Source organism: Rhodopseudomonas julia (genome assembly GCF_030813515.1).
GTDB classification, from domain to species: Bacteria; Pseudomonadota; Alphaproteobacteria; order Rhizobiales; family Afifellaceae; genus Afifella; species Afifella julia.
In genome coordinates, this window is sequence record NZ_JAUSUK010000001.1 from 1,365,813 (window position 1) to 1,420,675 (window position 54,863).

The 54,863-nt window shown below is 63.0% G+C and carries 57 protein-coding genes (2 of these 57 cut by a window edge); 28 read left to right on the forward strand and 29 right to left on the reverse strand.

From position 1 onward, the window contains the following. Positions 1-239 carry the 5' end (the start) of a sulfate transporter family protein gene (locus tag J2R99_RS06265; protein WP_307153587.1) on the reverse strand. It extends 508 nt beyond the left edge of the window, so 239 of the gene's 747 nt are visible here — the first part of the coding sequence; the start codon lies at positions 237-239; its stop codon lies off the left edge, out of view. 48 nt (positions 240-287) lie between these two features. On the opposite strand from J2R99_RS06265, the gene J2R99_RS06270 reads away from it, so the two are divergent. Then, positions 288-1,301: an adenosine kinase gene (locus J2R99_RS06270; RefSeq protein WP_307153588.1), complete on the forward strand. Its 1,014-nt coding sequence runs from the start codon at positions 288-290 to the stop codon at positions 1,299-1,301. A 164-nt stretch (positions 1,302-1,465) separates the two neighbouring features. Here the strand turns inward: J2R99_RS06270 and hslU are convergent, their stop codons facing one another. Next, on the reverse strand, positions 1,466-2,776 hold the full coding sequence (gene hslU / locus J2R99_RS06275) for an ATP-dependent protease ATPase subunit HslU (RefSeq protein WP_128290437.1): 1,311 nt from the start codon (positions 2,774-2,776) through the stop codon (positions 1,466-1,468). Then, complete coding sequence (gene hslV / locus J2R99_RS06280) at positions 2,773-3,339, reverse strand: ATP-dependent protease subunit HslV (RefSeq protein ID WP_307153589.1); 567 nt, start codon at positions 3,337-3,339, stop codon at positions 2,773-2,775. The genes hslU and hslV overlap by 4 nt, the downstream gene beginning before the upstream one ends. Before the next feature lie 190 nt (positions 3,340-3,529). Between hslV and hisB the strand changes: the two genes are divergently transcribed. The 11 genes from hisB to J2R99_RS06335 all read left to right on the forward strand — a co-directional run bounded on the left by hisB (position 3,530) and on the right by J2R99_RS06335 (position 12,185). Further along, positions 3,530-4,123 carry an imidazoleglycerol-phosphate dehydratase HisB gene (gene hisB, locus J2R99_RS06285; RefSeq protein ID WP_307153590.1) on the forward strand — a complete coding sequence of 198 codons (594 nt, stop codon included), beginning with the start codon at positions 3,530-3,532 and terminating at the stop codon, positions 4,121-4,123. A gap of 2 nt (positions 4,124-4,125) precedes the next feature. Further along, positions 4,126-4,650, forward strand: a complete 525-nt coding sequence (locus J2R99_RS06290; RefSeq protein ID WP_307153591.1) for a DUF2628 domain-containing protein — start codon at positions 4,126-4,128, stop codon at positions 4,648-4,650. Beyond that, the gene (hisH, locus tag J2R99_RS06295) at positions 4,647-5,288 is read left to right on the forward strand and encodes an imidazole glycerol phosphate synthase subunit HisH (RefSeq protein WP_307153592.1); all 642 of its coding nucleotides are present in this window, start codon (positions 4,647-4,649) and stop codon (positions 5,286-5,288) included. Before J2R99_RS06290 ends, hisH begins: the two co-directional genes overlap by 4 nt. A gap of 7 nt (positions 5,289-5,295) precedes the next feature. Continuing rightward, positions 5,296-6,030, forward strand: coding sequence for a 1-(5-phosphoribosyl)-5-[(5-phosphoribosylamino)methylideneamino]imidazole-4-carboxamide isomerase (gene hisA / locus J2R99_RS06300; RefSeq protein WP_307153593.1), 735 nt, complete (start codon positions 5,296-5,298; stop codon positions 6,028-6,030). Positions 6,031-6,126: 96 nt separating this feature from the next. Beyond that, positions 6,127-8,094: a putative bifunctional diguanylate cyclase/phosphodiesterase gene (locus J2R99_RS06305; protein WP_307153594.1), complete on the forward strand. Its 1,968-nt coding sequence runs from the start codon at positions 6,127-6,129 to the stop codon at positions 8,092-8,094. A 161-nt stretch (positions 8,095-8,255) separates the two neighbouring features. Continuing rightward, positions 8,256-9,047 carry an imidazole glycerol phosphate synthase subunit HisF gene (gene hisF, locus J2R99_RS06310; protein WP_307153595.1) on the forward strand — a complete coding sequence of 264 codons (792 nt, stop codon included), beginning with the start codon at positions 8,256-8,258 and terminating at the stop codon, positions 9,045-9,047. Continuing rightward, entirely contained in the window at positions 9,044-9,382 is a 339-nt protein-coding gene (locus tag J2R99_RS06315) for a phosphoribosyl-ATP diphosphatase (protein ID WP_307153596.1), read from the forward strand. Before hisF ends, J2R99_RS06315 begins: the two co-directional genes overlap by 4 nt. Next, the gene (gene coaA, locus J2R99_RS06320) at positions 9,370-10,335 is read left to right on the forward strand and encodes a type I pantothenate kinase (protein ID WP_307154167.1); all 966 of its coding nucleotides are present in this window, start codon (positions 9,370-9,372) and stop codon (positions 10,333-10,335) included. Before J2R99_RS06315 ends, coaA begins: the two co-directional genes overlap by 13 nt. Before the next feature lie 2 nt (positions 10,336-10,337). Next, a complete protein-coding gene (pyrF, locus tag J2R99_RS06325; RefSeq protein WP_307153597.1) occupies positions 10,338-11,075 on the forward strand; it encodes an orotidine-5'-phosphate decarboxylase in 738 nt (245 codons plus the stop codon). Between the two features lie 11 nt (positions 11,076-11,086). Beyond that, positions 11,087-11,398 (forward strand): DUF1330 domain-containing protein, encoded by a 312-nt coding sequence (locus J2R99_RS06330; protein WP_307153598.1) that lies wholly within the window; start codon positions 11,087-11,089, stop codon positions 11,396-11,398. Between the two features lie 4 nt (positions 11,399-11,402). Continuing rightward, positions 11,403-12,185 (forward strand): molybdopterin-synthase adenylyltransferase MoeB, encoded by a 783-nt coding sequence (locus J2R99_RS06335; protein WP_307153599.1) that lies wholly within the window; start codon positions 11,403-11,405, stop codon positions 12,183-12,185. A 38-nt stretch (positions 12,186-12,223) separates the two neighbouring features. On the opposite strand, the gene J2R99_RS06340 is transcribed toward J2R99_RS06335, so the two are convergent. After that, the gene (locus J2R99_RS06340) at positions 12,224-13,222 is read right to left on the reverse strand and encodes a 2-hydroxyacid dehydrogenase (RefSeq protein WP_307153600.1); all 999 of its coding nucleotides are present in this window, start codon (positions 13,220-13,222) and stop codon (positions 12,224-12,226) included. A 151-nt stretch (positions 13,223-13,373) separates the two neighbouring features. Here J2R99_RS06340 and J2R99_RS06345 point away from each other — a divergent pair, with 151 nt between their 5' ends. Beyond that, positions 13,374-13,922, forward strand: coding sequence for an SH3 domain-containing protein (locus J2R99_RS06345; protein ID WP_307153601.1), 549 nt, complete (start codon positions 13,374-13,376; stop codon positions 13,920-13,922). Positions 13,923-13,961: 39 nt separating this feature from the next. Here the strand turns inward: J2R99_RS06345 and J2R99_RS06350 are convergent, their stop codons facing one another. The 3 genes from J2R99_RS06350 to J2R99_RS06360 are packed head-to-tail and all read right to left on the reverse strand — an operon-like array spanning position 13,962 to position 17,048. Further along, complete coding sequence (locus J2R99_RS06350) at positions 13,962-14,789, reverse strand: carbohydrate ABC transporter permease (protein WP_307153602.1); 828 nt, start codon at positions 14,787-14,789, stop codon at positions 13,962-13,964. 1 nt (position 14,790) lies between these two features. Continuing rightward, positions 14,791-15,786, reverse strand: a complete 996-nt coding sequence (locus tag J2R99_RS06355) for a carbohydrate ABC transporter permease (protein WP_370872278.1) — start codon at positions 15,784-15,786, stop codon at positions 14,791-14,793. Next, positions 15,783-17,048 (reverse strand): ABC transporter substrate-binding protein, encoded by a 1,266-nt coding sequence (locus J2R99_RS06360; RefSeq protein ID WP_307153603.1) that lies wholly within the window; start codon positions 17,046-17,048, stop codon positions 15,783-15,785. Before J2R99_RS06360 ends, J2R99_RS06355 begins: the two co-directional genes overlap by 4 nt. A 348-nt stretch (positions 17,049-17,396) precedes the next feature. Between J2R99_RS06360 and olsB the strand changes: the two genes are divergently transcribed. Beyond that, a complete protein-coding gene (olsB, locus tag J2R99_RS06365) occupies positions 17,397-18,398 on the forward strand; it encodes a l-ornithine N(alpha)-acyltransferase (RefSeq protein WP_307153604.1) in 1,002 nt (333 codons plus the stop codon). Here olsB and J2R99_RS06370 read toward each other — a convergent pair. Genes J2R99_RS06370 through J2R99_RS06380 form a run of 3 tightly spaced genes read right to left on the reverse strand, consistent with a single transcriptional unit; the run spans position 18,299 to position 20,729 of the window. Beyond that, complete coding sequence (locus tag J2R99_RS06370) at positions 18,299-18,982, reverse strand: Smr/MutS family protein (RefSeq protein ID WP_307153605.1); 684 nt, start codon at positions 18,980-18,982, stop codon at positions 18,299-18,301. The genes olsB and J2R99_RS06370 overlap by 100 nt on opposite strands. Next, a complete protein-coding gene (gene mltA, locus J2R99_RS06375; protein ID WP_307153606.1) occupies positions 18,942-20,012 on the reverse strand; it encodes a murein transglycosylase A in 1,071 nt (356 codons plus the stop codon). The genes J2R99_RS06370 and mltA overlap by 41 nt, the downstream gene beginning before the upstream one ends. 9 nt (positions 20,013-20,021) lie before the next feature. Continuing rightward, positions 20,022-20,729, reverse strand: coding sequence for a Tim44/TimA family putative adaptor protein (locus J2R99_RS06380; RefSeq protein ID WP_307153607.1), 708 nt, complete (start codon positions 20,727-20,729; stop codon positions 20,022-20,024). Between the two features lie 140 nt (positions 20,730-20,869). On the opposite strand from J2R99_RS06380, the gene J2R99_RS06385 reads away from it, so the two are divergent. Together J2R99_RS06385 and secB are read left to right on the forward strand one after the other, a co-directional pair. Further along, positions 20,870-21,358 (forward strand): FxsA family protein, encoded by a 489-nt coding sequence (locus tag J2R99_RS06385; RefSeq protein ID WP_307153608.1) that lies wholly within the window; start codon positions 20,870-20,872, stop codon positions 21,356-21,358. A gap of 164 nt (positions 21,359-21,522) precedes the next feature. Further along, positions 21,523-22,035, forward strand: a complete 513-nt coding sequence (secB, locus tag J2R99_RS06390) for a protein-export chaperone SecB (protein WP_307153609.1) — start codon at positions 21,523-21,525, stop codon at positions 22,033-22,035. Here secB and dnaQ read toward each other — a convergent pair. From dnaQ to J2R99_RS06415, 5 genes are all read right to left on the reverse strand, one after another. Continuing rightward, positions 22,008-22,754, reverse strand: a complete 747-nt coding sequence (dnaQ, locus tag J2R99_RS06395; protein ID WP_307153610.1) for a DNA polymerase III subunit epsilon — start codon at positions 22,752-22,754, stop codon at positions 22,008-22,010. The two genes, secB and dnaQ, sit on opposite strands and share 28 nt — an antisense overlap. A 134-nt stretch (positions 22,755-22,888) precedes the next feature. Continuing rightward, the gene (coaE, locus tag J2R99_RS06400; RefSeq protein ID WP_370872280.1) at positions 22,889-23,476 is read right to left on the reverse strand and encodes a dephospho-CoA kinase; all 588 of its coding nucleotides are present in this window, start codon (positions 23,474-23,476) and stop codon (positions 22,889-22,891) included. Continuing rightward, positions 23,467-24,306, reverse strand: a complete 840-nt coding sequence (locus J2R99_RS06405; RefSeq protein WP_307153612.1) for a shikimate dehydrogenase — start codon at positions 24,304-24,306, stop codon at positions 23,467-23,469. The genes coaE and J2R99_RS06405 overlap by 10 nt, the downstream gene beginning before the upstream one ends. A 1-nt stretch (position 24,307) precedes the next feature. Next, on the reverse strand, positions 24,308-24,904 hold the full coding sequence (locus J2R99_RS06410; RefSeq protein WP_307153613.1) for a Maf family protein: 597 nt from the start codon (positions 24,902-24,904) through the stop codon (positions 24,308-24,310). Continuing rightward, entirely contained in the window at positions 24,901-25,734 is an 834-nt protein-coding gene (locus tag J2R99_RS06415; protein ID WP_307153614.1) for a pyruvate, water dikinase regulatory protein, read from the reverse strand. Before J2R99_RS06415 ends, J2R99_RS06410 begins: the two co-directional genes overlap by 4 nt. 387 nt (positions 25,735-26,121) lie before the next feature. On the opposite strand from J2R99_RS06415, the gene hemE reads away from it, so the two are divergent. The 3 genes from hemE (at position 26,122) to rho (ending at position 29,056) form a co-directional block, all read left to right on the forward strand. Next, positions 26,122-27,147 (forward strand): uroporphyrinogen decarboxylase, encoded by a 1,026-nt coding sequence (hemE, locus tag J2R99_RS06420; protein ID WP_307153615.1) that lies wholly within the window; start codon positions 26,122-26,124, stop codon positions 27,145-27,147. A 3-nt stretch (positions 27,148-27,150) separates the two neighbouring features. After that, positions 27,151-27,618 (forward strand): protoporphyrinogen oxidase HemJ, encoded by a 468-nt coding sequence (gene hemJ, locus J2R99_RS06425; protein ID WP_307153616.1) that lies wholly within the window; start codon positions 27,151-27,153, stop codon positions 27,616-27,618. Between the two features lie 172 nt (positions 27,619-27,790). After that, positions 27,791-29,056 carry a transcription termination factor Rho gene (gene rho / locus J2R99_RS06430; protein ID WP_307153617.1) on the forward strand — a complete coding sequence of 422 codons (1,266 nt, stop codon included), beginning with the start codon at positions 27,791-27,793 and terminating at the stop codon, positions 29,054-29,056. Between the two features lie 36 nt (positions 29,057-29,092). Here rho and J2R99_RS06435 read toward each other — a convergent pair whose 3' ends face one another. Continuing rightward, positions 29,093-31,096, reverse strand: coding sequence for a thioredoxin domain-containing protein (locus J2R99_RS06435; protein WP_307153618.1), 2,004 nt, complete (start codon positions 31,094-31,096; stop codon positions 29,093-29,095). A 40-nt stretch (positions 31,097-31,136) separates the two neighbouring features. On the opposite strand from J2R99_RS06435, the gene mnmE reads away from it, so the two are divergent. The 5 genes from mnmE to J2R99_RS06460 all read left to right on the forward strand — a co-directional run bounded on the left by mnmE (position 31,137) and on the right by J2R99_RS06460 (position 36,828). Beyond that, positions 31,137-32,474, forward strand: coding sequence for a tRNA uridine-5-carboxymethylaminomethyl(34) synthesis GTPase MnmE (mnmE, locus tag J2R99_RS06440; protein ID WP_307153619.1), 1,338 nt, complete (start codon positions 31,137-31,139; stop codon positions 32,472-32,474). A 107-nt stretch (positions 32,475-32,581) separates the two neighbouring features. Next, positions 32,582-34,450: a tRNA uridine-5-carboxymethylaminomethyl(34) synthesis enzyme MnmG gene (mnmG, locus tag J2R99_RS06445; RefSeq protein ID WP_307153620.1), complete on the forward strand. Its 1,869-nt coding sequence runs from the start codon at positions 32,582-32,584 to the stop codon at positions 34,448-34,450. A gap of 25 nt (positions 34,451-34,475) precedes the next feature. Further along, positions 34,476-35,102 (forward strand): 16S rRNA (guanine(527)-N(7))-methyltransferase RsmG, encoded by a 627-nt coding sequence (gene rsmG / locus J2R99_RS06450; RefSeq protein WP_307153621.1) that lies wholly within the window; start codon positions 34,476-34,478, stop codon positions 35,100-35,102. Positions 35,103-35,105: 3 nt separating this feature from the next. After that, entirely contained in the window at positions 35,106-35,927 is an 822-nt protein-coding gene (locus tag J2R99_RS06455) for a ParA family protein (RefSeq protein WP_307153622.1), read from the forward strand. Positions 35,928-35,952: 25 nt separating this feature from the next. After that, positions 35,953-36,828: a ParB/RepB/Spo0J family partition protein gene (locus J2R99_RS06460; RefSeq protein WP_307153623.1), complete on the forward strand. Its 876-nt coding sequence runs from the start codon at positions 35,953-35,955 to the stop codon at positions 36,826-36,828. A gap of 5 nt (positions 36,829-36,833) precedes the next feature. Here the strand turns inward: J2R99_RS06460 and holA are convergent, their stop codons facing one another. The 3 genes from holA to leuS are packed head-to-tail and all read right to left on the reverse strand — an operon-like array spanning position 36,834 to position 40,979. After that, a complete protein-coding gene (gene holA, locus J2R99_RS06465; protein ID WP_307153624.1) occupies positions 36,834-37,871 on the reverse strand; it encodes a DNA polymerase III subunit delta in 1,038 nt (345 codons plus the stop codon). A 2-nt stretch (positions 37,872-37,873) separates the two neighbouring features. Beyond that, positions 37,874-38,377 (reverse strand): LPS assembly lipoprotein LptE, encoded by a 504-nt coding sequence (gene lptE, locus J2R99_RS06470; protein ID WP_307153625.1) that lies wholly within the window; start codon positions 38,375-38,377, stop codon positions 37,874-37,876. Then, positions 38,364-40,979 (reverse strand): leucine--tRNA ligase, encoded by a 2,616-nt coding sequence (leuS, locus tag J2R99_RS06475; RefSeq protein ID WP_307153626.1) that lies wholly within the window; start codon positions 40,977-40,979, stop codon positions 38,364-38,366. Before leuS ends, lptE begins: the two co-directional genes overlap by 14 nt. A gap of 124 nt (positions 40,980-41,103) precedes the next feature. Between leuS and J2R99_RS06480 the strand changes: the two genes are divergently transcribed. After that, a complete protein-coding gene (locus J2R99_RS06480) occupies positions 41,104-41,784 on the forward strand; it encodes a YggS family pyridoxal phosphate-dependent enzyme (RefSeq protein ID WP_307153627.1) in 681 nt (226 codons plus the stop codon). Positions 41,785-41,806: 22 nt separating this feature from the next. Here the strand turns inward: J2R99_RS06480 and J2R99_RS06485 are convergent, their stop codons facing one another. Beyond that, positions 41,807-42,370, reverse strand: coding sequence for a L,D-transpeptidase family protein (locus J2R99_RS06485; RefSeq protein ID WP_307153628.1), 564 nt, complete (start codon positions 42,368-42,370; stop codon positions 41,807-41,809). Positions 42,371-42,567: 197 nt separating this feature from the next. Between J2R99_RS06485 and J2R99_RS06490 the strand changes: the two genes are divergently transcribed. Together J2R99_RS06490 and J2R99_RS06495 are read left to right on the forward strand one after the other, a co-directional pair. After that, on the forward strand, positions 42,568-43,254 hold the full coding sequence (locus tag J2R99_RS06490) for a response regulator transcription factor (protein ID WP_092812008.1): 687 nt from the start codon (positions 42,568-42,570) through the stop codon (positions 43,252-43,254). Positions 43,255-43,263: 9 nt separating this feature from the next. After that, positions 43,264-43,737 carry a Crp/Fnr family transcriptional regulator gene (locus J2R99_RS06495; protein WP_307153630.1) on the forward strand — a complete coding sequence of 158 codons (474 nt, stop codon included), beginning with the start codon at positions 43,264-43,266 and terminating at the stop codon, positions 43,735-43,737. Positions 43,738-43,756: 19 nt separating this feature from the next. Here J2R99_RS06495 and J2R99_RS06500 read toward each other — a convergent pair whose 3' ends face one another. The 8 genes from J2R99_RS06500 to tesB form a co-directional block, all read right to left on the reverse strand. Beyond that, on the reverse strand, positions 43,757-44,560 hold the full coding sequence (locus J2R99_RS06500; RefSeq protein WP_307153631.1) for an exodeoxyribonuclease III: 804 nt from the start codon (positions 44,558-44,560) through the stop codon (positions 43,757-43,759). A gap of 297 nt (positions 44,561-44,857) precedes the next feature. After that, positions 44,858-45,505, reverse strand: a complete 648-nt coding sequence (locus J2R99_RS06505) for a LolA family protein (protein ID WP_307153632.1) — start codon at positions 45,503-45,505, stop codon at positions 44,858-44,860. A gap of 86 nt (positions 45,506-45,591) precedes the next feature. Continuing rightward, a complete protein-coding gene (locus J2R99_RS06510; RefSeq protein ID WP_370872281.1) occupies positions 45,592-48,081 on the reverse strand; it encodes an FtsK/SpoIIIE family DNA translocase in 2,490 nt (829 codons plus the stop codon). A 152-nt stretch (positions 48,082-48,233) separates the two neighbouring features. After that, positions 48,234-49,586, reverse strand: a complete 1,353-nt coding sequence (locus J2R99_RS06515) for an ammonium transporter AmtB (protein WP_307153633.1) — start codon at positions 49,584-49,586, stop codon at positions 48,234-48,236. A 35-nt stretch (positions 49,587-49,621) separates the two neighbouring features. Next, positions 49,622-49,960, reverse strand: a complete 339-nt coding sequence (locus J2R99_RS06520) for a P-II family nitrogen regulator (RefSeq protein WP_092812142.1) — start codon at positions 49,958-49,960, stop codon at positions 49,622-49,624. A gap of 361 nt (positions 49,961-50,321) precedes the next feature. Next, on the reverse strand, positions 50,322-51,629 hold the full coding sequence (locus J2R99_RS06525) for an ammonium transporter (protein ID WP_307153634.1): 1,308 nt from the start codon (positions 51,627-51,629) through the stop codon (positions 50,322-50,324). Between the two features lie 32 nt (positions 51,630-51,661). Next, a complete protein-coding gene (locus J2R99_RS06530; RefSeq protein ID WP_307153635.1) occupies positions 51,662-52,000 on the reverse strand; it encodes a P-II family nitrogen regulator in 339 nt (112 codons plus the stop codon). Between the two features lie 220 nt (positions 52,001-52,220). Then, on the reverse strand, positions 52,221-53,093 hold the full coding sequence (gene tesB / locus J2R99_RS06535; RefSeq protein ID WP_307153636.1) for an acyl-CoA thioesterase II: 873 nt from the start codon (positions 53,091-53,093) through the stop codon (positions 52,221-52,223). A gap of 153 nt (positions 53,094-53,246) precedes the next feature. Between tesB and J2R99_RS06540 the strand changes: the two genes are divergently transcribed. Beyond that, the gene (locus tag J2R99_RS06540) at positions 53,247-54,473 is read left to right on the forward strand and encodes a ubiquinone biosynthesis hydroxylase (protein WP_307153637.1); all 1,227 of its coding nucleotides are present in this window, start codon (positions 53,247-53,249) and stop codon (positions 54,471-54,473) included. A gap of 14 nt (positions 54,474-54,487) precedes the next feature. On the opposite strand, the gene J2R99_RS06545 is transcribed toward J2R99_RS06540, so the two are convergent. Then, a protein-coding gene (locus tag J2R99_RS06545; protein WP_307153638.1) for a TetR/AcrR family transcriptional regulator crosses the window boundary here: on the reverse strand, positions 54,488-54,863 show its 3' portion. The gene runs 278 nt beyond the window's last position; only the last 376 of its 654 coding nucleotides appear in the window; the start codon falls outside the window, past its right edge; it ends in the stop codon at positions 54,488-54,490.

Sequence of the window (54,863 nt, forward strand, 5' to 3'; positions counted from 1 at the left end):
GAGACGATCGTCAGACCGGTTTCGAGCCAGGGATAGGGCAGTGCCAGAAAATGCACGATGAGCCCTTCGAGCACGAGCCACAAGACCAGCAAGAGCCCGAGCGTCAGGCCGACCGACTTCCACAACACGTTGCGGAACGGCGGCGAGAGGATTTCTTCGAGGGATCGTTGGGCATCGTCGAGCATGGCCGCGAAGAGATAGGAAAAGCGCGACGACCGGGCAAGCGGCGAGATTTGCAAAGCACCGCACGATCGGCTACCGCGCAAAAACCTTTTGGAGGGGAGCGAATGGCCGAACGGAAATACGATGTCCTGGCGATCGGCAATGCCATCGTCGATGTGCTGGCGCAGGCGGACGATGCTTTTCTCGTCAGCGAGAAACTCGTCAAAGGCTCCATGCATCTGATCGAGGCCGATCGCGCCGAGACGCTTTACGACACGATGGGGCCGGGCCAGCTCATCTCCGGTGGCTGCGCCGGCAATACGGCGGCGGGTGTCGCCTCCCTGGGCGGTTCGGCAGCCTTCATCGGCAAGGTGGCGGACGACGAGCTCGGCCATTTCTACCGCCACGACATGCAATCGGTCGGCATCGCCTTCCCCGCGAAGCCGCTGGCGGAAGGAGCGCCGACGGCGCGCTGCCTCATTCTGATCACGCCGGATTCAGAGCGCACCATGAGCACCTATCTCGGTGCCTGCCAGGAGCTCACCTCGGCCGATATCGACAGGGCCACCGTGGAAGCTGCGGAGATCACCTATCTCGAAGGCTATCTCTGGGATCCGCCGAAAGCGAAGGAAGCGTTCCGCACCGCTTCCGAGATCGCTCATGGCGCCGGCCGCAAAGTGGCGCTCACCTTGTCGGATTCCTTCTGCGTCGACCGCTTCCGGGCAGAATTTCTGGAGCTCATGCGCAGCGGAGTCGTCGACATCGTCTTCGCCAACAACCATGAGGTTCTGGCGCTCTATGAGACGAGCGACCTCGGCACGGGCATCGAATCGCTCGCGGCCGATGTCGGTCTTGCCGCCGTCACGCTCGGCGCAGAAGGCTCTCTCGTGGTGCGCGGAGGCGAACGCATCACTGTCCCGGCTCCCGAGGTCGACACGATCCTCGACAAGACCGGCGCCGGCGATCTCTTTGCCTCCGGCTTCCTCTTCGGTCTTGCCCGCAACGCGCCGCTCGGCCGCTGCGCGGAGCTCGGTTCGCTCGCGGCCGGTGAGATCATTTCCCATCTCGGCGCCAGGCCCCAGGCCTCCCTTCAGAACCTCGCGGAACAAGAGCGCTTGTTGGCTGGTCTCGCCGCCTGAGTTTCGGCGACTAGCGAAAGCTCTTTTAAATCAGAACTTTGAAAATTAAGTCGATCGACTGACTAAAAAGTGGGGCACGATCTAATGTCGTGCCCCGCTCGGCTTCGATGATCAAACACGTCTCAAGCCCTCGCCCGTCGTCCACCGACTGCGAGGTGAAGACGCTAGAGGATGAAGCGGCTGAGATCGGCGTTTCTGGCCAGATCGCCGACATGCTCCTCCACATAGGCAGCGTCGATCGTGACCGTCTCGCCGTGACGGTCCGGCGCCGTGAACGAGATCTCGTCGAGGATCCGCTCCATCACGGTCTGAAGCCGCCTTGCGCCGATATTTTCCACACTGGAATTGATCTCCACGCCGAGCCTCGCAATCGCGTCGATGGCGTCGTCGGTGAATTCCAGCGTCACGCCCTCGGTCGAAAGAAGCGCCACATATTGCTTCACGAGGCTCGCTTCCGTCTCCGTCAGGATACGGCGGAAATCTTCCTCGGTCAGCGCCCTGAGCTCCACACGGATCGGCAGGCGGCCCTGCAGCTCCGGCAGAAGGTCCGACGGCTTCGACACATGGAAGGCGCCCGAGGCCACGAAGAGGATGTGATCGGTCTTCACGGGCCCATGCTTGGTCGCGACCGTCGTGCCTTCGACGAGCGGCAACAGATCGCGCTGCACGCCCTCGCGGGAGACATCGCCGCCGGCACGCCCGTCGCGGGCGCAGATCTTGTCGATCTCGTCGAGGAAGACGATGCCGTCGTCTTCAACCGCACGGATGGCCTCCTGCACGATCTGGTCGTCGTCGAGGAGATTGTCGGATTCCTCGGCGATCAAGAGATCGTAAGAATCCTTGACGAGCGTCTTGCGGGTCTTGGTGCGGCCCTGGCCGAAGGCCTTGCCGAGCATCTCACCGACATTCATGACGCCGACGGAGGCACCCGGCATGCCCGGCACCTCGAAGGCGCCCATCGGGTTGGAGACGTCGCGCACCTCGATCTCGATCTCCTTGTCGTCGAGCAGGCCCTCGCGCAGCTTGTGGCGGAAGCTGTCACGCGTCGTCGGGCTCGCATGCTGGCCGACGAGCGCGTCGAGAACCCGTTCTTCCGCCTGCAGATGCGCCTTTGCCTGCACTTCCTTGCGCTTCATCTCGCGCACCATGGCGATGCCGGCCTCGACGAGATCGCGGATGATCTGTTCAACGTCGCGGCCGACATAGCCGACCTCGGTGAATTTTGTCGCTTCCACCTTGATGAAGGGTGCGTTGACGAGCTTGGCGAGGCGGCGGGAAATCTCTGTCTTGCCGACGCCGGTCGGACCGATCATCAAGATGTTTTTCGGCAGGACCTCTTCGCGCAGGGGCCCTTCCAGCTGCTGACGGCGCCAGCGATTGCGAAGGGCGATGGCGACGGCGCGCTTCGCCTCTTTCTGGCCGATGATGTAGCGGTCGAGCTCCGAAACGGTCTCGCGGGGGGAAAATGTGGTCATGTGGCGGACTCCGCCGTAAGGCTTTCGACGATGATGTTGTGATTGGTGTAGACGCAGATTTCGGCTGCGATCTGCATGGCGCGGCGAGCAATGTCTTCCGCATCGAGATCGGAATCTCCGAGAGCACGAGCCGCGGCGAGAGCGTAATTGCCGCCCGATCCGATGGCGGCCACGCCTTCCTGCGGCTCCAGAACGTCGCCGGTGCCGGTCAGAACCAGCGTCGTTTGCTTGTCGGCGACGATCATCATCGCCTCCAGACGCCGCAAATAGCGGTCCGTGCGCCAGTCCTTGGCGAGCTCCACGCAGGCGCGCATGAGCTGACCCGGATATTGTTCGAGCTTGGCTTCGAGCCGCTCTAGAAGCGTGAAGGCATCCGCGGTCGCACCGGCAAAGCCGGCGATCACATCACCTTTGGCGAGCGGGCGAACCTTGCGGGCATTGGCCTTCATCACGGTCTGACCCATGGTCACCTGGCCGTCGCCTGCGATCACGACTTTGTCGCCCTTGCGGACGGTCACGATGGTCGTGCCGTGCCAGGGGGCGGCGGGATCGAATTCTGTCACTGATTGCTCCTTGTCAGCGGATGCGGGTGAGCCGTGGAGGCCTCGACCGGCACCCCCTCTTTCTGTGCAGGTTGGCCCCTATTTAGGCATGCGCGGCCGGCCTGCAAACGCGCTGCGGCATGTCGGGTGCGTATGGTGCATTTGCAATGGTCCCGCCCGCTGGTAAGACGGGCGCCGAAGGAGAGCCGTGATGCGCAAGGCCGAGCTGAGCCGCGACACCAGCGAAACGAAGATCAGCCTCGCCATCAATGTCGATGGCGGCGGGCGGTACGATATCGAGACGGGCATCGGCTTCTTCGATCATATGCTGGAGCAGCTCGCGCGCCACTCCCTGATCGACCTGACGCTGAAGGCCGAAGGCGATCTCCACATCGACCAGCATCACACGGTCGAAGATGTCGGCATCGCGCTCGGCCAGGCGCTCGATCGGGCGCTCGGCGACCGCCGCGGCATCACCCGCTATGCCTCGCTCGATCTCGCCATGGACGAAACGCTGACGCGTGCGGCCGTCGACGTGTCGGGCCGGCCCTATCTCGTCTGGCGCGTCCGCTTCGACCGCCACAAAGTGGGCGAGTTCGACACGGAGCTGTTCAAGGAGTTCTTCCAGGCCTTGGCCCAGAACGCCCGCATCACGCTCCACATCGAGAACCTGTATGGCGAGAACGCCCACCATGTCGCCGAAACCTGCTTCAAGGCGGTTGCACGTGTGCTGCGACAGGCGCTTGCGCTCGATCCGAGAATTGCCGACGAGATTCCCTCCACCAAGGGCACGCTGACGGCTTGAGCATGTTTTCCAGGACGACCCATTACACGGTGCATCTGCCGCCCGAAAAAGAGGGCGTCGATGGGGCCCTGCGCGCCGCTTTCATCAAGGACGGGATGAACTGGCCGGCGCTCTTCATCCCGTTCCTGTGGCTTCTCTACCGGCGCATGTGGCTGCCGCTCCTGCTCTACCTCGTGGCAAGCGGAGCGGTTGCAACACTCGGCTTCCGCTTCGGAGAAGCGGCAGCGCAATGGTGTGGCCTTCTCTTTGCGATCCTCTTCGCACTTGAGGCCAACAATCTCCGCCGCTGGTCCCTGTCGCGCCGCGGCTGGCGGGAAGCAGGGGCGGCGTATGGCCGTTCCGAGGACGAGGCCGCGATCCGCTTTTTCGGCCGTCGGGAGGAAGAATTCGCCGCGTCGAGGCCGGTCGCCTCGCGGCCTGTCGTTCCGGAAGTCGCGCCGGCACGCCCGCGCGGGCGCCCCTGGTCGGCCGCCGGCGATCGCGACACACCGGAGGTCATGGGACTCTTTCCGGAGAGGGGCGGATGAGCGTTGCGATTATCGATTACGGTTCGGGCAATCTGCGCTCGGCCGCCAAGGCGTTTCAGCGCGCCGCCCGCGAAAGCGGCTATGCCGGCGAGGTCACCGTCACCTCCGACCCGGAAGTCGTGAGGCGCGCCGATCACATCGTTCTGCCGGGCGTCGGCGCCTTTGCCGATTGCCGCCGCGGGCTCGACGGCGTTGCGGACATGGTCGCGGCGCTCGAAGAGACTGTCATGAAGGTCGGCCGCCCCTTTCTCGGCATCTGCGTCGGCTGCCAGTTGATGGCGACCCGAGGCCTTGAGAAGGAGACGACGGCCGGTTTTGGCTGGATTCCCGGCGATGTCGTGGAGATCACGCCGAAAGATCCGGATCTCAAGATCCCGCATATGGGCTGGAACGAGCTCCGCCGGCAGAACCCGCATCCGCTTCTCGACGGCATCGATGAAGCGCTCGATGCGTATTTCGTGCATTCCTATCATGTCGTCGCCGCCGATCCCGAGCATGTGCTGGCGACCGCCGATTACGGTGGCCCGGTCACGGCGATGATCGGTCGCGACAACATCGCCGGCACGCAGTTTCATCCCGAGAAGAGCCAGGCGCTCGGCCTCGCCCTCATCGCAAATTTCCTCAACTGGCGCCCGTGAGGCCGCAATGATCCTGTTTCCCGCGATCGACCTGAAGAGCGGCGAATGCGTGCGCCTGAAGCGCGGCGAGATGGGGGAGGCGACGACCTACAACGCCGATCCTGCGGCACAGGCGTGCGCCTTCGCCGATATGGGCTTCACCTGGCTGCATATGGTCGATCTCGACGGAGCCTTCGCCGGCGAAAGCCGCAACGGTTCAGCCGTCGAAGCTGTGCTGGAGGCCGCCGGCGACCGGCTCAAGGTCGAGCTTGGCGGTGGCATCCGTTCCATGGCCCAGATCGAGGCCTGGCTCGAAAAGGGCGTCACGCGGGTGATTTTGGGCACGGCGGCCCTGCGCGATCCTGATCTGGTGAGGCAGGCTGCGCGGCAAAATCCCGGCCGCATCGCCGTCGGTATCGACGCACGCAACGGAAAAGTTGCGGTGGAAGGCTGGGCGGAAACCTCCGACATGGAGGCGCAGGACCTCGCAAAGAGCTTCGAAGACGCCGGGGTCGCGGCCATCATCTACACCGACATCGACCGCGACGGCGTTCTCGCCGGGATCAATTGGGAGGCGACGATCGCGCTTGCAGAGCATGTCTCGATCCCGGTCATCGCATCCGGCGGTCTCGCCTCGATGGCCGATATCGTGCGCCTCACCATGCCGGACGCGGAAAGCCTCGAAGGCGCCATTTCCGGCCGGGCGCTCTACGACGGCCGCATCGATCCTCACGCCGCGCTTCAATTGCTCAACGCACTCTAGGCGTAGGCCTTCATTCACCACGCCTGATCGAGGAATTTGGGATAAATACACCCTGCGCATATGACATTACTGTCTGCGCAATGTAAGGTTGCCAGAATGTCCTCTGGCCGCGGTTTCCTGCCTGGTTTCGTTCTCCTGATCTTGCCCGTCGTGGCGATTGCCGCGGCGATCTGGGTCGGGTCGGATACGATCGAACGCGGCCTGCAGCTCAACGCCGCCAACACCACCTCGGCCTGGGCGAAGTATATGACCGCCAGCGTCGCCGATCTGGAAGAGATCGCGGCAGGCGCCGAGCCCTCTCCGGAAACGATTGCGACGCTCAACAGGATGAGGGAGGCCGCAAGGGTCTTCCGCGTCAAGCTGTTCGGACCCGACGGCAAGCTCCGCATGATCCTCGACGACCGAGAGCTTTCGGACGTCGACAAGGCATCTTTGGCGCAACACAATCCCGAAGCCGCTGCCGCGGCGGCGGGCGGCGCGATGCGGATCGAAGTCGCGCATGGCACACCGCCCGAGCGCCCCGCCTATTATTCGGAAGCCTATGTGCCTCTGCGCAAGGATGGCAAAACCATCGCCATCGCCGAGATCTACGTCGACCAGACTGATGAATTCGAGGACATTCAAACCACAGTCGCCCGCAGCGCCATCCTTCTATCCATCATTATTCTGATCGCCTCGGGCGTCCCGGTCTTCGGCTTCGTCCAGCGCTACAACGCCAAACGGCGGGCCGACGCACGGGCAGCCTATGCGGCCGAGCATGACGGCCTGACGGGCCTCCTCAATCGCAGCGGCTTCATCGCCCGCAAGCGTGGGCTTCTCGCCAAGGCAAAGCCTGTCGTGGTCGTCTCGCTCGGGATCGATCGCTTTGGCGCCATCAACACCGCCTTCGGGCCGGAGCGAAGCGACTACATTCTCTTGGAAGCGGCGGAAAGACTGAAGAGCCTGGCCGAGCCGGAAGCGATCGTCGGCCGTGTCAGCGGTACGGAATTCGCCTTTGCCCTGAACGTCAACGATTTGAAGGAGGGCGCGCGCCTTGCCGAGCGCGCGCTGAAGCTCATCCGGCGCGGCTTCGTCGCCGACGGCCACGTGATCAATCTCACGGCGAGCGCCGGGCTCACCGTCGCCGAGAAGGGCGAGCACCCCGGCAGCCCTTTGTCGCGCGCCAATGTCGCCATGCGCCGTTCACGGGCAAAGGGCGGCGACCGTCTCACGATCTTCGATCGGCGCATGGGCGCTGAGCTCGAAGCGGGACGCGATCTCGAAACCGTGCTGCGGGCCGCTGTGGAGCACGAGCGGTTCGAACTCTATTATCAGCCGATCTTCACCGCCAAGGATCGCTCACTCGCCGGCTTCGAAGCTCTGCTGCGGATGCCGAACGGGGAAGGCGGTTTCGTCTCGCCGGCACGATTCATCCCGCTTGCCGAACAGCTCGGCCTCATCCACCGCATCGGCCGCCTGGCGCTCAACCGCGCCTGCGAAACCGCAAAGACCTGGCCCGACGGGTACAAGGTCGCGGTGAACCTGTCGCCGGTGCAGTTCGATGCCCGCAACATCGTAGAGATCGTGCGTCAGGCGCTCGCCAAGAGCGAGCTTCCTCCCGAAAGGCTCGAGCTGGAGATCACCGAAGGTGTCTTGTTGATCGATTCTCTCGATGCCGTGCAACAGCTGAGCCAGCTTCGCGACATCGGCGTCAAACTGGCGCTCGACGATTTCGGGACGGGTTTCTCTTCGCTGGCTTATCTCTGGAAGCTCCCGGTCGACAAGGTGAAGATCGATCAATCCTTCCTGCGCGCGATGGAATCGGAAGGCGACGGAGCTGCCGCGATCATCCGCTCCATCGTCGTGCTCGGCCATTCGCTCGGGCTGGTCGTGACGGCGGAGGGTGTGGAGACGCCCGAACAGCTCGATTTCCTGGAGGAAATCGGCTGCGATTTCCTGCAAGGCTACCATCTCGGGCGGCCAGCATCGGCGGAGGCTGCAGCAAGCCTCGCCCGCGAGGCCGCGCAGGAGCGCGACAGCCAAAACCCCGCTCAGGCCCGCGGACGCGGCGCCGTCGTTTCCTGACCGCACCAAAGGCGATTGGTCTGACGAGCTCGCGGGGTCGAGGTCTTCGTCTGCTTCAGAAGGTCCATCCTCGATGGCTTGTTGTAACGCACTGGATGCCGCCGCTATAAGGGCCGCCGTTGCGCATCCGCGCTGAAGCTGAAAAGCCTTCGGAGCACTCCTTGCTCAAAGCCCGTGTCATTCCGTGTCTCGACGTCAAGGACGGCCGTGTCGTCAAAGGCGTCAATTTCGTAGATCTCATCGATGCCGGAGATCCGGTGGAAGCCGCCAAGGCTTACGACGCAGCCGGTGCCGACGAGCTTTGCTTTCTCGACATCACCGCAAGCCACGAGGAGCGCGACACGCTCCTCGACGTGGTCGCCAAAACGGCGGAGCAATGCTTCATGCCCGTTACGGTGGGCGGCGGCGTGCGGAGCGTGGAGGATGTCCGCCAGCTTCTCCTTGCCGGTGCCGACAAGGTTTCCGTCAACACCGCTGCGGTCAACGATCGCGGCTTTGTTGGCCGTGCTGCGGACAAGTTCGGCGATCAGTGCATCGTCGTTGCCATCGATGCCAAGACGGTAGCTCCCGGTCACTGGGAGATCTTCACCCATGGTGGGCGCAAGCCGACCGGCATCGACGCCGTCGAATATGCCCGCGAAGTCGTGTCTCTGGGCGCCGGCGAGATCCTTCTGACCTCTATGGATCGCGACGGCACGAAGACGGGCTTCGATCTCGCTCTGACGCGAGCGATCGCGGATGCGGTCCGCGTTCCGGTCATCGCCTCCGGCGGTGTCGGGACGCTCGATCATCTGGTGGAAGGCATCCGCGACGGCCATGCGACGGCCGTGCTCGCGGCTTCGATCTTCCATTTCGGCACCTATAGCATCGCGGAAGCCAAGGCCCACATGGCGCGCGCAGGCATCCCCGTGCGTACGCTTCCGCAGGAGAAAGCCCGGATGGGCATGTCATGACCGATTTTACGCTGGAAGAACTCGCCGCCACGATCGACGAGCGCGCCGCCTCTGGTGACGACAATTCCTATACAGCCAGGCTTCTCGGGAAAGGCGTTGCGAAATGCGCCCAGAAGCTCGGCGAAGAAGCCGTTGAGGCTGCAATCGCGGCGGCGGAGCGCGACAATCAGGCGCTCACCAAAGAGGCGGCCGACGTTCTCTATCACCTCCTCGTCCTCTTGCGCGCCGCGGGCGTCTCCTTCGACGAGGTCAAGGCCGAGCTTCAGAGCCGCACAAGGCAAAGCGGCCTCGATGAGAAGCGCTCGCGCGGCCCCAGCGCCGACTGGAAGAGCTGATGGATCAAGTGTCTCCGCGCTCGCTCTCGCCCTATCGGTATTTCAGCGTCGAGGAATGGTCGAAACTGCGCGCCGACACGCCGATGACCCTCTCGGCGGAAGAGGTCCACGCGCTCAAGTCGATGAACGACCCGATCTCGATCAGCGAGGCGGAGGCGATCTATCTGCCCTTGTCGCGGCTTCTGTCCTTCCACGTTGAAGCCAAGGACAAGCTTTATGCCGTGCGCTCGAAATTCCTCGGCGCAAAAGAAGGCAAGATGCCGTTCATCATCGGTATCGCCGGCTCCGTGGCGGTCGGCAAATCGACCACGGCCCGCATCCTGAAGGAACTGATGGCACGCTGGCCGGGCCATCCGCGCGTCTCCCTCGTCACCACCGACGGCTTTCTCTATCCGAACGCGGTTCTGGCGAAGGAAGGCATGATGGAGCGCAAGGGGTTTCCCGAGAGCTACGACGTCGCAACGCTTCTGCGCTTTCTCTCCGACATCAAGGCCGGCAAGCGCAAGGTGAGCGCCCCGGTCTACTCCCACCTCACCTACGATATCGTGCCGGGTGAGACCTTGACCGTCGATCAGCCGGACATTCTGATCGTCGAAGGCCTCAACGTCCTGCAGACCCGGGATCTGCCGCGTGACGGCAAGGAAGTCCCCTTCGTCTCCGACTTCTTCAACTTCTCCATCTATATCGACGCGGACGACGACGTCATCCGCCGCTGGTATATCGACCGCTTCATGAGCCTCAAGGGAACGCGGTTTACCGATCCGAGGTCGTATTTTCATCGCTATGCCAATATCGCAGACGATGAAGCGCGCCGCGTCGCAGAGGGCCTTTGGGAGCGCATCAACCTCGTCAATCTCGACGAGAACATCCGCCCGACCCGGCCGCGGGCCGATCTCATCATCGGCAAAGCGGGCGACCATTCGGTCAATGAAGTGGCGCTGAGGAAACTGTGACGATGCTGAAGACCAAGGATTCTGCCGCAAGCCGAGATATTCGCCCGCGCGACGCGCGCGATCGGCTGATCGTCGGCCTCGACCTCCCCGACCTTGCGGCTGCCCGTGCCATGGTGGAGACGCTGGAAGACGCGGTGACTTTCTACAAGATCGGCATGGAACTGGTCTTTGCGGGCGGTCTCGACCTCATCGAGCCGCTCCGGGCGGAGGGAAAGCGCGTTTTCCTCGATATGAAGCTTCTCGACATCGACAATACGGTCGCGGGAGGTATCACCAATCTTGCCCGGCTCGGGGCGACGCTCACCACCGTCCACGCCTATCCAAAGGCGATGCGGGCCGCGGCCGCCGCACGAGGCGAGGCCGATCTCGGGCTTCTTGCCGTGACCGTTCTCACCTCGATGGATGATACGGATCTCACCGAGGCGGGTTATGCGGAGGGTGCCGCGGAGCTCGTCCGCCGACGCGCCGCGCAGGCCCGTGCCAGCGGCATCGACGGCATCGTCTGCTCGCCGCTCGAGGCGGAGGCGATGCGCGCCCTTCTCGGTCCCGATATGCTGATCGTGACGCCCGGCGTGCGCCCGAAATCGGCAGCGAGCGACGACCAGAAACGCGTGATGACACCGGCCGACGCCTTGCGGGCGGGCGCCGATTACCTCGTCGTTGCCCGGCCGGTGGTAAAGGCCGCCGATCCGAAAGCCTCGGCCCAGGCGATTGTGGACGAAATCGAAGCGAATTGCTGAAGGAGGAAAGAATGCCAAAGGGCTACTGGATCGCCCGCGTCGACGTGCGCGACCCCGAGCGCTACAAGGATTATGTCTCCGGCGCCGCTCCGGCCTTTGCACGCTTCAAGGGCAAGTTTCTCGTCCGCGGCGGCCTCATGCATTCGCTGGAAGGAAATTCGCGTGCCCGCAATGTGGTCATCGAATTTGCCTCCGTCGAGGATGCCCTCGCCTGCTACCATTCGCCCGAATACCAGGCCGCACGCGAGCACCGGGTGGCGGTTTCGGACGCGGAGCTCGTGATCGTGGAAGGCTATTCGGGTCCGCAGCCCGGCGCGTCCTGATCCAATGCGCGAGACGCCCTCCCCTGACGGCGCGCCCCATTCGGCGGAACCGGATCTCAGCGCGGAGGAAATCGAGCGCTACGCCCGCCACATCGTCCTGCCCGAGGTCGGGGGCCCCGGCCAGAAGCGCTTCAAGCGCACCCGCGTCCTGATCGTCGGAGCCGGGGGGCTCGGCTCGCCGGTCGCTCTTTATCTGGCGGCCGCCGGCATCGGCCGGCTCGGCCTCGTCGATGACGACCTCGTCACGCTTTCCAATCTGCAGCGGCAGATCATTCATGCGAGCGCCGATCTCGGCATGCCGAAGGTGGAGAGCGCCAGACGAGCTCTTGCCCGCATCAATCCCCATGTCGCCGTCGACGCCCACAGGACGCGGCTGATGCAGGACAACGCCTCCGATCTCGTCGCGGGTTACGACATTGTCGTCGATGGCTCCGACAATTCCGCCACGCGCTTCCTTCTTCCGGATATCTGCGAGACGGCCCAAAAACCACTGGTGACGGGTGCGGTCGGCCGTTTCGACGGGTCCGTGACGACCCTCCTGCCCTTTGAGAACGACAATCCCCGTTACCGCGATGTCTTTCCAAAGCCGCCGCCCGAAGGGCTCGTGCCGAGCTGCGCCGAAGCCGGCATTCTGGGCGCGCTCACCGGCGTCATCGGGTCGATCCAGGCGCTTGAGGTCATGAAACTCGCGGCAGGCTTCGGCGAGCCTTTGATCGGGCGACTTCTCCTCTACGACGCCCTCTCCCAACGCTTCGAGACGATCGCCTACAAGCGCCGCAAGCGCTGAGCCTCATTGTGCCGAAGCTCTGGCCCGGCGCGCGACGGCTAGACCGAAAGCGGCAGCACGCGGTCCGGCGGCTTGTGCCCGTCCATCCAAGTGCGGATGTTGATGATCACCTTCTCACCCATCTCGATGCGGCCCTCGATCGTGGCCGAGCCCATATGCGGCAGAAGCACCGCCTTGCCTTCCTGGGCAAGCTTGATGAGCTTGGGATCAATTGCAGGCTCGCCTTCGAAAACGTCGAGACCGGCGCCGGCGAGGGAGTTCGTCTCCAGGCATTCGATCAAGGCCGCCTCGTCGATGACCTCGCCGCGCGCGGTGTTCACCAGATAGGCATCCGGGCGCATCAGCTTCAGGCGCCGGCGGGAGAGAAGGTGGAAGGTGGCCGGCGTGTGCGGGCAATTGACGGAGATGATGTCCATGCGCGCCAGCATCTGGTCGAGCGAATCCCAATAGGTCGCTTCCAGCTCTTCCTCGGTCTTCGGATCGACAGGCCGGCGGTTGTGATAGTGGATCGACAGGCCGAAGGCCTGGGCGCGGCGGGCGACCGCCGTGCCAATCCGACCCATACCGACGATGCCGAGACGTTTTCCCCAAATGCGATGGCCAAGCATCCAGGTCGGCGACCAGCCGGGCCAGGACAGGCCGTTCGGTAGGATCTGCGCCCCTTCTGCCAGTCGCCGTGGGACGGCAAGCATCAGCGCCATGGTCATATCGGCGGTGTCGCCCGTCAAAACGTTCGGCGTATTGGTGACGGTGATGCCGCGCTCATAGGCGGCCCCGATATCGATGTTGTCGATGCCGTTGCCGAAATTGGCGATGAGCTTCAAGTTCGGTCCGGATTGGGACAGCGCTGCGGCGTCCAACCGATCGGTGACCGTCGGCACGAGTACGTCCGCAGTGCGCAACGCCTCCACCAGCTCCGCCTGCGACAGCGGCCGGTCCTCCAGATTGAGGTCGGCGCGAAACAGCTCTCGCATCCGCGTCTCCACCGGATCGGGGAGTTTGCGCGTTACGACGACGTGCGGTTTCGCCTTGGTCATGCACCACCTCTCCTTGGCGGCCCCCGCGGGAGCGACCGGCTGCCTTTAACATCTCTCTAGCAAAGGGCTGCTCAAAAACAAGGAACGAAGCGGCGCTTGGCCTCGCGGCGGAATGGCGCTAACACCTCCCGGTGTGATTTTCCGACCGCAGATGATGCGCCCTCTCCTCTTCCTCCGTTCTCGTCTCAGCCTTCTTCTTGTCTTGGCCGTACTCGCCGTGGCGTGGCCGGGCGAGCCTGGATGGGCGCAGGCACCCAAAGTGGGCCCGAGCGGCTATCCATTACCACGCTTCGTCAGCTTGAAATCAAATGCCGTCAACGTCCGCAAGGGGCCCGGCAAAAACTACGGCATTGCCTGGCGCTTCGTACGGGCCGGTCTGCCGGTCGAGATCATCCAGGAATTCGAAACCTGGCGGAAGGTGCGTGATTCGGATGGCGCGGAAGGCTGGATCCACCAAAGCCTCCTGTCCGGGCGGCGTACGGCGATCGTGGCGCCTTGGGCCAAGGGTGAGCGCTTCAATGCCCATTCGGAGGCAAGCGAGACAGCGCGGGTGACGGCCATTCTCGAATCGGGCGTGGTGACGGACGTGGTGCGCTGCCGCGAGGGTTGGTGCGACGTGCGCGGCGACAATTACGAAGGCTGGGTGGAGCAGAATTCGCTCTGGGGCGTCTATCCCAACGAAAACGTCTCCGACGGCTGACCGCACCGCCATCCGCGATATTATCGGGGATGCTTTCGTTCACCCTTTCACACCTCCGGCCGTCAGGCCTGAGACGATCTTGCGCTGGAAAATCAGCACGAGAACGATGAGCGGCACCGTCACGACGACGGATGCCGCCATAATCGTTCCCCAGGGGATTTCCTGCTCGGACGCCCCCGACAGAAGCGCGATCGCCACGGGCACGGTGCGCGTGTCGTTGCTCGACACGAAGGTGAGCGCGAAGAGAAACTCGTTCCAGGCGGCGATGAAGGCGAGAAGCCCCGTCGTCACAAGCGCCGGCCACATCAGGGGGAGAAATACCCTCATGACGATGGTCATCGGTTTTGCGCCATCGACGATCGCCGCCTCTTCGATCTCCACCGGCAAATCCCGCATGAAGGTCGTCAGCACCCAGACCGTGAAGGGCAGGGTGAAGATCATATAGGCGAGGATCAGTGAGAAGAGCGAATTGTAGAGGCCGAAGAGGCGCACCAGTTCGAAAAGTCCGGCGAGCACGGCGATCTGCGGAAACATCGAGACGGCGAGAATCGTCAAAAGCAGGATGCTGCGGCCGCGAAATTCGATACGCGACAGGGCATAGGCCGCCGTCACCGCCAGGAAGAGAGAGATCGCCACCACCACGAAGGCGACGATGACGGAATTCAAGATGTTGAGCGGGAAGACACCGTTGACGAGCACGTCGCGATAATTGGCGAGCGAGAAATCCGTCGGCAGATAGTCGACGCGAAAGAGCGCCGTGCCTGATTTGAAGCTCGTCAGGATGGCGTAATAGAACGGGAAAACTGAGAAGAGCACGATCAGGACGACGAGCCCATAAAAGGCAGCGCGCTTCACGAAGACGGGCATGTCAGCGCCCTCCCCCGAGATTGAGCCGAGCCGCCTTGATGTAGACGAGCGTGATCGCCGCGATCACCAGGAAGAGCAGCGTCGAGGCCGCCGAGCCGTAGGCGAACTGGTCGAACTGGAAGAGGTTTTCCTGAGCGAAAACCGACATCGTCTTGGTTTCGGTGTTGTTGGGCGTCAGCACGTAGATGAGATCGAAGACGCGCAGGGCATCGAGGGCCCGAAAGATGACGGCGACCAGGATCGCCGGACGAATGAGCGGCAGCGTCACTTTGAAGAAGACCTTGACCGGATGAACGCCGTCGATTTTCGCCGCTTCGTAGACGTCAGAGGGCACCATCTGCAGCCCGGCGAGGATGAGTAGCGCCATGAACGGCGTCGTCTTCCACACATCGACGATGATGACGGCCCACATCGCCGTCTCCGGAGAGGCGGTCCAGGCGATCGGATGCGAGAGGATGCCGATCGACATCAGCATGTCGTTCAGAATGCCGAACTGGTCGTTCATCATCCAGGCCCACATCTTGGCCGAGACGATCGTCGGGATCGCCCAAGGGATGAGAACGGCAGCGCGCACAAAGCCGCGTCCCCGAAACGGGACGTTGAGCACGAGCGCCACGATGAGACCGAAGACCGTTTCGATCGAGACGGAAACGAGGGTGTAATAGACGGTGTTCCACACCGCGTTCCACCATTGAGCGTCGAAGAAGAGGCCGAACCATTCCCCGGTCCCGTCGCCATAATCGACATATTCGAAATAGTTGCGGAGGCCGACGAAGCGGGCGGCGTCGAGATCGGCCAGACTCGCATCGGTGAAGGAGAACCAGATCGTCTGCAGAAGCGGCCAGCCGGCGACGAAAGCGAGGACGGCCAGCATGGGCGTAAGGAAGAGCCAGGCCGATGTCAGGCGCTGCCTTGAAAGCGCGGAGCGCACCGCGGGCTGTTCTTCGGTCCGCATCGCCTCGTCGGTCGGCGGGGCGCCGAGCGTCGCGTTCGTCATCGCCAGCCGTCCCGTTTCAGCCGACGCAGCCGGTGCTCCAGCGTCTTAAGATTGGTCTCAGCCGATGCCGCACCGGAGAGCGTCTCGTTAACGGCGGTCCAGAACTCCTTCGAGACTTCGTTGTACTGACGCTTCGTCGGTGCGGAAGGACGCGGCACTGCCTTTTCGACCACATCTGCCCATTCGGCGATGATCGGCTGGCGTTCAGCGATTTCCGGATCGTCATAGAGCGCCGGGATCGTCGGCAGCCGCGCATAGGTGAGCGCTCGCTCCTTCTGCGCTCGGCGAGACGACAGAAAGCGCACGAGCGCGATCGCTTCATCTTTGTGCTTGGAATATTTCGACACAGCGAGGTTCCAACCGCCGAGACAGGGAGCCGATCGACTGCCGGGCTCGGCGGGCAGCGTCGTCACCTCGAACTTGCCGTTGACAGGCGAATCCTCGCCGTTTGACAGCGCATAGGCGTAGGGCCAGTTGCGCATGAAGACGGCATTGCCCGTCTGCCAGACGCCGCGGGCCTCCTCTTCCTTGTAGGCGAGGACACCCGCCGGGGCGATATCCCTCACCCAGGCATGGGCCCGCTCCAGCGCCCGAGCGGCCGCCTCGTTGTTGATGGTGATCTCGCCGTCGGGAGAGACGATCTGCCCGCCGCCGCTCGAGGCGACCCATTCGAGGCCGTTGCAGGTGAGGCCTTCATACGGGGCCCCCTGAAAGACGAAGCCGTAGATCTGACGGTTGCCGGCTCTGCGTTCCTTATCCTGGATCTCTTTTGCGGTTTCGGTCAGCTCCTCCCAGGTCGTCGGCGGTGTCCTGCCGTACTTTTCCAGGAGGTCCTTGCGATAGAAGAGTGCCGGCGCGTCGGTATACATGGGGAATGCGACGAGCCGACCTTCGACGGTCTGCGATTCGATCACCGAAGGAAAATGGTCGCCGATCACGTCGGCCATGGCGTCGCGCAGATCGACAAACTGGTTGGCAAGCTGCGGTGCCCAGATCACATCGACACGGTAGATGTCGATATCGTCGGTGCCGGCCGCCAGCCACAAACGATATTGCCCGAATTGATCGCTCGTCGAAGCCGGCATCTCGACGATGTTGACGTGGTGGCCGGTCTCCGCCTCGAATTCGGCGAGCTGCGTGCGCAATTCCTGAATATCCGCGCCGACGGAGCCCGAGACGATGGAAAGCTCGGCTGCAGAAACCGGGCTGGTGCCAAAGGCCAATGTCGCAGCAACGGCCATAGCCGCACGGCCAAACCGCATGTTCCCCTCCCATCCGGCCGGTATTTCCCGGCTCTTTCTGCATGATCGCTTCGCGATCTCAACGATCAACCGCAGCGCTGGTTGCGCGAAAGTCTAGCGCCTCTTGCCGCGACATTGGGAGTCCCCTTGGCGCCATCTTGTCGAATGGCGCTCGTTTCTTCCCGCCCGGCGGTCACCCGAATGCTGCCCGCGACCAATCGACCGAGATTGCGCCTCAGAGGCTCTTCAGGCGTGTCACGTCACGCCAATGTCATGTTTTTCTTATGGAATATGGCAACTCTGGTCGATGTCGGCGCGATCGTTTAAGGAAAGCGCATGAGATCGAGATTCCCCAGGGGCAGGGAGGCCATGCAGGGACGGCATCATCTCTCTCCACGACGACTGGTGCGGCGTTTTGCGCCCGGTCTCGGGAGGGCTCGGGGCAGCGGTTTCGTACGCCCATTCGCAAAACCGGGTCGCGCCCCTTGGCGGGCGGCCCGCCATGTCGGAACGCTCGGAAGGCTCGGCGATCTTGAGGCGCGGCTTGCCCGCTCTCCCTCAGAGATCCGCCGTTCGCAAGGGCTGCGCTACCATGTCTTCTACGAAGAGATGGCGGCCGTTGCCGACGAGGAAACTTATCAGCGCCGGCGCGACGCCGACGCCTACGACCTCATCTGCGACCATCTTCTGGTGCTCGATCACGCCGTCCCGCGGCGACCGTTCCTGCGCTCGAAGCCCGAGATCGTCGGCACCTACCGGCTGTTGCGGCAGGAGATCGCCGAGATCAATGGCGGCTTCTACTCCGCCGGGGAATACGATGTCGGTTCGCTCGTCACGCGTTATCCGCATCTGCGCTTTCTGGAGCTCGGTCGCTCCTGCGTGCTGAAGCCCTACCGCGACAAGCGGACGGTGGAACTCCTGTGGCACGGCATCTGGAGCTACGTCTTGATGCACGGCATGGACGTGATGATCGGCTGTGCCAGCATTCCGGGCACCGATCCCGACAAGCTCGCCCTGCCTTTGAGCTTCCTTCATCACAACGCGCTGGCACCGGAAGAATGGCGGGTTCGCGCGGTCGAGGAGCGTTACGTCGACATGAATCGGATGGCCGCCGACGAGATCGACGCCAAGGCGGCTCTTCGCCAGCTTCCTCCTTTGATCAAGGGGTATCTCCGCCTCGGGGGCTATGTCGGTGAAGGAGCGGTGGTCGACTATCAGTTTGGCACCACCGATATCCTGGTCATCCTGCCGGTGAGCGCTCTCAATCCACGCTATGTCGACCATTTTGGCAATGATGCGAGCCGGTTTGCGGCGCCTGCCCCGCCGTCGGGACGGCGGCTGTTTGCACCGCTGCGGCGCAATCTGACGTAAAGGGCGCCTTCGCCGCCGTGATGGCGGGAGGCATGTTCGTAGGCAACGACAAGCTCGCGAAAAGCGGGCTCGGCGAGCCATCTCGGCACCATGGTCTTCAAGACCCCCTCGCCTTCCGAACGGCCTTTGCCGGTGATGACAAGCACCAGAACGTGACCGCGGGCTTGCGCGCCCCCCAAAAAACCCAGGAGGCGGTCATGGGCTCGCTGCTGGGTCATGCCATGCAGGTCGATGCGCGCGTCAGGTTCAAGACGGCCGCGCAGGAGGCGGCGTTTCAGGCGCGGCTCGAGCGCTGCTGCGGCTCGGGGCGCGGATCGGGGTTTCGGCTCCGAAGGGGTTATGCCGTCGACGGGCGGGGCGGCCGGGCTCCGCTTTCCGGCTGTAAGCGCCAAAGCACCCGTCTGGGGCGGCGCATCATCCGGCTGCGCCCCTTTGTGAGCGTCAAGCTCTTCGCGGAGGGAGCGGCTTTTGAGTGGCCGCACGGTCCGGCGAACCTTATCCCAGAGCGCCTTGTCTTCGGGCGAAAGCTGTTTGCGGGCCATCTCAGGCGCTCGCCTTCGGTAGAAGGAGGCGCAGGACGCCATGATGGCGTATTTCGCCGGCCGCCTTGCCTGCCTCCGCGCCAGAGCCTGCAAATATATCGCCGCGACCTCGACCCTTGATGGCCGAACCCACATCCTGCGCGATCATCAGGCGACGAAAGGCATCCGCGCCGAAGCCCGCAAGCGGCGGTGCGGAGACGAACACCGGCAGATGGAAGGGAGCGAAGCCTGGATCCACGGCGAGGCTGCGCCCGGCGCTGAGCGGAACGCCTGCCGCGCCCAACGGGCCGTCTTCAGGAGCGAGATCGACGATCTCGTTGAAGAAGATAAAGGACCGGTTCTCGGCCATGAGCCGGCGACCGGCCTCACGATGCATCTTGAGCCAGAGTTCGAGACCGGCTTTGCCGGCCGCGTCCTTCGCAAGATAGCCGCGTTCGACGGCGAGCCGGCCGATCGACGTGTAGGCGTGCCCCGATTTTCCGGCGAAGCCGATACGCATATGCTGGCCACCACCAAGGGAGAGGCGCGCAGAGCCCTGAACGTGGATGAAGAAGAGATCGACGGGATCCCTCACATAGGCGAGTTCGAGACCGCGCCCCGCCAAAGCGCCGGCTTCGATCGCCGCCCGATCGGGACAGGCCGGAACTCGATCGGTAACCTCGGTCTGGGCGGCCTCTGCGGGCGGGCGGTAGATGGGCACGCTGAACGCGTCGGTAGGCTCACGCCGCGCTTCGATCACGGGCTCATAATAGCCGGTCAGATACCCCTTCGCCGCAGCGGGTGCTGGCACGAAATAGCTCTCAAAGAAGCTGCGAGCTTCGGCCGGTGACGGGTCGGCCGGCAGACGCAGCGCGGCAGCGGCAGCGGCTTCCAGCCCAGGAAGTCTATCCGGCAAAGGCGTGGCTTCGGCGAACAGTCTTTCGGCCGATTTGCGGAATGCGCGAAGGGCGGCACGATGATCATCCTCGATCCAGCCCGGCAGGGATACGAACGATAGATGACGATGCTCGTCCGCGTCGGGGGCGGACGAGGTCAGCGTTGCGATGGGCGAGGTCGGGGCATCTCCAGCCACCGTCGGCGCTCAGCTGGAGCCGGTTGCGACCAGCTCCCAGTTGGGATCGCGGCTCATCGTGGCACGGGCAAAGGTCCAGACCTCGTCGGGCTTCTGGACGGCGTTGGGATCGCCCTCAATTACCCGGCCCTCATTGTCGTAGGTGACCGAAACGATCTCGGATTTGAAACGAACGGAGACGCGTGCGACGTTGTCTTCGAGCTCCGCCTCCGTGAGCTTGGCGCTCTCGAAACCGACGAAGCTCGTCTCGAGCCTTTCGCCGCGCTGTTCCCGCTCACTCATGGCGGTGGCGAAGCTCTCGTAGACATCGGCGGAGAGAAGCGACCTCAGAGTGGTGCGGTCGCCCGCAGCGAAGGCCTGGACCACCATCTCGTAGGCGGCTTTGGCGCCTTCCAGGAAAGAATCGGGCTCGAAGGCGGGATCCGCGCGGCTAATCGCCACAAGCCCATCATAAAGCGGCGTATCGGGCTTGGCATGGCGCTTCAGAGCGCTCCAATCGGGGGCGCTCGGCGTCTCCCGCTCGGGCACCTGACCGGGACGCGGCAGGGTCACGACGTTCTCGGCTGTATGACGGGCCGCGACAGGCGGTTTGCGGCCGTTCTCATAGGGCGAGGGTTCGCTGCCGGTGCGACGGCCCAGCACGCTGCCGAGGCGCATAAAAATGACGACCGCGATCACCAGGAAGATCAGAGAATAAATGTCGAAAAAGCCGCTCATGCCGATATCGTGGACGCTCCCTACGGGCGTTCGCTTCGTTCCCCGCAATGTAAGCACGATCCCGGCCGAGTCCAGCAGATCGCAGGAAACTCTTTAAAAAACCGGCCGAGACACCATATCGCAGGATCAGGATTGAACCTATGCCAATTTTCCTTCTCCTCCTCCTCATCCCGCTGATCGAGGTCGGCACGTTCGTCGTGGTCGGTCAGTATATCGGCCTCGCCCCGACGCTGCTTCTGACGCTTTTGACGGCGATCATTGGCACCGCGCTTCTGCGCCACCAGGGGCTTAGGACCATTTTGCGCATCCGCAGCGATCTGGAATCCGGGCGGATGCCGGCGCGCAACCTTGCCGATGGTGCGCTGATCGCCGTTGCCGGGGTGATGCTTTTGACCCCGGGCTTCGTCACAGACACGCTCGGGTTTTTGCTTTTCGTCCCGGCCGTGCGCACTCGGATTTGGCAGTTCGTCCTGTCGCGGGTCGATCTGCGCGTGGTCGGCACGCAGAATTATCAGGCCTCGAATTATCGTGAGACGCGGCGCGGCCCGAACGGCGAGACCGTCGTCGACCTCGAAGAGGGCGAGTTCGAGGTCCATGAGATCGACCCCGACCGGGACCGTCGGCGGTGACGGACGCGGTGACGCGTGGGCGTCGTGCTCCAGCGACCCGAATAATGCGCATGGCCCCAAAAGTCGCGTTGCCAGCGCGATCGCGAGCGGTGCGCGGTTGTGGCTCACTGCCCCGCATGCTAGGCGCGGGCAACCGTTCCCAATGACAGCTTTGGAAAGACGATATGGTCAATAATGCCAGCAATGGCGGCGAGCAGGCCGCCGGCACGGATGCGAAGAGCCAGGCATCGGGCCAGGCGCCAGGAATTCATGTCCTTGGCCAGTACATCAAAGACCTTTCTTTCGAAAATCCCGGCGCGCCGAACTCGTTGAGGCCCGCAAGCGCCAATCCGTCGCTCGACGTCAACGTGAACGTCAATGCGCGGCCGATCGCCGATGGTCAGTTCGAGGTCGAGCTGAAGCTCGATGCCAAAGCAAGCCGCGGCGAAGACACGCTCTTCATCACCGAGGTCGTGTATGCGGGTCTTTTCCAGATCCGCAACGTGCCGCAGGAGCATCTTCACCCGATCATTCTGATCGAGTGCCCGCGGCTGCTCTTCCCGTTCGCGCGCCAGATTCTGGCGGACGCGACGCGTCAGGGCGGCTTCCCGCCTTTGATGATCGATCCCGTGGATTTTGCCGCGCTTTATCGTCAGCGGGCAGCGCAGGCTCAGGCGGAAGCGCCGACGACGGCCTGAGGCGTTTGAGAGACGCGCTCGTCTTCGTCCTTCCAGACGTTCAGCCAGAGCGCGTCCTCACCCATTTCAGCTTCCACAAAGGCGCGGTGCGCCGCGCGCATCTCGTCGCTCAGACGCGGCGGCAAGGCGTGCGGCCGTGCCCCCACCTGGCGCATCGTGCCGGTGTTGGAGGCCCCTTCTGAGAAGCTGCCGAGCGCGAGCAGCGCCTGGCGTCCCCCCTGCAATTCGACATAGACCTCGGCGAGAATCTCGGCGTCGAGGAGCGCGCCGTGTTTCGTGCGCTTCGAATTGTCGATACCATAACGGGCACAAAGCGCATCGAGAGAGTTCATTCCGCCCGGATGCCGGCGCCGTGCCAGCATGAGGGTGTCGACGAAACGCTCATCCGGAATGACGGAAAAGCCAGCCTTCGCAAGCTCCATATTGATAAAACCGCGGTCGAACGATGCGTTGTGCGCGACGAGAGGCGCATCGCCGACGAATTCCAGGAATTCGTCCACGCATTCACGGAAGGCCGGTTTGTCGCGCAGAAACTCCTCGGTCAGCCCATGGACCGCGACCGCATCCGGGCTGATCGCGCAACCTGGATTGATATAGGCGTGATAAAAGCGTCCGGTGGCAATCCGATTGATGATCTCCACGCAGCCGATCTCAATCAGCCTGTCACCTTTGAGGGCGTCGAGGCCAGTGGTTTCCGTATCGAAGACGATTTCCCGCATAGCGCTGATCATGAAATTTGGGCGGCTCGGACACAAGCGATCCGCGCGTTAGAAAGCGGCTTTTCCCTGGCTCATTCAGAGCAGCCTTGCTCTGCGCCTCTCCGCTTCGCCCGCGAGCCCAATCGAGCTACGGCTCACGTCATTGCGGCGGTGGCGCGCAGAATCGTTTCGACGTCACGTTCGGCCGCTTCGAAGCCAAATCCGGTATCGATGACGAAATGGGCCTGCCGGCGTTTGTCCGCATCCGGCACCTGCCGTGCCAGGAGCTTCTCAAACAGCTCTTCGGTCATGCCGCGGCGGGCGAGCACTCTTTCGCGCTGCGTTTCCGGCGAGGTCGTGACGACCACCACACAATCCATCCATTGCTCTGCACCCGTTTCAAAGAGCAGCGGAATGTCCAGCACAACGACCGGGACGCCCTCTCGAGCAGCCTGTTCGCCAAATTCGACCGTTTTCGCACGGACGAGCGGGTGCACGATCTCCTCCAGGCGGGCGAGCTGGTCGATGTTGCCGGAAAGCGCCGCTCCGAGTTTCTTACGATCGACTTCGCCGTCCGCCGTCACGCCCGGAAAGGCGGCTTCGATCGGTTCGACGGCCGCGCCACGATAGAGTTCGTGCACGGCGCGATCGGAATCGTGCACGGCAACCCCGCGACGCCGAAACATCGCGGCCGTCGTCGACTTCCCCATGGCCATTGAGCCAGTGAGTCCAATTACGAACATGAGTCTCTTTCGGCTAGATCGGCGACCACGGCCGCCCGCAGTTCCGCGTCCACTTCGGGGCGGACGCCGAACCAGCGCTCGAACCCCGGCACGGCCTGATGCAGCAGCATCCCAAGTCCATCGACGGTGGTGAGGCCAGCCGACGCCGCTCCACGAAGAAACGGCGTTTGCAGCGGCACATAGGTCAGATCGGTGACGATAGCTGAGTCTTTCGCGCGGTCCCACGGAACCGTCAATTCGGCTCCGGAGAGCCCCGCCGAAGTTGCGTTGATTACTAAATCCGCAGACGAGAGTCGCTCCGCAAGGGCATCGAACCCAGCGGGCCGAACCTTGTCGGCAAATCGCACCGCAACGTCGTGGGCACGGCGTTCCGTGCGGTTGACGAGTTCGATCCTCTCGACGCCGCGTTGCACAAGTGCGTCGATGACGGCGCGGCTCGCGCCGCCCGCCCCGACGATGAGCGCGCATCCCGTTTTTTCCGACCAACCGGGCACTGCCTGATCAAGGGAAGCCAGGAACCCGGTTCCGTCCGTGTTGTCGGCCACGAGCCGACCATCTTCGAGCCAGAGTGTGTTGGCAACATCCAAGCGCTCTGCTGCACCGCAACGTTTGAATGCTGCGGCGCAGGCAACCTCTTTGTGCGGGACGGTAACGTTGGCGCCCGCATAGCTCGAAGAGGCGAAGGAGGCATAAAACGACACCGCCTCCTGCGGCGAAACCGGCCTCACACTATAGTCACCTTCGATTTTATAGCGCCTGAGCCAGAAGCCATGAATCAGCGGCGAACGCGAATGTGAAACCGGCCATCCCGTGACGCACGCATGCAGCATTTCAAAAGGTTCCGAAGCCGTTTTTGCGCAGGAAGCCGAGAAGGGGCAGCAGCGGCAGGCCGAGGATGGTAAAATAGTCGCCTTCGACATTTTCGATCAAACGAATGCCGGGACCTTCCAGCTGATAGAGACCGACGCTTGAGAGAATCTGGGGGCCCGAAGCGGCAAGATAGCGTCCGACTTCGTCGGCCCGGATCGGGCGCAATGTGATGGCCGCGCTGTCGCGTGTTTCAAAGAGCGTCTTGCCGGCGCGCATGCAGGCCACCGCAGAATGCAGATAGTGCGTCTTGCCGGAAAGCTCGAGGAGCTGCTGGCGGGCAGCATCCATGTTTTCCGCCTTGCGGAAGAGGCGTCCGTCGAGCTCCAGGGTCTGGTCCGCGGCAATGACGAGAGCCCGGGGGATCGCCTCGCTCGCCATCGTGGCTTTCGCGAGGGCGAGCGTGGAGGCGATATCGCCTGCTCCCGCCCCGGCACGAAGCAGAGGTTCGGAGGCCGCCATCTCGTCGAGTTCGGGAGAAACCTGCCGAAAGGAAAGACCCGTGCCGTCAAGGAGGGCTTTGCGGGCCTTGCTGCCCGAAGCGAGAACGAGCTCTGTCATGCCAATTGCTTTCCGCGCCGTTCTCCCAGAAGCGCCAGCACCGCGGCGGCCGTTTCCTCGATCGAGCGCCGGCTCACGTCGATCAAAGGCCAGCCGTATTTCGCACATAGGCGTCGCGTCTCCAGGACCTCCTGGGAAACAGCCGTGCGATCGAGGTAAGCCGGATTGTCGTCCTCCGGCGAAAGGCTCAACACCCGATTCTGTCGAATTTGAACGATTCGGTCCGGGCTCGCGACGAGGCCGACAACCAGGCAGGACTTGGCGCGTGTCACCAATGCGGGAACCGGAATGCCTTTGACGATCGGGAGGTTCGCCGTCTTGATGCCGCGGTTGGCGAGATAGATCGACGTCGGCGTCTTTGAGGTGCGGCTGACGCCGAGCAGCATCACATCGGCTTCATCGATATCTCGCGGCAGCTGGCCGTCATCGTGCATCATCGTGAAATTGAGCGCTTCGATGCGCTCGAAATAGCTTGCGTCGAGCGCGTGCTGGGCACCGACTCGGCCGGTGGAACGTGTCCCGAGATAGGCCTGAAACGCCTGCAAGACCGGATCCAAGACCGAGACCGCCGGGATGGACAATTCGTTGCAGCGCGTCTCCAAGAGCTCCGCCAGCTTCTCGTCGACAAGCGTATAAAGGACGATCCCCGGCGAGTTTTCCACATCCAGCATAATGCGCTCGATCTGCTTGGCCGTGCGTACCAGAGAGTGGATGTGTTCGACCGCATGAATGCCGGCATACTGGGCCGCAGCGGCACGTCCGACATTGATCAGGGTCTCGCCCGTCGCATCGGAAATGAGGTGAAGATGGAAGAACCGCGTCGGCGCCAAGGGGATAACCGTGGATAAAAGGGCCGTTTTCTCACGCCGGAAGCGGCTGCGCCGATTGCGCCCCCACTGTCCCGACGACGGTCCACAATTTGGATGGCGCAGAGGCGATTGGCAACAGGCTGTGGGTGGGAGTCGACAAAGCGGCGCGATTCACAGCATCTGGGTGGCGACTGGATATTCGACTGCGCCGCTGAAAAGCGCTGTCTTGCGCCACTTCCGGCGAGTCACTTGGGCCACTATCCCCGGTGTTTTCCCCTGGGGGAGTAACAAGCCGCGGCGCCTTTGCCGCGGATTGATGTGTTGTGGGTGGAATTGAATCCGGCTAATCCACCGCCCAATAGAAACAGAAGAATCCTTAAAACCTTTAATTTGGGGTTAAGAGCACCTGTGGCTTCGGCAAGATCGCTTCTTCGAGTCCTCGACGGCGAAAGCCTAGAGACACCTCCGCTTTGGATGATGCGTCAGGCAGGGCGCTACCTGCCCGAATATCGCGAAACGCGCAGTCAGGCGAACGGGTTCCTGGACCTGTGCTACACGCCAAAACTGGCAACCGAAGTGACGCTTCAACCGATCCGACGTTTCGGTTTCGATGCGGCGATCCTGTTTTCCGACATCCTCGTCATTCCCGACGCGCTGGGTCAGAAAGTGGCTTTCGAGGAAGGGCACGGACCGCGGCTGGAGCCGATCGATCCATCTCGCATAGGAGAGCTCGCTGGCAAGGACGTCACCGCGTTCCTTGCGCCGGTCCTGGAGACGGTCGAGCGAGTGCGGGCAGAGCTTCCCCAGGAGACGACGCTCCTGGGCTTCTGTGGCGCTCCTTGGACCGTGGCGACGTACATGGTGGCCGGGACTGGAACAGGCGACCAGGGACCGGCGCGGCGTCTGTCACTTGGCGAGCCGGAGCGTTTTCAAGCGCTCATGGATATCCTGGTCGAGGCGTCGGCAAGTTATCTCGTGGCCCAGCTCAAGGCGGGAGCGGATGCGGTTCAGATCTTCGACACCTGGGCCGGCGTTCTCGACGACGACGGTTTCGATCGGTGGGCGATCGAGCCGGTGCGCGCCATTATCGCGAAGGTGCGTGAGGCCGTGCCGGGCGCCAAAGTGATCGCCTTTCCGAAAGGCGGTGGTGCGCGGCTGAAGCGCTACGTCGAGGGGACGGGCGCCGATGCGATCGGCCTGGACTGGTCGACGCCGCTTGACGATGCGCGAAAGAATGCGGGCGGCAAGGCCTTGCAGGGAAATCTCGATCCGATGCGGCTCATCGTGGGCGGCAAGGCTCTCGAAGACGGGGTGCGGAGCATCCTCGCGGCAATGCGCGGTTATCCGCATATCTTCAATCTCGGACATGGAATCACGCCGGATACGCCGGTGGAACATGTCGAGGCGTTCGTGAAGCTCGTGCGAGGCAAGTAAACGATGGATGGCCTCGTGGCGGCAATCTCCGATTTCTTTTGGTATGCCAATCCTTTGTGGATCAAGGCATGGCATGTGATCTCGATTATCGCCTGGATGGCGGGGCTGCTCTACCTGCCCCGCTTGATGGTCTATCACACGAAGGTCGCCACGGGGTCGGAGCAGTCTGAGCTCTTCAAGGTGATGGAGAGGCGTCTCCTCAAGGCGATCATGACGCCCGCGATGTTTGCGAGCTGGATCTTCGGCCTTTGGGCGGCGACCATCACCTATGCCTGGGATCAGGGGTGGTTCCACATCAAACTGGCGCTTGTCGTCTTGCTGACGATTTCCCATCTGTTCATGGCACGGTGGGTGCGGGACTTTGCCGAAGATCGCAACACGCGGCCTGAGCGCTTCTACCGCATGATCAACGAGGCGCCGACGCTCCTCATGATTGGTATTGTTATCCTGGTTATCGTGCGGCCGTTCTGACCCGGATGAATTAGCGCTTGTGATTCCGGTCGGACCGGGTTAAGCGGAAAGAACTGGCGTGAATGGCTAGCCGCGGCGCAAGCTGGGGGCCGGCCGTTAGTTTCCCGCACCGGGGCGGTGCCTCCCTTTTACCCATGCCTCCTCCACCGTGTTTTGCACGGGACTCAATCACATGGCTGAAATCAGACTCCAAGACCTGAAGGCGAAGTCGCCTACCGATCTTCTTGCTGTTGCGGAAGAGTACGACGTTGAAAACGCCAGTACTTTGCGCAAGCAAGAACTTATGTTCGCGATCCTGAAAAAGGTCGCCGAACGTGACATTACCATTATAGGGCAGGGCGTTATTGAGGTTCTGCAGGACGGCTTCGGCTTTCTGCGGTCTCCCGATGCGAATTATCTGCCTGGACCCGACGATATCTACGTTTCGCCGTCGCAAATCAGACGTTTTTCCTTGCGAACCGGCGATACGATCGAGGGTGAGATACGCAGCCCGAAAGAGGGCGAGCGGTATTTTGCGCTCCTTAAGGTCAATACGATCAATTTTGAGGAGCCGGAAAAGGCCAAGCACAAGGTCCATTTCGACAATCTGACGCCACTTTACCCGGATGAACGCTTCAAGATGGAGCTCGATGATCCGACGGTGAAGGATATGTCGGCGCGGGTCATCGACCTGGTGGCGCCCCTGGGCAAAGGGCAGCGCGGACTGATCGTCGCCCCGCCGCGAACCGGTAAGACGGTTCTTCTGCAGAACATCGCCGGCTCGATCACGTCGAATCATCCGGAATGCTACGTCATCGTGCTTCTGATCGACGAGCGCCCGGAAGAAGTGACGGATATGCAGCGGACGGTGCGGGGCGAGGTGATCTCCTCGACCTTCGACGAGCCCGCTGTGCGGCACGTGCAGGTCGCTGAGATGGTCATCGAGAAGGCCAAACGCCTCGTCGAACACGGTCGTGACGTGGTTATCCTGCTCGATTCGATCACACGGTTGGGCCGGGCCTACAACACTGTCGTGCCGTCGTCCGGCAAGGTTCTGACGGGCGGTGTCGACGCCAATGCGCTGCAGCGGCCGAAGCGCTTCTTCGGTGCGGCGCGCAATATCGAAGAAGGCGGCTCGCTGACGATCATCGCGACGGCTCTCATCGATACCGGCAGCCGGATGGACGAGGTGATCTTCGAAGAGTTCAAGGGTACGGGCAATTCCGAAATCGTGCTCGATCGCAAGGTTGCTGACAAACGCGTCTTCCCGTCGATGGACATCCTGAAGTCGGGAACCCGAAAGGAAGAGCTGCTGGTGCCGCGTGCGGACCTTCAGAAGATCTTCGTCTTGCGCCGGATCCTCGCGTCAATGGGCGTCGTCGATGCGATCGAGTTCCTGCTCGATAAGCTACGACATACGAAATCGAATTCGGAGTTCTTCGATTCGATGAACACCTGAGTGGCCAAGGCGTCTGAGAAATCAGGCGCCTTTGCTTTATCTGGTGTGCCCCGTGCGGGTGCGGGCCAAGAGGTCGGCAATTTCCTGTGACGCCGTGATGTCCGGGTAGCATCTTTCCATGTCGCAGATTCGGAGCCTCGCCTCGCTGGCTGAGGAGTCCGGGCGATATTCCCGCGTAAGGGCGGGGTCAGCTTCGGCCGCGATGTGTTTTGCGATCGTGTCATCCGTCTTCGATTCTGATCCAAAGACGATGACGTGGCGGGCGCGCAAGGCGGTGTCCCACGCATTCTGGAGACTTGCTGTCGCAATCAGGTTGCGTGCGATGGCGCGTGCTTGATGGCGGATGATCGTCTCGGCCCGGTCGAGATAGCTTGTCTCTCCCGTGAGAAGAAAGAGTCGGCCGCAGGCTTCTGCGGCGACACCTGTAGCAGCGGGCATCGCCTCGTCAGAGTCTGAATGAAGGCGCGCAAAAAGGGCGTCTTGTGCGGCATTTGCAAGATAGTATGAACCTGAGTCGTCGTCATAGTAATTGGTTTCGAGGACGTCGACACTCGCTTTTGCAGAGTCCAAATAGTGTTTTTCGGCGGTTGCGGCGTAGAGTTCGATGGCAGCCCGCAGCATTTGCGCATGGTCGGTCGAAACGGCCTCGGCGGTGATACGGCCGTCGCACCAGGCATGAGCCAGCTGACCCGAAGGGGTTTTGTTTTCCGAGAGAAATGCGAATGCGTCGGTGGCCGCGGTCAAGAGATCCGGGCGGGAAAGCACCACGGATGATCGTGCGAGAGCGGCGATAAGTGTGGCGTTCCAGTCGGTGAGGACTTTGTCGTCGCGGGCAGGCTGTGCGCGCGTGTTGCGAACCGTGAGGAGGCTGGCGCGATGGCGAGCGAGGGTTGCCTCGTTGCTTTCACCGAGCCAGGCGAACGCCTCGGTCCGGAGGCGATTGAGGATGTTGCGGCCCTCCCAATTGCCCTCTGGGGTCACGTCATAGAGTTTGGCGAAGGTCTCTGTCGCGGCACCAAGGTGGTCTTCAATCTCGTCGGCGCTCCATACATAGGTGGCACCCTCTTCGTGATCGGTGTCCGCGTCCAGACTGGTCGCAAAGGCACCAGAAGGCAGACGCATCTCGTTGAGGAGCCAGTTGGCGGTTTCTTCTAGGCGCGCACGAAAAAGCGGCTCCCCGGTCTTTTCGTAGGCGAGGCAGAGAAGATAGAGGAGCTGTCCGTTGTCGGAGAGCATTTTCTCGAAATGGGGCACCAGCCATTGATCGTCGACGGCATAGCGGGCGAAGCCGCCCCCCAGGTGGTCGTAAATTCCTCCCTGGCAAAGGTTGCGGAGAGTGATCAGGACGGCATCGGCATAGGCGGTGTTGCCGGTGCGCAGATGCGCGCGCCACATCATTTCGAGAAGAGGGGCCTGAGGGAATTTGGGCGCGCCTTTAAGGCCGCCGCGTTCGAGATCGAAATGCACGAGGATCTGTGCGGCAGCAGCGTCAAGGAGTTCGGGATCGGGATGCGTGTCCGGCGGGGGCTCGGTAGCCTGCCCGCTCATGAGATGCGTCGCGATCGCCTTTGTGTTCGTGGCGACGGTTTCGGGCTTGTGTTGCCACGTCTCGGTGACAGCATGAAGGACCTGGCGGAAGCTTGGGCGGCCCCAGCGTGGGGTCGGCGGAAAGTAGGTGCCGCCCCAGAACGGTTCTGTCTGTGGGGTCAGGAACATCGTGAGAGGCCAGCCCCCGGGCACGCCGAGAGAGTGGAGGGCGGCCATATAGACCTGGTCGATGTCTGGCCGTTCCTCGCGGTCGACCTTTATGTTTACGAAATTCTGATTGAGATAGGCAGCCGTTCCAGGGTCGGAAAAGCTCTCATTCGCCATGACATGGCACCAATGGCAGGCGGCGTATCCGATCGACAAATGGATGGGGACGGAGCGTTTGCGTGCTTCGGCGAGCGCTTCCTCATCCCAGGGCTGCCAGTGAACGGGATTATCGGCATGCTGGTTGAGGTAAGGACTGGCGGTTTCTGCGAGGCGGTTTCTAGCCATTAGATCTCCGGCAACGAGGCTTAGGGCGACTACAGAAGACATGGACACGATTTACGCATTGTCGAGCGGCGCGTTGCCCGCGGGGGTGGGGATCGTGCGGATTTCCGGACCGGAGGCCGGGAGGGTACTGGCTGCACTTGTCGGTGGGCTGCCGGCCCCCCGGCGTGCCGTGGTGAGAAGCGTGGTCGATCCGAAGAGCGGAGATGTCCTCGATCAGGGCTTGGTCTTATGGATGCCGGGGCCGGGAACGTTTACGGGCGAGGATACGGCCGAGCTGCAGTGTCATGGCAGCCGCGCCGTTATTGCGAGAATATTCGAATCGTTTGCGCAATGGCCTGAATTGCGTATGGCCGAGGCGGGCGAGTTTGCGCGTCGGGCTTTCCTGAATGGGCGGCTCGATCTGACAGAGGCAGAGGGCCTTGCTGATCTTGTCGCAGCGGAAACGGAGGCGCAGAGACGGCAGGCGTTGAGCCAGGCCCAGGGCGCGCTGTCGAAGAGACTGGCGCAGTGGCGAGAGACGCTGGTCGATTGTGTTGCCGAGGTCGAAGCGCAACTCGACTTTTCGGACGAAGGTGATGTCGGCTGCGAGGTCGATGTTGCGACGCCGTTGCGGGTATTGCTTTTGGAGGTTCAGGAGCTGTTGTCGGGCGCGCGCTTTGCCGAGCGTGTTCGGGAGGGGTTCGTGGTCGTGTTGGTCGGGCCGCCGAACGCCGGCAAGTCCACCCTGCTCAATGCGTTTGCCCGGCGCGAGGTCGCGATCGTTAGCGCCGAGCCGGGGACAACCCGGGACCTTGTGGCGGTGCCGCTCGAGCTGTCGGGATATGCAGTCACGCTCATTGATACTGCGGGGCTGCGCGAGACCGACAGTGCGGTAGAGGCAGAAGGTGTTCGTCGCGCGCGGCGCGCAGCCAGGGATGCGGATCTGGTGCTAGAGCTCGTTCCTGCGGGTGACAAGCCGGCTCCGGCGGAACCGCATGCGCATGAGGGGGAAACCGAGTGCTGGTTGATTGAGACGAAGATCGATCTGGATCAAGTCGGGCGGATTGCTCCGGCCGGACGTCGGAGGATTTCCGCGGTCACAGGTGACGGCATGCGGGAGCTGGAAGCGTCCCTGTCCGATTGGTTGGCGCGGCGGGGAAAATCGGTTCCGGGTGGTGTGACGGATGCAGCCGCGGTGAATGCGCGCCAGAGGGATGGGCTCGTGCGACTGTGCGATTGCCTCGAATCGGTTCTGAAACGAGAAGGCTCCGTGAGGGCCGATGAACTTCTCGGCGAGGACTTGCGTGCGTGCCTGCGCGCGATCGGACGGGTGACGGGCGAGGTGGACGCCGAGAGCGTGCTCGGCGCGATCTTTGGGCGGTTTTGCATCGGAAAATAGAGTGGGCGGGCGGCCATGTTTCACGTGGAACGGCTTAGGCCGCTCGTTGTGGCGTTCCACGTGAAACATAACTTCCCATATGCGCCAGAACGCACTAGATCCTCACCATGACATTGAATTGTGACGTCGTGATCATCGGTGGCGGCCATGCCGGCTGCGAGGCGGCCGCAGCTTCGGCACGTACCGGCGCGCAAACCGTCCTCGTGACCCATCGCGCCGATACCATTGGCACCATGTCCTGTAATCCGGCGATCGGTGGGCTGGGCAAAGGCCATCTCGTTCGCGAGATCGACGCACTCGATGGGCTGATGGGTCGAGCGGCGGACGCCGCGGGGATCCAGTTTCGCATGCTCAATCGGCGAAAGGGCCCCGCGGTGCAGGGACCCCGCGCGCAGACGGATCGCGCTCTCTACCGCGCCGCGGTGCAATTGCTGGTTCGGGGGCAAGAGAGACTAGAGGTTCTGGAGGGCGAAGCTGCGGACCTTCTCATTCAGAATGGACGCATTCAGGGGCTGCGGCTCGCGGATGGGCGGGAGATCCGCTGCGGTGCCGTCGTCATCACTACGGGGACGTTTCTCCGCGGCATGGTGCATATTGGAGAGCGGTCATGGCCGGCGGGCCGTGTCGATGAGAAACCTTCACTCGCACTGGCTGAGACCCTCGATCGCCTCGGGCTTCGCCTGGGACGCCTGAAGACGGGGACACCGCCGCGGCTCGACGGGCGAACGATCGATTGGTCAGCGCTTGAGATGCAGCCGGGTGATGATCCGATCGAGCCGTTCTCAACGATGACCGACAGCATTACGACGCCGCAAATTGAGTGCGGGATCACCCGCACGACCGCGGCGACCCATGAAATCATCCATGGCAATCTCGCACGGTCGGCGATCCATGTTGGGAATATCTCGGGTCGGGGCCCGCGATATTGCCCGTCGATCGAGGACAAGGTCGTGCGCTTTGCCGACCGAGAGAGCCATCAGATCTTTCTGGAGCCCGAAGGACTCGGAGACGATACGGTTTACCCGAACGGGATCTCCACGTCGTTGCCGCAGCAAGTGCAGGAGGCCTTTGTTCGGACGATACCGGGTTTGGAGCGGGTTGAGATCCTGCGGCCTGGCTATGCGATCGAGTATGACCATGTCGACCCGCGAGAGCTGGATACAACGCTTGAGCTGCGACGGTTGCCGGGACTTTTTCTTGCTGGGCAGGTCAACGGCACGACGGGCTATGAAGAGGCGGGCGCGCAGGGCCTCATTGCGGGCTTGAATGCTGCGAGGCGTGCGGGTGGCGGGCAGGGGATCACGATCGGTCGGTCGGACGCCTATCTCGGCGTGATGATCGATGATTTGGTCACGAAGGGTGTGAGCGAGCCCTATCGCATGTTTACGTCGCGCGCCGAATATCGGTTGGCACTTCGGGTCGACAACGCCGATGAGCGGCTCACGCGGTTCGGGGAAGAGCACGGACTTGTCGGCCCAGAACGGTCGAATCGGTTCCGGAAGAAATCAGAGACGCTTTTCCGCTTCCGGGCCCTTTTGGATGAGCACACGCTCACTCCGAGTGAGGCGCAGAAGCGAGGATTGCCGATCAATCAGGACGGAATCAGGCGGTCGGCCTTCGAACTCCTGGCCTATCCGGAAATCGAGTGGTCGGCGGTTGCAGAGATATGGCCGGAGCTGGGCGAGGCTGATGCCGCGATACGAAGGCATTTGACGACGGATGCGCGCTACGCGGTCTACCTCGAGCGCCAGAAAGAGGACGTGGCAGCCCTGCGACGAGACGAGGCGATCGGCATCCCCTCGGAGTTCTCCTATGCGGATCTTTCCGGTCTCTCCAACGAAGTGCGGGAGCGGCTGGAACTGGTCCGGCCCGTGAGCCTGGCCCAGGCCGGACGCGTGGAGGGTGTAACGCCGGCGGCACTGACGCTCATCCTAGCCCATCTAAAGCGTGCTGCGAGGGATCGCCGTGCGGCCTGAACAAGCAGATGCTTCACGTGAAACAGTGCTCGCGCGCTACCGTGATTTGCTGACGACGGAGACGGAAACGCGGCTCGTGACTTTCGTCGAGCTTCTGGCCACCTGGCAGCGAACCCACAATCTCGTCTCGCCTCGGACCCTCGATGAGGTGTGGGAAAGGCATGTCGGCGACAGCCTACAGCTTGCGCCGATCGCGCTCGCGCATAAGCCTTCCTCTTGGCTCGATATCGGGAGCGGGGCGGGCTTTCCAGGGCTCATCGTTGCAATCGTCCTGCGCGACAGGCTGGAGACCGTCGGGCTCGTCGAAGCCAATCATAAAAAGGCGGCCTTCCTGCGCCAGGCCGTGCGGGTCTGTAGCCTTGATAATGTGACCATTCATGCGCAGCGAATTGAGGCCCTGCATGCCGATCTCGCCGGGCATTTCGATGTCGTCAGCGCTCGGGCACTGGCGCCTCTGGCGAGTCTTCTGGGCCTTGCGGCAGCATTTCTCAGTGAAAATGGCCTTGTCCTTGCGATGAAGGGCAAGGAATATGTGCATGAAGAAGCGGCGGCGTCTGACATCTGGCAGTTCGATCGGATATTGTACCCAAGCGTCGCCGAGGGCGACGGCACCATCGCCGCCATCTCCCATCTGAAACGCAGGAAGGCCTAGACCATGCCGCAAGCCTTGGAGCGGCTCCCGAGCGTTCCCCGAATCCTTGTCGTGGCCAACCAGAAGGGCGGGGTTGGCAAGACGACGACGGCGATCAATCTCGGTACCGCGCTTGCGGCGATCGGCGAAGACGTCCTGATCGTCGATCTCGACCCGCAGGGCAACGCATCGACCGGGCTTGGGATCGGCCGCGAAGCCCGGACGCGCTCGACCTACGATATCCTGATGGATGGCATGCCGGTGCGCGAGGTCGCACTCGAAACCGTCGTGCCGCGTCTGTCGATCGCCCCTTCGACGCTCGACCTCTTGGGCGTCGAGCTCGAGATCGCGGCCTTCCAGGATCGCGCCTATCGGCTGCGCCACGCGCTGACGGGGCTCGGCGGGCAGGGGCATTCGCCCTACACCTACGTGCTGATCGATTGCCCACCGTCGCTCAATCTCTTGACGATCAACGCGATGGCCGCCGCCCACGCCGTGCTGGTGCCGCTGCAGTGTGAGTTCTTCGCGCTCGAGGGGTTGAGCCAGATTTTGTCGACGGTGGAGCGGGTAAGGCGCGGCCTGAACCCGGAACTTTCCGTTCATGGCATCGTGCTCACGATGTTTGACGGGCGCAACAACCTGTCCGGTCAGGTGGTCGACGACGTACGCTCGCATATGGGCGACAAGGTGTACAACACCGTGATCCCCCGCAATGTCCGAATTTCGGAGGCGCCGTCGCACGGAAAGCCGGCGATCCTCTACGACATCAACTGCGCCGGCAGCCAGGCCTATCTGAGGCTTGCCAGCGAGGTTATTCAGCGCGAACGCCTGCTGCGGGCGGCGTAGCGCGCGATCAAGGGAGTGTTGAGTGATGGCTGCTGAACCACCGCGGCGCCTCGGACGCGGCCTCGACGCGTTGCTTCAGGACTATGCCGTACCGGACATGCAAGAGGCGCCGGCCGTCCCACAGAAGCCTCAGACCGCGCTCATCGCCACCGTTCATCCCAATCCGCGAAACCCCCGGCGTGAGTTCTCCGGGGAGGAGCTCGAAGATCTTGCGGCCTCGATCCGGGCGCATGGCCTGGTCCAGCCGATCGTGGTGCGGCCGAAGCCTGGCACGCCCGGCGAATTCGAGATTATCGCGGGCGAGCGGCGCTGGCGCGCGGCGCAGCGTGCGGGAATCCACGAGATTCCAATTACTCTTCTGGAAGTTTCGGATCGGGAGGCACTCGAACTCGCCATTGTCGAGAATGTGCAGCGGAGCGATCTCAACCCGTTGGAAGAATCGCTCGGCTATCAGGCGCTGATCGAGGAGTTCGGGTACAGCCAGGGCGATCTCGCCGATGTGATCGGCAAGAGCCGGGTCCATGTCACGAATACGCTCAGGCTTCTGAAACTGCCGGAGGGGGTCCGTGACCATCTGCGCACCGGCAAGCTGACGGCGGGGCATGCGCGGGCCCTCATCAACACGGTGGACCCTGAGAAGCTCGCGGAGATCGCCATCGCGAAGGGCCTCTCGGTGCGAGATACCGAAAAGCTCGCTCAGAAGTCCGACGAGCCCGACACCAAAACGGGTTCACGGGGGAGGGAAAAGGACCCCGATACGATCGCATTGGAAAGGGAGCTCGGCGACCGGTTGGGGCTTCTGATCGACATCCGTCACAAGGCCGACGGGAAGGGCGAAGTGCGCATCAAGTACCGCGACCTGGAGCAACTCGATATGCTGTGTCAGAGGCTGAAAGCTTGATGAGATTAGCGGCGTCCCGCCCGGCGCGCGACTTGCGCGAGACGCATGAGCGCGAGCGAGGTGATCGCGTAATCGAGGGCGGGGAGCTTGCGTGTTTCGAGGATCGCATCGTCGATCGAGGTGCGAGCTCGTCGTAAGGCCTCCGGCGACCAGATCTGAAGTGCGCGCTTGACGCTGTCTTTCCTGCGGAAGTGCAGCGGCGGCCGGGCTCGATCGACAGCCGCGCCAAGACCGCTCTTGCGGACCTCCGCCTGCAGGCCGGCGAGCATCAATAGATGGTTGAGCATTTGGGCGAGAAGTGCCGAGGGAGACGCACCTTCCGCCTCGAGGCGCGAAAGGTCCGCGGCGACCTCCTGAATATCGCCGGTCAAGGTTCGGTCGATGAGGCGATCATTGCGCAGCTCGGTGCTCTCGCCGACGACAGACGTCACCTCGCTCAGGGTGAGCTGGGCCGCGTCGCCGGCATAGAGAATCAGTTTTTCGACCTCACGCCGCGCGACGCCCCGGTCCGTGCCCAAATGCACGATGAGATAGTCGAGCGCGTCGGGCTCGACTGTCACCTCCGCTTCCCGCAACATGCTGCGGGTCAGATCGGCGATGTCGCCCGCGCTGCTCTCATAGAACGGAATCGCGGCCGCGTGCGGTGAATCTTCGAAGAGGCGGCGCAGCGGTGCGCCCGCTCGGAGCTCATCGGCCTCGACGACGATGACGGCGGCTTGAGGCGGATCTTCGATCAGGGGGCGCAGGGACGGCACGACATTGTGGCGCCCGTCGAGGATTTTGAGGCGGATGAGAGGTGCCCCGCCAAACAGCATGTCGGCGCGGGCTTCGTCGGTGAGACGGCCGGGATTGCCGGAGAGCTCGTCGGAGCCCATCCTGATAATCGTCGCCCCCTGTGGATCACGTGCCGACAAGATCGACACCAGAGTCGCTGCACGCTCGGACACGGCACCCTGATCCGTGCCGTAAAGCAGGAAGAGTCGCAAATCCGCTGGCGGCTCTGTAGCAAAGGCTGTGGCCTGGGCGGCCTTAACGGCCACCATGGTCAGTTCCGAGCGAAATAGCTTGCAAGACGCGTCTTCAGGATGCCCGCCAGTGTTTCTGCGACACGGTCCTCCGCGTCGCGCTCTGCCCTGAGCTTGGCGAAAGCCTGGCTGGAGCGGTCATAGGAGGCGACCGTGTTGAGGACCGCCCCCAGCACCTGCTGACCCGTTGAAATGTCGAAGAGACGATAACGCAGGTGTCCGGAGAGCTGATAGGCCGTTGGAACGCCGGTCACGGTCTCGATGCCGACCGAGCTCGAGTTCAGCGCGAGCGTATATTCGAGCCGATATTGCGGTGACACCGTTTCGCCGTCCTGCAAGCCGAACAAGAGCGAATTCCGGAACACCTGTTCCGGACGCGTCGTCGGCATTTCGACCTCGACGGCGCGGAGCTCCTCCTGAACCGACTGGCCGCTGGCGTCTGGCGCATAGAGCGGCCGCACGGTGCAGCCGGCGACGACGCCGGCTGCAAGAAGGATGAGAAATCCGCGCCTAGCCGACCACATTCACGATCCTCCCGGGAACGACGATCACTTTGCGTGCGGGACGGCCTTCCAGAAAGCGCTGGACCGTCTCAGAGGCGAGCGCAGCCGCCTCAATCGTCTCTTTCGATGCGTCTCTGGCCACGACGAGATCGTCGCGCTTCTTGCCGTTCACCTGCAAGGGGAGGGTGATCTCATCCTCGCGGAGAAGAGCCGCATCGGCCTCCGGCCAGGCCGTTTCGGCGACGAGCTTGTCATGTCCGAGGGCCTGCCAGCAGGCTTCCGCCAAATGCGGCATGAAGGGCGCGCTCAGAAGCACAAGGGCCTCCAGTGCCTCTCTGTGAGCCCACAAGCCGGAGTCACGATCGCCGCTATCGTGGCCGCCGATCTGGTTCGCAAGATCGTGCACGAAGGCGATGGCGCGGTTAAAGCGGAGGTTCTCGATGGCGTCGGTCACATCGCGGATCGCGGCATGTGTGGCGCGTCGCAGAGCGTCATCAGCCTCGTTGAAGCCGGACGGCTGGGGCGTGCCGGCCGCCGGAAGAGACCCCTTTGCCGAGGTCACGAGCCGCCAGACACGCTGCACGAAGCGGTGGGCGCCTTCGACACCTGCTGCCGACCACTGAACGTCGCGCTCAGGCGGCGAGTCTGAGAGCATGAACCAGCGTGCGGTGTCGGCACCATAGTTGCGGCTGATTTCTTCGGGGCCGACGGTGTTGCGCTTCGACTTCGACATCTTTTCGATGGGGCCGATCTCGACGATCCCGCCGCTCTTGGCGTGGCGCGCCCGCCGCGTGCCGTCGGTCTCCTCTACGATCACCTCCTCAGGTGGAAGGAACGGGCCGTTCGGCTCACGATAGGTCTCGTGTACAACCATGCCCTGCGTGAAGAGTCCGGCGAAAGGCTCTTTGAGGTCGAGATGACCTGTCTTCTGCATCGCCCGCACGAAGAAGCGCGAATAGAGAAGATGCAGGATCGCGTGCTCGATACCGCCGATATACTGGTCCACAGGCAGCCAGGCGTCGGCGACATCCGGAATGGTCGGCGTGTCGGCCTGCGGAGCCGTAAAGCGGGCGAAATACCACGAGGAATCCACGAAAGTGTCCATCGTGTCGGTTTCACGCCGGGCGGGCTTTCCGCATTTCGGGCAATCGACATTCTTCCAGGTCGGATGACGGTCGAGCGGGTTGCCGGGCTTGTCGAAATCGATGTCGTCCGGGAGCTCGACCGGCAGGTCCGCAACGGGCACCGGCACCGATCCGCAGCTCTCGCAATGGATCATCGGGATCGGGCAACCCCAATAGCGCTGCCTGGAAATACCCCAATCGCGCAACCTAAAGTTGACTTCGCGGGCCGCCTGAGGGCCGTCCCCAACCGTGCGGGCTTCCAGGCGACGGGCAACCGCGTCTTTGCCTTCCTCGATCGTCATGCCGTCGAGGAAGTCGGAATGGAACAGCCGGCCAGGCCCGGTATAGGCTTCGTCCGTGACGGCGAAGTTTTCAGGATCGGCGTCTTCCGGCTTCACCACCGGCTTGACCGGCAGCCCGTAGCGGTTGGCGAAATCGAGGTCGCGCTGGTCGTGCGCCGGGCAGCCGAAGATCGCGCCGGTGCCGTAACCCATCAAAACGAAATTGGCGATGTAGACGGGAAGGACGGCTCCCTCGATAAAGGGATGGCGAACCTTGAGCCCCGTGTCGTAGCCGCTCTTTTCCGCCGTCTCGATCGCTTCGGCAGACGTGCCGCGGCGATGACATTCGGCGATGAAAGCGGCGGCCTTCTCATCGGTTGCGGCGAGTTTTGCTGCAAGCGGATGGTCGGGCGAGAGCGCCATGAAGGCGGCGCCGAAAAGCGTGTCCGGGCGCGTCGTGAAGACTTCCAGGTACTCTTCGCCAGAGGCTTTCGCATCCGCAAACTCGAAACGAACCTTCAGCCCCTCGGAGCGGCCGATCCATTTCTCCTGCATCACGCGGACCTTCTCCGGCCAGCGGGTCAGGCCTTTTAGCTCTTCAAGAAGATCGTCGGCATAGTCGGAGATGGCGAAGAACCATTGCGTCAGCTCGCGCTGCTCCACGACGGCGCCCGAGCGCCAGCCGCGGCCATCGATCACCTGTTCGTTGGCGAGCACCGTCTGGTCGACCGGGTCCCAGTTCACCTTGGCGCTCTTGCGCTTGACGAGGCCGGCTTCCAGGAAATCCAAGAAAAGCCGCTGCTGCTGGGCGTAATAGCAGACGTCGCAAGTGGCAAACTCGCGCGCCCAATCGATCGAAAAGCCCATCAGCTTCAGCTGATCGCGCATCGTGGCGATGTTGGCGTAGGTCCATTCCTTGGGATGGACCTTGTTCTGCATGGCGGCGTTTTCCGCCGGCATGCCGAAGGCGTCCCAGCCCATCGGGTGCAGCACGTTGTAGCCGCGAGCCCGCCGATAGCGGGCGACGACATCGCCCATCGTGTAGTTGCGGGTGTGACCGATATGGATGCGTCCCGACGGATACGGGAACATCTCCAGGACATAATATTTGGGCCGTGGATCGTCGTTGGAGCAGCGGAAAAGGCCGCGCTCCTCCCAGACGGATTGCCAGTAAGCCTCGACGTTTCGCGGATTATAACGCTCTGTTGACGCAGTCATGAATGGCATGGTTGTTGGGAACGGGCGAGCCGCCTTTGCGGCGGCCGAAGAGCTTCAACACGATTGCCAGAGCCGGTCAACCTCGCCTCGCGGCGATCGGTTGTGCGCAGAGTGCGGGTGGGACATGGACAAGGCAAACAAAGAGCACGAGGCATTGGCTGAGATCAGGCGCCGGGTGGACTTGGCGGCGCGTGAGGCCGGCCGTGATCCTGAGGCCGTGACGCTGGTCGCCGTCAGCAAAACCTTCGATGCGGAGGATATCGAGCCGGTCATCGTCGCTGGCCAGCGCGTCTTCGGCGAAAACCGCGTTCAAGAGGCGGCCGGAAAATGGCCGGCGTTGCGTGAGGCGACACCCGAACTGAAGCTGCATCTGATCGGGCCTCTGCAATCGAACAAGGCCGCTCAGGCCGTCGAGTTGTTCGATGCCATCCATTCGGTCGATCGCGACAAGATCGCGAGCGCGATCGCCAAGGAGATCGCGAGCCAGGGGCGATCGCCGGAGCTCTTCGTTCAAGTCAATACGGGTGAGGAACCGCAGAAGGCCGGTATCGCGCCGAGGGAGACGGCGGAGTTCGTCCGCCGCTGCCACGACGAGCACGGACTCCATATTTCGGGCCTCATGTGCATTCCGCCGTTCGAGGAGGCGCCCGCGCCGCATTTCGCACTGCTTGCAAAGCTTGCCGGCGAGCTCGGCCTCAAAAAGCTCTCGATGGGCATGAGCGCCGATTTCGAGACGGCGATCGCGCTCGGCGCCACCCATGTGCGGGTCGGCAGCGCAATCTTCGGTTCAAGGCCGCGTCCCTAAAGCGACCGGTCGCTGTTTGCGCTCACACGTGCTTCGGGCGCCCGGCATCTGCCGGTGCCAGGATCACCATCTGCGTCTTTTCTGAGAGAAACGGCAGGATCCGACGCATCGCAGCGCGGGGAATGGCAACACAGCCTTCCGTCCCTTGAAGGCCCGGCCGGGCGAGGTGGAAGAAGATGGCACTCCCCATCCGTCTCTGCCGCGGCGCGGTGTTGTGGGAGAGGCCGATTACCGCGTCATAAAGCCCATCCGGCCGCCACATCGTTTCTGTCGATATGCTGACAGGCAGACGCACGGCGCGATTGTAGGCAGACGACGTTGGCTCGTCGCACCAGCCATCACTCTGCCGCAGCACAATGGTGGCAAGCTGCGGGCGCGGCATTGGCGGCCGCCTGTCGGGCCGAAGCGCACACCATTCGAGCCCATAGCGCCCGATGGGGCTTTTCCCGTCACCTTCGCGCTTTTGCTTTGCATGGGTGACGCCGCTGCGGCCGATGGCACAGCGCAAGGTGATGCCGCGAAACGTCAGCAAGGCGGCATGCGGCGGGCCGGGCAGCGGCCGCACATAGATGGGGGCCGAGGCCAAACATTTGGGCGCCGTGCGGCTTGACGCCGCGGCAGGCCGTTCAGGCTGTTTGCGACGCGATTGCGGGCGAAAGTGGGGGTCGGGAGGCAACATTGTTCAAGAATGCGTGCTTGAAGGGCCAAGGCGCAAGGCTGGCGAGGGCAGGGAAGTTGGCCTAAGTTGCAAAATTGACGATTCCGGGCGGAGACAAGGCGCGAATGACGGCCAGACGAATTCTCATTGTCGACGATGACAAGGAGCTCTGCGGAGCATTGACGGAGCAATTGGCTCTTTATGAGGAGTTCGAGCTCGCTTCGGCAACGACCGCTGCGGCCGGCATCAAGAGCGCCAAGGAAAGCCACGTCGATCTTATCATCATGGACGTCGAATTGCCCGACATGGACGGGCGCGAGGCCGTCAAACTGCTGCGCAAGAGCGGCGTGAACGTTCCGATCGTGATGCTGACCGGGCACGACACCGATTCCGACACCGTGCTCGGCCTCGAGGCCGGCGCCAATGATTACGTCGTGAAGCCGTTTCGTTTCGCCGTCCTCCTTGCCCGCATCCGGGCGCATCTGCGCCAGCACGAACAGAGCGAGGATGCAACTTTCGCCATCGGCCCCTACACGTTCCGTCCGGCCGCGAAAGTCCTCCTCGACGCATCTGGCGGAAAGGTCCGTCTGACGGAAAAAGAGACGGCGATCTTGAAGTATCTCTACCGCGCCAGCGAGGCGACGGTGTCACGCGATACGCTCCTCTCGGAGGTGTGGGGATACAATTCCGGTGTCACGACCCATACGCTCGAAACCCATATTTACCGCCTCAGGCAGAAGATCGAGAAGGATCCGTCCAACGCCGAGATTCTCGTCACCGAGGCCGGCGGCTATAAGCTTGCCCGCACCTAGGAGAGCCGAGTGAGTCTCGGATCCGATGTCCAGCTTTTGCGCGAAGCACCTTTCTTCAGGGGCTTCGATGACGATCATCTGCGACTGATCGCGTTCTCGGCGGAAAGCCGGCATGTGCGCAAAGACGAGGTCGTGGTGGAAGCGGGGCGTCCACAGCATTCGGCCTATCTCGTCAATGACGGTTTGCTGATCGCGCGCAGAGACGCCCGAGCCGGCGAGGAGGAAGGACGGTCGGCGCGGCGCTTCGAACGCGGTGCGCTCATCGGCGATCTCGCGCTCATCACCGAAATGAAGGCGCACGAGACCATCGTCGCGGCGGAAAACTCCAGCGTGCTGCAGATCCGCCGGTCGATGTTCAAGCGGCTTCTGGACGAATATCCCGATATCGCTGAAGCCTTGCGTGACAAGCTGACTGAAGGGCTTGCGGATACGGTCGAGGAGATCAAACGGGCCGGGCTTCGCCTCGGCGCCGCAGGATCATAAGCCGGCCGGCTTTTGGACTTTAGGCTTCGGCAAAGGTCGCGATCACGGGCACGTGGTCGGAGGGGCGTTCCCAGGCACGCGCTTCCTTGATGACCTTGATGCCTTGCGCGCGTTCGGCCACATCGGGTGCCGCCCAGATATGGTCGAGACGTCGTCCGCGGTCCGAGACTTCCCAATTCGGCGAGCGATAACTCCACCAGGTGAAGAGCTTCTCTTCCGGCGGCACGAAGCAGCGCATGACGTCGACCCACGGCCCGGCGGCCTGGAAGCGTAGAAGCCCCTCCGTCTCGACAGGCGTGTGGCTCACCACTTTCAGAAGCTGACGGTGCGACCAGACATCGGTCTCGAGCGGGGCGATGTTGAGATCCCCGACCAAGATGGAGCCCGGCTGCGCCAGCCTCTCTGCGGCTTGCGTCAATTCCTCGATGAAGGCGAGCTTATGAGCGAACTTCACGTTCTTTTCCGGGTCGGGCTCGTCGCCTCCCGCCGGGACGTAGAAATTGTGCAGCATCACCTTCTGCGTGCCAGATTCGACCTTCGCCTCGATATGGCGGCAATCGATGCGGTCGCAGAAATGATTGCGATCGATGTCGAAGAGGGGGCGGCGCGAGACGATGGCGACGCCGTTGTAGCCCTTCTGCCCGGAGAGGGCGAGGTGGGGGTAACCCGCCTCGCGGAACGCCTTCTCCGGAAAGAGGGCGTCTGGGCATTTCGTTTCCTGCAGGCAGAGCACGTCAGGCCTATGCTCGGCGAGAAACTGCACAATGAGACCGATGCGCAGGCGCACCGAATTGATGTTCCAGGTAGCGATTGAGAGTGACATCTCTCCCGCATGGCCTGCCGCGACGCGGAAATCCAGTCGCTACATACCGGGTCAACAGGAAAGCCCAGAACTTTTCTGAAATAGAAAGGCGCCCAAGCGTGGAGCCTGGGCGCCTTCGCGGGAACGAACCGGAACAAATCCGGCTGATCAGACCCGAGCGAGACGGGGGGCGTTGTATCGGCCGGGTCGATCTCCGCGGCGGAGAGATGGGGCTTCTTGTCGCTGAGACAACCCCAGCTCCCGACACAAAGAATTGTAGCCTGAAAGAAAGGCGAAAAAAATATCTCTTAGAAAGATTTAATCGCCGAGAGAACGCTCGCGAGCCCGGTTGGTGACGCCGCTGTAGTTGATCTTGAAAAGCTCCGGCGAAAGCGGTCGGCCGGTCTCCACATTGTAGAGCGCGACCGTGGTGTCGAGGCCTTGAGCATCGCGCACCGTCCATTGGCGAAGCTCATACGTGGAGGGATCGAAGAACAATGTGAGCGTTCCCCCGCCGAACTGCGCATCGTCGACGACGACCACCTGGATCAGATCGGATTCCACCTGAACGCCTCGGACCCGATTTGATTTGGCGAGATTGAGCTGATCGTCGAGGAGGAATTTGAGCGGCGTCTTCGAGAGAGGCCACAAATCGTCCGTCTTCATGCTCGCATCGCGCACGAGCACCGATTTGCCGTCCGATTTCACCTTCAACTTGGATGGCGGGTCGTAGTCGAAAAGAATCCGGCCGGGGCGCTCGATATAGAACTTGCCCTGGCTCTTTTCGCCAGTCGGCCCAAACTGAATGAACTCGCCATGCATGGTCTTGAGATTGGCAAGCTTGGCCGAGATGGACGCCAGTGCCTGCTGCTGGTCGGCGGTAAAGGCAAAGGCGGAGCCGGCAGCAAGGCCGAGCACCACCACGCCGACCGCCATGGCGGTGAGGGTCTTCGATAGAATGCGCATCAGATCCTCCAAGGATCGGAAAGGTCGGGGACCAGGAATGTCGGGCATGAAAACGGTAAAACCAGCCAAAGGTGGCGGAAATCCGCTCAGGCGGCGTCCTCCCCGACCAGAATCTCACGCTTTCCGGCGTGGTTGGCCGCGCTGATCAGACCTTCGTTTTCCATGCGTTCGATAATCGAAGCAGCGCGATTGTAGCCGATCGAAAGACGCCTCTGCACATAGCTGGTCGACGCCTTGCGGTCGCGCAAGACGATGGCGACCGCCTTGTCGTAGATATCGTTGGAATCGTCGGAGCCGGCGAGCGCGTCCCAACCCGTTTCGCCTTCCACTTCCTCGTCGGTGATGGCATCGCGGTAATCTGGGACACCCTGTCCCTTCAGATGGGCCACCACTTCTTCCACCTCCTCGTCGCTGACGAAGGGGCCGTGCACGCGTTGAATGCGTCCCCCGCCCGCCATGAAGAGCATGTCACCCTGGCCGAGGAGCTGTTCGGCGCCCTGTTCGCCGAGGATGGTGCGCGAATCGATCTTCGAGGTCACCTGGAAGGAGACGCGGGTCGGGAAGTTCGCCTTGATCGTGCCGGTGATGACGTCGACCGACGGGCGCTGCGTTGCCATGATGACGTGGATGCCGGCGGCGCGCGCCATCTGGGCCAGCCGCTGCACGGCACCCTCGATCTCCTTGCCTGCCACGATCATCAGATCGGCCATCTCGTCGATAATGACGACGATATAGGGCATCGGCTCGAGCTCGAGCTCCTCGGTCTCGAAGATCGCCTCGCCCGAATCGTGGTCGAAGCCGGTCTGCACGGTGCGGCGAATCACTTCGCCCTTCTTCTTTGCCGTGGCGATGCGCTGGTTGAAGCCGTCGATGTTGCGGACGCCCACCTTCGACATCTGCTTGTAGCGCTCTTCCATCTCGCGGACGGTCCATTTGAGCGCGACGACCGCCTTCTTCGGATCGGTGACGACGGGGGTGAGAAGGTGCGGGACGCCGTCATAGACGGAGAGTTCCAGCATTTTTGGGTCGATCAGGATGAGGCGGCACTGCTCGGGCGTCAGCCGGTAGAGGATCGACAGGATCATCGTGTTGATCGACACCGATTTACCGGAGCCGGTGGTGCCGGCGACGAGCAGGTGGGGCATCTTGGCGAGATCGGTGATGACGGGTTCGCCGCCGATCGTCTTGCCGAGCGCGAGCGCCAGGCGAGCGCGGCTCTTCTCAAAGTCGACCGAGCCCAAGATCTCTTTCAGCAACACCATCTCGCGGCGTGCATTCGGCAGCTCGATGCCGATGACATTGCGCCCGGGAACGACTGCGACACGGGCCGCAATCGCGCTCATGGAGCGGGCGATATCGTCGGCGAGACCGATGACACGCGAGGATTTGATGCCGGGGGCGGGCTCCAGCTCGTAAAGCGTAACGACCGGGCCGGGACGGACATTGATGATCTCGCCGCGTACGCCGAAATCTTCCAGGACGCCTTCCAAAGCGCGGGCATTTTTTTCCAACGCTGCAGGATCGTGATTGAGGCTGCCCTTGGGGTCCGGATCGGTGAGCATGTGCAGGGGCGGATGCTCGTAACTGTCTGAGGGCAGGAGCGAAGGCTGCGATTCGCGCTTGGCGCGGCGGCTCGGCTTCAGCTTCGGCGCCGGCGCGGTGACGAGCGAGGAGGGCTGGGCTTCCTCGTAGGCCTCCTCGTTGTCGTAGTCTTCGTCCTCATAGGCGTCGAACTGCGTGTCGGTTGCGGCAAGCGAGGGTTCGTGGCGCGTTCCGGCGATGGTGGCGGGGCGCTCCGAGCGCTCCATGGCTGCGCGCACGGCGCGGTGGGAACCGCGACGCAGGCCGCGGCTCACCGCCGAAAGCGCGGAAAAGCCGTGGTGCATGACGAAGCCTGCAACAACGGACAGGCCGCCGCGCGGAGCCTCCTCATCGGAGAGGTCGATGTCGTCGTCGTCGTCTTCATCGAGATTGGCGGTGGTGTTCATCGGCGCATGCGCCGCGTCGCCGATCGGATGCGACCTCGCGGCTGCAAAGAGAAGACCGAGGCCGATGCCGGTCGCCAGGACGCCAATTGCGGCACGCATGCCGATGACGAGTGGGTCGCCGAAAATCCAAGTCGGCAGACGCAGCATGATATCGCCGATGGCACCGCCGAGGCCGATTGGGAGAGGCCACGATTGCGGCACCGGCAGGCAGGCGAGCGCGAGGGCGGTGACGGCCGTTCCTACGAGCCAGAAGCCGAGTTGCTGGAATGGCTGGGCGGGGACGCGCATGCGCAGGAGTGCCAGCGCCAGGAGCGCCGGCGGCAGGAGGAGCGCGATGATGCCGAGCCCGAAGAACTGCAGGGCGAGGTCGGCGAAGTTCGCCCCCCATGCCCCGAGGAGATTGCCGACAGGCGCGTCGGTGATGTTCGACAGGCTCGGGTCGGCGACCTTCCAGGTGGCCAGAGAAAGCACCATCATCGCCAGCAAGAGGAAGAGCACGAAGCCTCCCAGCTGCACGATGCGCCGAACCGCCATGCGACGGAGGGCATAGGTGGAATGGAAAAACTCGCTGCTTGCGCCGAAGGCCATGGGAGATCGTTCGTCCCTGCGTTGGTGGACTTCCGCGACAATAGGCGGGGTGGGTTAAACGCTTGTTAACCAGAGCAGTCGTGAGCGTAGCACAAACGAAAACGGCCCGGGCGTGACGCCCGGGCCGCATCGCAGAGAGCTTCGTGTGGAATTTAGACGCGCTGCGAGCCGACGCCGAATTCCGGATAGGCTTCGACACCGATTTCCACCGCGTCGAGACCCAGAGCCTCTTCTTCCTCGCTGACCCGGAGGCCGACGGTGAATTTGAGGAGGAGCCAGATGATGGTGCTGACGACGACACAGAAGACGCCGATCGAGGCGATGCCGATCGCCTGGGTGACGTAGTTCGTGTCGGCATTCGACAACGGCACAATGATCGTGCCCCAGATGCCGGCGACGAGGTGAACCGGAATGGCACCCACGACGTCGTCGATCTTCAGCTTGTCGAGAAGCGGCACGACCAGAACCACGATGAGGCCACCGACGGCACCGACGAAGAGAGCAGTCGGCACGGAGGGGGCGAGCGGTTCGGCGGTGATCGACACGAGACCGGCGAGGGCACCGTTGAGGGCCATCGTCACGTCGACCTTCTTGTAGACGAGCTGGGTCAGGATCATCGCCACCACGACGCCGGAAGCGGCGGCGAGGTTGGTGTTGACGAAGATGCGCGAGATTGCGGAGGCGTTCTCGAAGCCGTCAAGGGCGAGCTGGGAGCCGCCGTTGAAGCCGAACCAGCCGAGCCAGAGGATGAAGGTGCCGAGCGTGGCGAGCGGGATCGAGGAGCCGGGGAAGGGGTGCACGGAGCCGTTCGGACCGAACTTGCCGCGACGGGCGCCCAGAATGATCGCTCCGGTCAGGGCACACCAGCCGCCGACGGAGTGGACGAGCGTGGAACCCGCAAAGTCGGAGAAGCCCATCTCCGAAAGCCAGCCGCCGCCCCACTGCCAGGAGCCGGTGATCGGATAGATGATGCCGGTCAGGATCACGGTGAAGATCATGAACGGCCAGAGCTTGATGCGCTCGGCGAGCGTGCCGGAGACGATGGAGGCTGCGGTGGCACAGAACACCATCTGGAAGAACCAGTCGGACGCGGCCGCATAGTCGCCGCTCGTCTCACTGGCAGGATCCGGGATCGCCTTCGGGATCGGGACGCCGAAATAGCCACCGTCCACGTTCATGTACATGAGGTTGTAGCCGATGACCCAGAACATCAGGCCCGCGACCGAGTAGAGGCCGATGTTCTTGAGGCACTGCATGGAGACGTTCTTGGAGCGCACGAGCCCCGCCTCCAGCATGGCGAAGCCCGCCGCCATCCACATCACGAGGAAACCCGTGACGAGGAAGGAAAACGTGTTGAAGGTGAATGCGATAGCAGCCGCATCGGCGGCCGGAGCAGCCTCGGCCGCAGGCGCTGCAGCGTCTTGTGCCAAGGCCGGCTGCACGGCGGCGATAGCGGCAATGGCCGCAATCGCCGGCACGGCCATAAGCCAGTGTTTGTTCTTCATGAAGTGTCCCTCTCTCCCGTTCTCCGACGTCATTGTCAGAGAGCCTCCGCGTCGGTTTCGCCGGTGCGAATGCGCACCGCCTGCTCGACGTTGACGACGAAGATTTTGCCGTCGCCGATCTGGCCGCTCTTGGCAGCGGCAGCGATCGCCTCCACCACCCGATCCGCATTGGCGGAATCGACGACGACCTCGATCTTGAGTTTGGGCAGGAAGCTCACCGCGTATTCTGCGCCGCGGTAGATTTCCGTGTGCCCCTTTTGCCGGCCATATCCCTTAACTTCCGTCACGGTGAGGCCCTGCACCCCAAGCTCCGTGAGGGCTTCGCGCACCTCGTCGAGCTTGAAAGGCTTGATGATCGCAATGATCAATTTCATCTCGGTCACAATCTCCCTTTGGCTGGGCCGGCGAGCGGCCGACCATCCGGACGACGCGTCTGGACCGCCGCCTTACGGGGCCTTCTCTACAAGCCGCGTGCCAGAATCGGGAACAATTTGCTAAGTGCCGTGAGTCACTTACGGATTCCCCGCAGCCTAGAGCGGCTCGCATGGCGCGGCGCGAAAATTGCCTAGGAGATGTGCAGAATCGCAGCTTTGCCCAAAGTTGCGCCAGCGAATACGGCAGGAGGGCGGCGTAAAGTGGGCCGAAGAGAGTACTGAGACGAGGCTCTTCCCCATGGGCAAAATAAAACCCGGCCGCAGCGCGGCCGGGCCGTCATAGCATCTCTGATGCGGGTGGCTATTGAACCACTTCGCCGTGGAGATTGACGTCGAGACCCTCGGTTTCGACTTCCGGGGAGACGCGTGTGCCGACCGTGATATCGATGACTTTCAAGATCACGAACGAGCAGATGGCCGTCCAGGCGATCGTCGCGCCGATGCCGTAGATCTGCGTCATCACCTGGCCGGCATTGCCTTCAATGAGGCCAGGTGTGCCACCGATCGCCTCGCGCGCGAAGACGCCGGTCAGAAGGGCTCCGACGATACCGCCGACGGCGTGCACACCGAAGGCGTCGAGCGAATCGTCATAGCCGAGCATCGGCTTCAGCCACACCACCGCCCACAGACAGACGAGGCCGGCGGCAGCGCCGATGATGAGAGCCCCCGTCGGATCGACGAAGCCCGAGGCCGGCGTGATGGCGACGAGGCCGGCGACGGCGCCGGAGATGATGCCGAGAACGCTCGGCTTGCCGCGCACAGCCCATTCGCCGAACATCCAGGCGAGGGCGGCGGTTGCCGTCGCGATCTGTGTCACGGCCATGGCCATGCCGGCGGTGCCGTTGGCGGCAAGCGCGGAGCCCGCGTTGAAGCCGAACCAGCCGACCCACAGGAGCGAGGCGCCGATGATCGACAGGACGAGGTTGTGCGGTGCCATGTTTTCGGAGCCGAAGCCGCGGCGCTTGCCGAGAACGAGGGCGGCCACGAGACCGGCGACACCGGCATTTATGTGGACGACCGTGCCGCCTGCGAAGTCGAGCACGCCCGCATTGGCGAGGAAGCCGCCGCCCCAGACCCAGTGCGTGATGGGGGCATAAACGATCAGACTCCAAAGGCCGATGAACCACAGCATGGCCGAGAACTTCATGCGATCGGCGAAGGCGCCGGTGATGAGAGCCGGCGTGATGATGGCGAAGGTCATCTGGAAGGTCATGAAGACCGTCTCGGGGATGGTGCCGGTCAGAGCGTCACTGCCGACGCCCGCCAGAAGCATCTTCGAGAGGCCGCCGACATAGGCGTTGAAGGCGCCGCCGTCGGTGAAGGCCAGCGAATAGCCGCACACCATCCAAAGAACCGTCGCCAGGCAACAGATGGCGAAACTCTGCATGGCGGTCGCCAGAACGTTCTTCTTACGCACCATGCCGCCGTAAAACAGGGCGAGTCCCGGTATGGTCATCATCAGCACGAGTGCGGTCGATGTCAGCATCCAGGCGGTGTCACCGCTGTCGAGGGCCGGCTCGGTCGCGTCCTGTGCCCAGCTCGGCTCAGCACCGAGCAGGGCAAAGGCGCCGATCAGCCCCGCCCCCCATAAAATTCCCCGCTTGTTCATTGACTGTCCTCTCTCCCAAAAGCCTGTTGCCGTCAGAGCGCCTCGTTGTCGGTCTCTCCCGTGCGGATGCGGACCGCCTGTTCGACGTTGACGACGAAAATCTTGCCGTCGCCAATCTGACCGCTTTCGGCGGCAGCCGTGATGGCTGCAACCGCGCGGCTCGCGCTCGCAGCCTCGACGACGACTTCGATCTTCAGCTTCGGCAGAAAGCTGACTGCATATTCCGTGCCGCGGTAAACTTCCGTGTGCCCCTTCTGGCGTCCGTAGCCCTTCACCTCAGACACGGTGAGGCCTTGGATGCCGATCTCGGTCAGGGCATCGCGCACCGCATCGAGCCGGAACGGCTTGATGATCGCTATGATCAGTTTCATTGCTTCGTTCTCCCCAGTTGCTGCGGCGCGGGCGAGCTCAGCGCTGCCCGTTCTTTGTGCCGCCGTGGTCGCGCCCGTCACTATCGACGCTCCCATAGCAATGGGGAGTGCGGCATAATGCTTGAGCATTCGCCGCGCCGAAGGGCAGGGATGTCCTGAATTTTGGAGATGCAAGCGACGAGATCCGCGCCCTCGAGCGCGTCAATTGCCTAAAAAATCGTCACCCTTTTCGCGGGCGTGGCCGGATGAGGCCTTCTTGGGCAACGGAGGCCACGAGCGTGCCGTCTCGCGTGTAGATCGCGCCGAGCGACAGGCCGCGGGCGGAGGAGGCCGACGGGCTCGTCTGCGTGTAGAGAAGCCAGTTGGTGGCGTCGAAGGGGCGATGGAACCACATTGCGTGGTCGAGGCTTGCCACCTGCATGTCGAGCGAGAAAACCGAACGGCCGTGCGGAAAAAGTGCCGTATCGAGGAGCGTCATATCAGAAGCGTAAGCGAGGGCGCATTTGTGCAGGGCGCTGATGGCCGGCATCGGGCCGTTGGCGCGGAACCACACGTCCTGGCGCGGAGGCAGGGCGCGCCGTGCCACGTAATGATCGAGATCGACGGGACGGAACTCGATCGGGCGCTCGCGGCTCCAATAGGCTTTGACCGCGTCCGGCGCCTGGCTCTTCATCACCAGCTCTTTGAACTCTGCCTCCGACATCAAATCCTCAGGGGCCGGAACGTCCGGCATGGGGCGCTGATGCTCGAAGCCGCCTTCTTCCTTTTGGAACGAGGCCGACATGGTGAAGATCGCTTCGCCATGCTGCACGGCGATGACGTTGCGGGTCAGAAAGCTCGATCCGTCCCGGATGCGGTCCACCTCGTAGATGATCGGCACCGTCGGATCGCCGGGGCGCAGGAAATAGCCGTGCAGCGAATGGGCGTGTCGGTCGAGAGGTGCGGTGCGGGTGGCCGCGACCAGGGCCTGGCCGATCACCTGACCCCCGAAGACGCGTTGCCAGCCCACCTGCGGGCTGCGGCCCCTAAAGAGGTTGTGCTCCAGCGTCTCCAGGTCGAGAATGTCGAGCAAGGTTTGAATTCCGTCCGTCATGTTGATGAACCCGGAGCATAATCCTAAGGCGGGATCGGCAGAGCCGAAGCGGGCGCAACCGTTGTCGCGCGGCGCCTGGAAGTCAAGCAGGGCGGAAAGCTGAACAGGGATGACGGCCTGGTCGCCGTCCATAAACGGAAGAAGAGGGCGAGAATGGCGGACAGCAAGCGTGCGGATGTGGTGATTGCGGGTGGCGGATCGGCCGGCCTTACGGCGGCGCTTGCCATCAAGCGCGGCGCGCCGGACCTCGACGTCATGCTCATCGATGCGGCCGGGGCAAAACCTGCGGGCGCCGATCAAAGGGCTTCAGCCATCGCGGCGGCAGCCAAGCGCATGCTCGATACGCTCAATGTCTGGGAGCGCGTGGCCGACGAGGCGCAGCCGATCAACGCCATGGAGATCACCGACAGCGCCACCGGCGATGCCGTGCGGCCGATCTTCCTGACTTTTCAGGAACCTCTCTCCGACGGCGAACCCTTCGCCCATATGGTGCCGAACGGTGTTTTGACCGAGGCTCTTAAGGACGCGAGCACTGCTGCGGGCATCGAAATCGGCGCCCCGGAAACCGTGCGCGATTTCAGCGTCGAGGGAAGCTCGGTTAAGCTCTCTCTCGGTTCTGGCGGCAGCGTCGATGCGCGCCTTCTGGTCGCTGCAGACGGCGTGCGTTCGGGACTGCGCGGCAAAGCCGGCATCGCCACCGTCTCCTGGCGCTACAAGCAGATGGCGATCGTGGTCACGGTCGCGCATGAGCGGCCGCATCATGGCGTCGCGCGCGAGCATTTTCTCCCCTCAGGCCCCTTTGCCATTCTGCCGCTCAAAGGCAATCGTTCCTCGCTCGTGTGGACGGAACGCGAAGCCGACGCCAAAAAGCTTCTCGCCGAAGACGAGTTCGTTTTTCAGATCGAGTTGGAGCGGCGCTTCGGCCACCATCTCGGCGAGCTCTCTCTCGACGGGCCGCGCCAGGGATACCCGCTCGGGCTCACGCTGGCGCGCGATTTCGTGCGTCCGCATTTCGCGCTTCTCGGCGATGCGGCGCATGGCATCCATCCCGTTGCCGGCCAGGGGCTCAATCTCGGTTTTCGGGATGCGGCGGCGCTTGCGGAGATCGTCGTCGACGCCAATCGCCTCGGTCTCGATATCGGTCATATCGAGACCTTGAAGCGCTATGAACAATGGCGGCGTTTCGACAGCTGGCAGATGGGCGTGACGACAGACGTCCTCAACCGGCTCTTCTCCAAGGAAAACAAGATGCTGCGGACGGCCCGCTCGGTCGGCCTCGGGATCGTCGATCGTCTGCCCTTCCTGAAGCAGAACTTCATCAAGGAGGCGGCGGGTCTCGGCGGCGAGCTACCCCGGCTGATGCGCGGCGAGGCGCTTTAGCGCGGGGGAACGCGCTAAAAGCCTGTCGTTCGTCTCGGCTCGGCAGGGAGCGGGGCTCCCGCTCTCTCGGAGATGTGTCCGGTACGGCTTTGGCGTGCGGTCTCGCCAAAAAGCTCACGCATGTCCTGAAGCGCCTGCCTGAGCGGCGCCTCGTCGCGCCGCGCTTCGGCGAGCGCGATGCCGCCCTGCCAGAGAATCAGGGCTTTGGCTGCAGATGCCTGAGCCTCGGCCGGTCTCGCGCCGATCCGTCTAAGCTCATTTGCGAGCCAGGCCTCAAGATGGGCGAGGATTGCGGCGGCCAGTGCCGATGCCTCAGGAGCCGGCTCGCGCAACTCTGCGGAGGCTCTGCGGATCGGACAGCCGCGCTCGGTACGTGTCGCCACCGAATGC

Excerpts from the sequence above, each read along its gene's own strand:
- J2R99_RS06270 (WP_307153588.1), top strand. The coding sequence starts at position 288 with ATGGCCGAACGGAAATACGATGTCCTGGCGATCGGCAATGCCATCGTC.
- hslU (WP_128290437.1), bottom strand. The coding sequence starts at position 2,776 with ATGACCACATTTTCCCCCCGCGAGACCGTTTCGGAGCTCGACCGCTAC.
- hisB (WP_307153590.1), top strand. The coding sequence starts at position 3,530 with ATGCGCAAGGCCGAGCTGAGCCGCGACACCAGCGAAACGAAGATCAGC.
- J2R99_RS06290 (WP_307153591.1), top strand. The coding sequence starts at position 4,126 with ATGTTTTCCAGGACGACCCATTACACGGTGCATCTGCCGCCCGAAAAA.
- hisH (WP_307153592.1), top strand. The coding sequence starts at position 4,647 with ATGAGCGTTGCGATTATCGATTACGGTTCGGGCAATCTGCGCTCGGCC.
- hisA (WP_307153593.1), top strand. The coding sequence starts at position 5,296 with ATGATCCTGTTTCCCGCGATCGACCTGAAGAGCGGCGAATGCGTGCGC.
- J2R99_RS06305 (WP_307153594.1), top strand. The coding sequence starts at position 6,127 with ATGTCCTCTGGCCGCGGTTTCCTGCCTGGTTTCGTTCTCCTGATCTTG.
- J2R99_RS06315 (WP_307153596.1), top strand. The coding sequence starts at position 9,044 with ATGACCGATTTTACGCTGGAAGAACTCGCCGCCACGATCGACGAGCGC.
- pyrF (WP_307153597.1), top strand. The coding sequence starts at position 10,338 with ATGCTGAAGACCAAGGATTCTGCCGCAAGCCGAGATATTCGCCCGCGC.
- J2R99_RS06330 (WP_307153598.1), top strand. The coding sequence starts at position 11,087 with ATGCCAAAGGGCTACTGGATCGCCCGCGTCGACGTGCGCGACCCCGAG.
- J2R99_RS06335 (WP_307153599.1), top strand. The coding sequence starts at position 11,403 with ATGCGCGAGACGCCCTCCCCTGACGGCGCGCCCCATTCGGCGGAACCG.
- J2R99_RS06340 (WP_307153600.1), bottom strand. The coding sequence starts at position 13,222 with ATGACCAAGGCGAAACCGCACGTCGTCGTAACGCGCAAACTCCCCGAT.
- J2R99_RS06345 (WP_307153601.1), top strand. The coding sequence starts at position 13,374 with ATGATGCGCCCTCTCCTCTTCCTCCGTTCTCGTCTCAGCCTTCTTCTT.
- J2R99_RS06350 (WP_307153602.1), bottom strand. The coding sequence starts at position 14,789 with ATGCCCGTCTTCGTGAAGCGCGCTGCCTTTTATGGGCTCGTCGTCCTG.
- J2R99_RS06355 (WP_370872278.1), bottom strand. The coding sequence starts at position 15,786 with ATGACGAACGCGACGCTCGGCGCCCCGCCGACCGACGAGGCGATGCGG.
- J2R99_RS06360 (WP_307153603.1), bottom strand. The coding sequence starts at position 17,048 with ATGCGGTTTGGCCGTGCGGCTATGGCCGTTGCTGCGACATTGGCCTTT.
- olsB (WP_307153604.1), top strand. The coding sequence starts at position 17,397 with ATGCAGGGACGGCATCATCTCTCTCCACGACGACTGGTGCGGCGTTTT.
- J2R99_RS06370 (WP_307153605.1), bottom strand. The coding sequence starts at position 18,982 with ATGGCGTCCTGCGCCTCCTTCTACCGAAGGCGAGCGCCTGAGATGGCC.
- J2R99_RS06380 (WP_307153607.1), bottom strand. The coding sequence starts at position 20,729 with ATGAGCGGCTTTTTCGACATTTATTCTCTGATCTTCCTGGTGATCGCG.
- J2R99_RS06385 (WP_307153608.1), top strand. The coding sequence starts at position 20,870 with ATGCCAATTTTCCTTCTCCTCCTCCTCATCCCGCTGATCGAGGTCGGC.
- secB (WP_307153609.1), top strand. The coding sequence starts at position 21,523 with ATGGTCAATAATGCCAGCAATGGCGGCGAGCAGGCCGCCGGCACGGAT.
- dnaQ (WP_307153610.1), bottom strand. The coding sequence starts at position 22,754 with ATGCGGGAAATCGTCTTCGATACGGAAACCACTGGCCTCGACGCCCTC.
- coaE (WP_370872280.1), bottom strand. The coding sequence starts at position 23,476 with ATGTTCGTAATTGGACTCACTGGCTCAATGGCCATGGGGAAGTCGACG.
- J2R99_RS06405 (WP_307153612.1), bottom strand. The coding sequence starts at position 24,306 with ATGCTGCATGCGTGCGTCACGGGATGGCCGGTTTCACATTCGCGTTCG.
- J2R99_RS06410 (WP_307153613.1), bottom strand. The coding sequence starts at position 24,904 with ATGACAGAGCTCGTTCTCGCTTCGGGCAGCAAGGCCCGCAAAGCCCTC.
- hemJ (WP_307153616.1), top strand. The coding sequence starts at position 27,151 with ATGGATGGCCTCGTGGCGGCAATCTCCGATTTCTTTTGGTATGCCAAT.
- rho (WP_307153617.1), top strand. The coding sequence starts at position 27,791 with ATGGCTGAAATCAGACTCCAAGACCTGAAGGCGAAGTCGCCTACCGAT.
- J2R99_RS06435 (WP_307153618.1), bottom strand. The coding sequence starts at position 31,096 with ATGGCTAGAAACCGCCTCGCAGAAACCGCCAGTCCTTACCTCAACCAG.
- mnmE (WP_307153619.1), top strand. The coding sequence starts at position 31,137 with ATGGACACGATTTACGCATTGTCGAGCGGCGCGTTGCCCGCGGGGGTG.
- mnmG (WP_307153620.1), top strand. The coding sequence starts at position 32,582 with ATGACATTGAATTGTGACGTCGTGATCATCGGTGGCGGCCATGCCGGC.
- J2R99_RS06455 (WP_307153622.1), top strand. The coding sequence starts at position 35,106 with ATGCCGCAAGCCTTGGAGCGGCTCCCGAGCGTTCCCCGAATCCTTGTC.
- J2R99_RS06460 (WP_307153623.1), top strand. The coding sequence starts at position 35,953 with ATGGCTGCTGAACCACCGCGGCGCCTCGGACGCGGCCTCGACGCGTTG.
- holA (WP_307153624.1), bottom strand. The coding sequence starts at position 37,871 with ATGGTGGCCGTTAAGGCCGCCCAGGCCACAGCCTTTGCTACAGAGCCG.
- lptE (WP_307153625.1), bottom strand. The coding sequence starts at position 38,377 with ATGTGGTCGGCTAGGCGCGGATTTCTCATCCTTCTTGCAGCCGGCGTC.
- leuS (WP_307153626.1), bottom strand. The coding sequence starts at position 40,979 with ATGACTGCGTCAACAGAGCGTTATAATCCGCGAAACGTCGAGGCTTAC.
- J2R99_RS06480 (WP_307153627.1), top strand. The coding sequence starts at position 41,104 with ATGGACAAGGCAAACAAAGAGCACGAGGCATTGGCTGAGATCAGGCGC.
- J2R99_RS06490 (WP_092812008.1), top strand. The coding sequence starts at position 42,568 with ATGACGGCCAGACGAATTCTCATTGTCGACGATGACAAGGAGCTCTGC.
- J2R99_RS06500 (WP_307153631.1), bottom strand. The coding sequence starts at position 44,560 with ATGTCACTCTCAATCGCTACCTGGAACATCAATTCGGTGCGCCTGCGC.
- J2R99_RS06505 (WP_307153632.1), bottom strand. The coding sequence starts at position 45,505 with ATGCGCATTCTATCGAAGACCCTCACCGCCATGGCGGTCGGCGTGGTG.
- J2R99_RS06510 (WP_370872281.1), bottom strand. The coding sequence starts at position 48,081 with ATGGCCTTCGGCGCAAGCAGCGAGTTTTTCCATTCCACCTATGCCCTC.
- J2R99_RS06515 (WP_307153633.1), bottom strand. The coding sequence starts at position 49,586 with ATGAAGAACAAACACTGGCTTATGGCCGTGCCGGCGATTGCGGCCATT.
- J2R99_RS06520 (WP_092812142.1), bottom strand. The coding sequence starts at position 49,960 with ATGAAATTGATCATTGCGATCATCAAGCCTTTCAAGCTCGACGAGGTG.
- J2R99_RS06525 (WP_307153634.1), bottom strand. The coding sequence starts at position 51,629 with ATGAACAAGCGGGGAATTTTATGGGGGGCGGGGCTGATCGGCGCCTTT.
- J2R99_RS06530 (WP_307153635.1), bottom strand. The coding sequence starts at position 52,000 with ATGAAACTGATCATAGCGATCATCAAGCCGTTCCGGCTCGATGCGGTG.
- tesB (WP_307153636.1), bottom strand. The coding sequence starts at position 53,093 with ATGACGGACGGAATTCAAACCTTGCTCGACATTCTCGACCTGGAGACG.
- J2R99_RS06540 (WP_307153637.1), top strand. The coding sequence starts at position 53,247 with ATGGCGGACAGCAAGCGTGCGGATGTGGTGATTGCGGGTGGCGGATCG.